Source organism: Nonomuraea sp. NPDC052116, assembly GCF_040680035.1.
GTDB classification, from domain to species: Bacteria; Actinomycetota; Actinomycetes; order Streptosporangiales; family Streptosporangiaceae; genus Nonomuraea; species Nonomuraea angiospora_A.
In genome coordinates this window covers 119223-174594 of sequence record NZ_JBFAWA010000029.1, presented here as the reverse complement: position 1 = coordinate 174594, position 55372 = coordinate 119223, and the positions used below count along the sequence as shown (strand labels likewise).

The following is a 55372-nucleotide window of genomic DNA, read 5'->3' as shown; positions in this document are numbered from 1 at the left end:
GGGAGCACTATAGCGATCTTGTGTCAGGTCAACTGAGAAAACTGTCGAATGCGTCAGGTTGACTGAGACTGCGCCAGCTCAATTGAGACGGGACACCACCCGCCGAGGGGAGCAGCGGACCCCTCCCGAAAGCGGCTACTTGACATAATGTTCATTATCAAGCAACCGGCATGAACCGTCCGAGCGCGGGCAGACGCCTCAACATGCCTGCCCTGGAGATCACAACCCCCGGTCTCGTCGCACTCACAGGCGTGATCACCGCCCTGGCCATCTGGCTGATCATCCTGGCCGCCCGGCTCACCAGGAACCCGCGCAACCGGCCAGGCGTCAGCATGGACATGGTTGATCAAGCTCGTGAGCTCAAGTCGCTCGGCCAGATCCAGGAAGCCGTGTTCTTCGTACGCGGTGAGACCGGCATGAGCCAGCGGGCCGCCGCCCGCTTCGTCAACCGCCTCTGACCCCCTCCCGGCCCTCAACCTCGACATTTGCTCCCATACCGAACAGAAGCTGAATTCTGTTTGGTATGGGATATAAAGCAGCAAACAGCGCTTAAAGGGGCGCAAGTGTCCCGGACGGGCCGTCCCCGCGCCGGCTCATGCCCGCCCGCGCCCCCCGCTCGCGGTCGAGGCCGTGCGGCGCGCGAGACTGCTATGGGTTCACGCGAGGCCCCCTTGCGCGGGCCGCTCCCCCGGGGGTTGGAGCTCCGGGATGGGGGTTTCGGTTCGGGTGTCACGCACGGTCGTGCTCCCAGCACACGTGGATGTTTCGGGCAAAGTAGGTCAATTAGGGCTGGTCAGGGCGGGTTTTTGTCCGGAACTGTCACCACCAGTCGACGATTCGTGTCAGCATCGAAGGCATGTATGGGCCAAATGGGGCTGTCTTAAATGCATGGGGCCGTAGGGAACGCCCCTCCCGCTGAGCGGTCCCCCGCCCCCGAACCCGTGTCGTTCCCCTTGCCTGGAAAGAAGTCCCCCGTTGCGTATCTTGCTGCTGTGCTCCTCGTTCAACGGCCTGACCCAGCGTTGCTGGCTGGAGCTGCGCCGGGCCGGTCATGACGTCGGTGTCGAGCTGGCCGTGTCGGAGCAGGCGATGGTGGAGGCGGCCGAGCTGGCCAAGCCGGATCTGGTGATCTGCCCGTTCTTGAAGGAGCGGGTGCCTGAGCGGCTGTGGCAGGCGCATCGTACGGTGATCATTCACCCGGGTCCTCCTGGGGACCGGGGGCCGTCGTCGCTGGACTGGGCGATTTTGGAGGCCGAGCCCGAGTGGGGGGTGACGGCGTTGCAGGCGGTGGAGGAGATGGACGCGGGTCCGATCTGGGGTTTCCGGACGTTTGCGATGCCGTCGGAGGCGCCGCGTAAGTCGGCGTTGTACAACGGGCCGGTGGCGGATGCGGCGGTGGAGTTGGTGGCGGAGGTGGCGGCGAAGGCGGCGGATCCGTCGTTCGTGCCGGCGCCGTTGGATTACCGGTCGCCGGAGGTGCGGGGCCGGTTGCGGCGGGCGATGCGGCACTCCGATCGGGAGTTCTCGTGGGAGGAGTCGACGGAGGAGATCGTTCGGCGGGTGCGGGCGGCTGATGGTGCGCCTGGTGGGCGGTCGGTGTTGTGTGAGGTGCCGGTGCGGGTGTTCGACGTGTATCGGGGTCCGGAGCTGGGTGGGCGGCCGGGTGAGGTGGTGGCGCGGCGTGAGGGCGCGGTGCTGGTGAACACGGGTGATGGTTCGGTGTGGGTGGGGCATGTGCGGTTGGAGCAGGAGGGGTCGATCAAGCTTCCGGCGGCGTTGGCGTTGGGTGATCGGGTGGCTTCGGCGCCGGAGCGTTCGGGGTACAGCGAGATCACGTATGACCGTAGTGATGGTGTGGGGGTGGTGAGTTTCGACTTCTACAACGGGGCGATGTCGTCGGATCAGTGCCGGAGGTTGGCGTCGGCGTTGCGGTATGCGGTGGCGCAGGACACGAAGGTGCTGGTGGTGCGGGGTGGGGAGACGTTCTCCAACGGTATTCATCTGAATGTGATCGAGGCGTCGCGTCAGCCGGAGCTGGAGGCGTGGATGAACATCAATGCGATCAACGGGGTGTGCCGGGAGATCGTGGGGTGTACGAGTCAGCTGGTGGTGACGTCGGTCGGGGGGAATGCGGGTGCCGGTGGGGTGATGATGGGTCTGGGGGCGGACCGGGTGATCATCCGGGATTCGGTGGTGTTGAATCCGCATTATCGGACGATGGGGTTGTTCGGGAGTGAGTTCTGGACGTATGTGCTGCCGCGGCGGGTGGGGGCGGAGACGGCGCGGCGGTTGACGCGGCAGGCGTTGCCGGTGGGTGCTGCCGAGGCGGTGGAGTTGGGGTTGGCGGATCGGATGTTGGGGGGTTCGCGGTTGGACTTCGAGCGGCGGGTGCTGGAGTACGCGGAGCGGTTGGCGGTGGATTCGGGTTATGATCGGCTGCTTGCGGGTCGGCGGCAGGTTCGGGAAGTGGATGAGCGGCGTAGGCCGTTGGATGCGTACCGGGCCGAGGAGCTGGCGGAGATGAGCCGGGACATGTTCGACGATCGGCATGAGTTCCGGGCGGCGCGGCGGGGGTTCGTGCATAAGGTGCGGGCGCAGGCGACTCCGGAGCATTTGGTGCGTCTTGGTGGGTTGTCCGGCGCGTCGGCGTCTGCTGGGGCTGGGGCATCTCATATGTGAGATATGGTCTCGTGTTGTGTCAGATGATTACCTTGTACGGATCGGCCGGTTGATCCGGGATGCGCGCCAGCATCGTGGTTGGACGCAGCTGCAGTTGGCGGATGCTCTGGCGACGTCGCAGAGCGCGGTCAACCGGATCGAGCGCGGCAACCAGAACATCAGTCTTGAGATGATCGCCCGGATCGGTGAGGCGCTCGACAGTGAGATCGTCTCGCTGGGTTATGCGGGGCCGATGCATCTGCGGGTGGTGGGCGGTCGCCGGCTGTCGGGCAGCATCGATGTCAAGACGTCGAAGAACGCGTGCGTGGCGTTGTTGTGCGCGTCGTTGCTGAATTCGGGGCGGACGATCCTGCGCAAGGTGGCGCGGATCGAGGAGGTCTACCGGATCCTGGAGGTGCTGGCCTCGATCGGGGTGCGGGCCCGGTGGATCAACGAGGGCAGCGATCTGGAGATCGTTCCTCCGGCCCGGCTGGAGCTGGAGGCGATGGACACGGAGGCGGCGCGCCGTACCAGGAGCGTGATCATGTTCCTGGGGCCGCTGATGCACCGTACGGAGCAGTTCCAGATCCCCTATGCGGGGGGCTGTGATCTGGGGACGCGTACGGTGCAGCCGCACATGTCGGCGCTGAAGCATTTCGGGCTGGACATCACGGCGACGGGCGGCTTCTATCACGCGCGGGTGGATCGGGGGGCGGCGCCGTCGCGGCCGATCGTGTTGACCGAGCGGGGTGACACGGTGACGGAGAACGCGCTGCTGGCGGCGGCGCGGCACGACGGGGTGACGGTGATCCGTAACGCCTCCTCCAACTACATGGTGCAGGATCTGTGCTTCTTCCTGGAGCAGCTCGGGGTGCGCGTGGAGGGGGTGGGGACGACGACGTTGACGGTGCACGGCCTGCCGGAGATCGAGCGGGATGTCGACTACTCCCCCTCTGAGGATCCGGTGGAGGCGATGAGCCTGCTGGCGGCGGCGGTGGTGACGTCGTCGGAGCTGACGATCTGCCGGGTGCCGGTGGAGTTCCTGGAGATCGAGCTGGCGGTGCTCGAGGAGATGGGCCTCGATTGTGATCGGGGGCGGGAGTATGCGGCGGCCAACGGTCGGACGCGGCTGGTGGATCTGACGGTGCGGCCGTCGAAGCTGGTCTCCCCCATCGACAAGATCCATCCGATGCCGTTCCCTGGGCTGAACATCGACAATGTGCCGTTCTTCGCGGCGATCGCGGCTTCGGCGCAGGGCTCGACGTTGATCCATGACTGGGTCTACGACAATCGGGCGATCTATCTGACGGAGCTGACGCGGCTGGGGGCGTCGGTGAAGCTGCTGGATCCGCATCGGGTGCTGGTGGAGGGTCCGACGCGGTGGCGCAGCGCGGAGATGATGTGCCCGCCGGCGTTGCGGCCGGCGGTGGTGGTGCTGCTGGCGATGATGGCGGCGGAGGGCACGTCGGTGTTGCGGAACGTGTACGTGATCAACCGCGGGTATGAGGATCTGGCGGAGCGGCTGAACGCTCTGGGGGCGCGGATCGAGACCTTCCGCGACATCTAGGGCGTCGGTCCTGGGCGTGCGCCTCTGCCTGTGTGGAGGCGCCCGCCGGGGGGCGGTGTTTCTGTCGGTGCCGGTCGCTACCGTCGTGCTTGGTTCGTCGTGCGCGAGGGAAGGGGTGGCCGGTGCGGCCTGCGGAGCTCGACCGGTTGACGGTGGCGGAGGCGGGTGACCGCTATGTGGAGCTGGTGCGGGCGCGGACGGTGACGGGGGCGTTGTCGTCGTCGACGGCCGAGGTGTATGCGCGGGATGTGGCGACGCTGGTGGAGTTGGCCGGCGTGGATGCGGTGCTGGACGATCTGACGGGCGCGGATGTGGATGCGCTGCTGCTGGCGTTCGCCCGCCGGCCGGATGGGCGGCTGCGTACTCCGAGTGGGGGGCAGTCGCCGTCGTCTCAGGCGCGGTTTCGGCGGTCGATCTCGGCGTTGTTCAAGCATGCGACGCTGGCGGGCTGGGTGCAGATCAATCCGATGACGGCTTCGACGGTGACGTCGAAGGAGCGTGGGGGGTTGCGGCCGCAGCGGCGGGCGTTGACGCGGGAGCAGGCGCAGGGGCTGATCGGGGCGGCGCGGACGTTGGGGGATGTTCCCCCGCCGGAGGGCAAGCGGCGTGATCAGCGTACGGAGTTGCGTGATGCGGTGATCGTGCTGTTGCTGGCGACGATGGGGCCGCGGGTGTCGGAGTTGGTGCGGGCGAATGTGGAGGATTTCTTCACCAACGACGGGGTGCGGTATTGGCGGATCTTCGGCAAGGGCGGGCGGACGCGGGATGTGCCGTTGCCGGATGATGTGGCGGCGGTGTTGCAGGAGTATCTGGCGCGGGGGCGGCCGGCGGCGGCGGAGAAGGCGTTGCTGTTGTCGTGGCGGGGGCGGCGGCTGGCGCGGGGGGATGTGCAGGCGGTGATCGATCGGGTGCAGCAGCGGGTGGATCCTGATCAGCGGCGTTCGGTGACGCCGCATGGGTTGCGGCATACGACGGCGACACATTTGCTGGCCGACGCGGTGGACATGGATGCGGTGCGGCGGGTGCTGGGGCACAGTGATCTGGCGACGTTGGGGCGGTATCGGGATGAGCTGCCGGGTGAGCTGGAGGTGGCGATGCGTGCTCATCCGTTGTTGCGCGGCCGCTGAGGTCGGGGGGCGCTCCCCCGGTCCGCGGGGTGGATAACTATCCCGGTATTTGTATCCCTGGGTATAGAGTGGGTGTCATGGTACGACCTCCGCTGACTCTCGAGGAGCGGCTGCGTGGCGAGCAGCTGGGCTTGGTGCTGCGCCGGGCCCGTGGCGAGCGCAGCATCGTCGAGGTGGCCGCTGCGGCGGGGATGTCGGCCGAGACCCTTCGCAAGATCGAGACCGGCCGGATCGCCACGCCTGCGTTCTTCACGATCGCCGCGCTGGCTGATGTGCTCGGCATTTCGCTCGATCACCTGGCCACGCGCTCCACTCCTGCCGCCACCTGACCTGCCGTCCGGCCGGGACGATGGTGGGGCTCTGCCCTGCCGTGCCCGCATGCCTGCGGCGGCGGTTTGACCCTGACGCAGGGTCAATCTCTCACCATGGTCGGCATGACCAAGGAAACCAGTGCGATCGAGGTGGCCGGGCTGCGCAAGGCGTACGGCGATCTCGAGGTGATCGCCGGAGTCGACCTGAGCGTTCCCGCGGGCACCGTCTATGCCCTGCTCGGCCCCAACGGGGCCGGTAAGACCACCACGGTGCGGATCCTGTCCACGTTGCTGCCCGCTGATGCCGGGCAGGCCCGGGTGGCCGGGTACGACGTGCGCCGCGAGGCCGAGCGGGTGCGCGCGTCGATCGGGGTGACGGGGCAGTTCTCGGCCGTGGAGGAGTTGCTGACCGGGCGGGAGAATCTGCGGCTGATGGCCGATCTGGGCCATCTGGACCGGCGGCGGGCCGAGAGCGTGGTGGGGCGGTTGCTGGAGCGGTTCGATCTGGTGGGTGCCGCCGACCGGCGCGCGGTGACGTACTCGGGCGGCATGAAGCGGCGGCTGGACCTGGCGATGACCCTGGTGGCGGGGCCGCGGCTGATCTTTCTGGACGAGCCGACCACCGGTCTGGACCCGCGTAGCCGCCGTGACCTGTGGGGCATCGTGCGGGAGCTGGTGGCCGGCGGGGTCACCGTCTTCCTCACCACCCAGTACCTGGAGGAGGCCGACCAGCTGGCCGATCGGATCGGGGTGCTGGACGGGGGCCGGCTGGTCGCCGAGGGCAGCGCGGCCGAGTTGAAGCGGCTGGTCCCCGGTGGTCACGTCGAGCTGCAGGTCGCCGACGGTGAGCGGGTGGCGGAGCTGGCGCGCCGGTTGCCCGGAGCGGTCCCGGACGCCGGGGCGCTCACCGTGACCGTGCCGCATGACGGCAGTCTCGCGGCGCTGCGGCGGCTGCTGGACGGGATCGGCGACGACGGCGCGGTCACCGGGCTGGCCGTGCGGACCCCGGATCTGGACGACGTGTTCCTGGCCCTCACCGGCCGTCCCGCCGCCGAGGAGGTGCCGGCATGAGCGGCGTCACCTACGCCGTCCGTGACTCGGCGACCATGCTGCGGCGCAACCTGAGGCGCATGGCCCGCTACCCGTCGATGACGCTGATGCTGGTCGGCCAGCCGCTGCTGTTCCTGCTGCTGTTCGTCTACGTGTTCGGCGGCACCATGGGCGCCGGCCTGCCGGGAGCGGCGGCGGGGGGTCGCGGCGACTATCTGACGTTCATCACGCCCGGGATCTTGATGATGACGGTGGCGAGCGTGTCCATCGGGACGGCGGTCCTGGTGGCCACCGACATGACGAACGGGATCATCGACCGGTTCCGGACGATGGCCATCGCCAAGGTCTCGGTGCTCACCGGTCATGTGCTGGGTGCGATGATCCAGACGGCGTTCGCGCTCGTGGTGGTCGTGGGGGTGGCGTTCCTGATCGGTCTGGACAGCGGCGCGTCGGTGCTGCAGTGGTCGGGCCTGGCCGCTCTGCTGGCGCTGGTGTCGTTGGCGATGACGTGGTTCGCCGTGGCGCTGGGGCTGGCCAGTCCGGACCCGGAGACCGCGAGCAACCTGCCGATGATCTTCGTGTTGCTGCCGTTCGTGGGCAGCGGGTTCGTACCGGTCGCGTCGATGCCGTCGGGGTTGCGGTGGTTCGCCGAGCATCAGCCGTTCACGCCGATCATGGACGCCTTCCGCGGCCTGCTGGCCGGGTCGCCGGCGGGGCCGGACGTGCTGTGGGCCGTGGGCTGGTGCGCGGTGATCGGGTCGGCCGGGTATGCGTGGTCGCGGCGCCTCTACCGGACCCGCGCCGCGCACTAGGAGACTGCGCACTAGGAGACCGGGCGCTGGGAGACTGGGATGATGCTGACCATCGGCGAGCTGGCGTCGTATGCCGGGGTGACGGTGCGCGCGGTGCGGCACTATCACGCCAAGGGGTTGCTGCCGGAGCCGGAGCGGGACCATTCCGGCTATCGCCGGTACGGCGCGAGCGCCGTGGTCGAGCTGATCAAGATCCGGACGCTCGCCGGGGCCGGGGTGCCGCTGGGGCGGGTGCGGGAGCTGCTGCGGGCCGATGAGGAGGAGTTCGCCGCGGCGGTCGCGGACATCGACCGGCGGCTGCGGGCGGAGATCCGGCAGCGGCAGCGGCTGCGGGAGCGGATCGCCCGGCTCGCCGCCGGGGACCAGCTGGTGCTGCCGCCGGAGGTGGTGGAGTTTCTCGACCGGCTGCGGGCGCTCGGGGTGGACGAGCGGATCGTGGAGGTCGAGCGTGACGGCTGGATCCCGCTGGCGGCGCACTCCCCCGAGCGGGTGGCGGAGTGGGTGGCGCGCAAGCGGGAGCAGCTCGCCGACCCGCAGCTCGTCGACTTCTACCTCACCCTGGGCCGGGCGCTGGACTGGAGCGCCGGGGACCCGAGGCTGGCCGAGCTGGCCGACGAGCTGGCCTCCTACATCACGCGGATGGCCGAGGAGCAGGGTGAGGACTACGTGGACGTGGCGGGTGTCGAGCCGCCGTTCGTCCAGTTGATGGACGATCTGGCGTTCGATTCGGCGCCGCCGGCCCGCCGGCTGATCGAGCTGCTGAAGGAGCGCGGCTGGACGGGCTGGACCCGGCTCGAGCGCGTGGACGCACCGCCCCGGGCGGGGCGGCGTTCCCGGTGACGGCGAGCCGGGCACCCGGCCGAAGGTGTCGTTCTTCAGCGCCGGGTGCCGCCGTCAGGGCTGGGTACGCCGGGCCGGGTGAGGCGTTCGGGATCGACGATCTTGTCGTAGAGGTCCGCGGAGATGCCGCATTGGAGCGCCGCTTCCTTGAGCGGCAGGCCCTTGTCGAGGGCGTGGTGGGCGATACGGGCGGCCCGGTCGTAGCCGACGACGGGGCTGAGCGCGGTCACCATCATGATCGAGTGTTCGATGTTGTGGTGCAGCGTCTCGGTGTTCAGCCGGGCCCCTTCGACCAGGTAGGTGCGGAAGTGGTCCATCATGTCGGCCAGGATGCGCGCGGAGTGCAGCACGTTCCTGATGATGACGGGGCGGAAGGCGTTCAGCTCGAAGTTGCCCTCGCCGCCGGCCATCGAGACGGCGGTGTCGTTGCCCGCCACCTGGATGGCGACCATCAGCATGGCTTCGGCCTGGGTCGGGTTGACCTTGCCCGGCATGATCGACGAGCCCGGCTCGTTGGCCGGCAGGATCAGCTCGCGCAGGCCGGTACGGGGTCCGGAGCCCAGCCAGCGCAGGTCGTTGGCGAACTTGAACAGCGGCACGGTCAGGGTGCGCAGCGCCGCCGAGGCGCGTACCAGGTCGTCGCAGGAGGCCTGGGCGGCGAATTTGTTGGGCGCGCTGACGAAGGGCCGCCCGGTGAGCTCGGCGATCCGCGCGGTCACCTGTTCGCCGAACTCCGGCGGGGCGTTCAGCCCGGTGCCGACCGCGGTGCCGCCGACGGCCAGCCGGTACAGGCCGGTACGGGTGCGTTGGAGGTGGTCGATGGCGTCGCCGAGCTGGGCGGCGTAGCCGGACCATTCCTGGCCGACGGTCAGCGGGGTGGCGTCTTCCAGATGGGTGCGCCCGATCTTGACCACGTGCGCCCATTCACGGCTTTTGGTCTCGGCGCTGTCGCGCAGTCTGGCGGCGGCGGGCAGCACGTGGTCGTCGACGGCCTCGGCGGCGGCGATGTGCATGGCGGTGATGAAGGTGTCGTTGGAGGACTGGCCCATGTTCACGTGATCGTTCGGGTGGATCGGGTCCTTGCTGCCCAGCCGCCCGCCGACGAGCTGGATCGCCCGGTTGGAGATCACCTCGTTGACGTTCATGTTGGACTGGGTGCCCGAGCCGGTCTGCCACACGTACAGCGGGAACTCGCCGTCCAGGTCGCCGCGGATGACCTCGTCGGCGACGCGGCTGATCAGGTCGGCCTGCCACTGGGGCAGGCGGCCCGCGCGGGCGTTGACGATCGCGGCGGCCTTCTTGATGTAGCCGTAGGCGTGGTAGACGGCTTTGGGCATGCGGTCGTCGCCGATGTCGAAGTGGATCAGCGACCGTTGGGTCTGGGCGCCCCAGTAGTGTCCGGCCGGGACCTCGATCTCTCCGAGCGAGTCGCTTTCCGTGCGGGTGCCGGTCTCGTGCAGCCCGATGGGCACGTCCCGGACGCGCGGCGTGCTCATCGGCCGTTCCCGCGGACGGCGCGGTAGGCCGGCTGCCACATCGCGTCGTGGACCTGTTGCACCGTGTCGCGCAGCGTGGTGCGGGCCAGGTGCTCCTCGGCCGCCCGGTTGGCGACGGCCACGGCCACCGTGGCCGAGACCTCGCGCAGATTGTCCACCTGGGGCAGCAGCGAGGCGCCCTTGGCCGAGACGTCGACCATGCCGGCGACGGCTTCGGCGGCCGCCTGCAGCATGCCGGAGCTGACCCGGCGGGCTCGCGAGACCACCACGCCCAGCCCCAGCCCTGGATACAGCAGGGCGTTGTTGGCCTGGGCGATGACGTAGGTGACGGTCTTGTGGGTGATCGGCTCGACCGGGATGCCGGTGGCGATCAGGGCGCGGCCGCCGGTCCAGCGGATCAGGTCGGCGGGCATCGCCTCGATGCGTTCGGTCGGGTTGGAGATCGGGAAGATGATCGGCCGCTCGACCTGCGCGGCCATCGAGCGCACGATCTCCTCGGTGAACGCGCCGTGGGCGGTGGAGGTGCCCAGCAGCATGGTCGGCTTGACCCGCCGGACGACCTCGGCCAGCGAGATGCCGTGCTCGTCCCGGGACCAGCCGGCGACCTCGTCGCGGGGGCGGGCGTAGGGCTGCTGGTAGTCGCGCAGGCCGGTCATGTCGTCGATGAGCAGGCCCTGCTTGTCGATGGGCCAGATCCGCCGGGTGGCGGTGTCGTGGTCCAGGCCGTCGCGGATCATCGCGTCGCGCAGCTGGTCGGCGTTGCCGATGCCGGCGGTTCCGGCGCCGAAGATCACGATCCGCTGGTCGCGCATCGGCGTCGCGGATACGCGGACGGCGCCGAGCATGGCGGCCAGCACGATGGCGCCGGTGCCCTGCATGTCGTCGTTGAAGGTGCAGATGCGCTCGGTGTACTTCTCCAGGATCCGCCGGGCGTTGGAGGGGCCGAAGTCCTCCCAGTGCAGCAGGGCGCCGGGGAACATCCGGGTGGCCGTGGTGACGTAGGCGTCGATGAAGTCGTCGTAGCGCTGTCCCCGCACGCGCGAGTGCCGGTTGCCGATGTAGGTGGGGTCGTTCAGGAGTGCCTCGTTGTCGGTGCCGACGTCGAGGGCGACCGGGATGACGCGGGCGGGGTCGATGCCCGCGGCGGCGGTGTAGACGGCCAGTTTGCCGGCCGCGATGCCGGCCCCGCCGCCCACTCCCCAGTCGCCGATGCCCAGGATCTCCTCGGCGTCGGAGGCCACGATGAGATCGACGTCGTCCGGGCCCAGCTGGAGGCTCTGGAACGCCCGCTCGATCCCGTCCACGTCGTCGATCGACAGGTACACCCCTCGCGGGCGGCGGTACTCGTGGCTGTAGGTGCGGATCGCCTCGGCCACCGTGGGGTCGTAGACGATGGGCAGCATCTCGCGCAGGTGGTCGCTCAGCAGCCGGTAGTAGAGCACTTCGTTGCGGTCGCGCAGCGCTTCCAGGTAGACGTTCTTGAGCAGGTTCGTCTGCTGCCGCCCGTACTGCACGTACGTGCGGCGTACCTGCTCCTCCAGCGTCTCGACCGCCGGTGGGAGCAGGCCCTGCAGTCCCAGCTCGGCCCGCTCCTGCGGGGAGAAGGCCGTGCCCTTGTTCAGCAGCGGCTCCCGCAGCACCGCGAGCCCGCGCAGGGACGTCACGAAGCTCCCGTCCGGCTGCTCGGCGAACATCGGGCTCGGCAGGTCCGGCTTCCTCTTGCCCGGTGACATGGTCGTCCCCCTCCTGAGCATCTGGGACGAAGGCTGCCATCCCCTTTCTGCCCTTCCCCTGCCACGGGGGTGGATGCCGCGCCGAAGTCAGGACCATCCCCTATGTCGGCAAATGACCCATTATGGACCGCACCATGCCTGGGCTCTCAGAGGATCTCGAGGGCGTCGCCGGGGAGCGTCGGCGTCCGCCACAGCTCGTGGGCCGGGGGTGACCAGTCGCAGGCGAAGGGGCCCCGCCGGGTCTCGACGAGTCCGACGACCTCCTCGCGGGCCGCGGTGACGTGCCGGTGCACCCGGTCGTCGATGAGCCCGAGCCGTCTGCCGTGCCGATATTCGTCTTCGTCCTTCCACCGGTGCCGGGACAGGTCGGGTTCGACGATCAGGTCGAGCAGCAGGTCGAAGGTGTCGATGCCCAGGCGGGTGCGCTGTTTGGGCAGGTCGAAGTCGATGTACCAGGTCAGTGGCCGGTGGTCGGCGTCGAAGAACTGGCGGACGGTGAAGTGTTTGTCGATGCCGTACCAGCTGCGCACGACGGTGCCCCGCCAGGTCCACCAGCCGAGCTCCCACCGGCCCGAGGCCAGCTCGTCGATCGTCTGCTCGCGGCGGCTGCCGCCGTTGAGGAAGGAGGTGATCCAGGTGGTCGAGGCGAGGCTCTTCAGCCCCGGCCAGCCCGCCACCACGAAGTACTCGTCGGTGTCCTGGAGGACCCGGTACGGCGCGGCCGTCCACACCTTGCCGTTCCAGACGTGGCGGCGTACCGCCGTGGCGCCCTCGTCGAAGCGGGTGTTCCCGTCGGCTGTCATGCGTTCGATCATGCCCGGATGAGCCCGCGTGTGCGTGGCGCGGGTGGGGGCTGGTGCAATGGCGGGCATGAGTGTGGTGCGTTCGCTGGTGTTGTTCGTGTTGGCCGCCCTGTTCGAGATCGGCGGGGCGTGGCTGGTGTGGCAGGGGGTGCGGGAGCAGCGTGGGCTGGTGTGGGCGGGCGCGGGGGTGATCGCGCTGGGCCTGTACGGGTTCGTGGCCACGTTGCAGCCGGATGCGCATTTCGGGCGGATTCTGGCCGCGTACGGCGGGGTGTTCGTGGCGGGGTCGCTGCTGTGGGGTGTGGTGGCCGACGGGTTCCGGCCGGATCGGTGGGACATCGTGGGGGCGCTGCTGTGCCTGGTGGGCGTCCTGGTGATCATGTACGCGCCCCGGGGCTGACGGGTCCGGGCGGGCGCGTCGCCGCGCCCGGACCCGTGAGGCCGGTCTCAGCCGAGGCGGGAGACCTGGTAGTGGCTGATGAGCCAATCGGCCTGCGAGCGCTTCAGCAGGACGAGGAGGTTGACGCTGACCGTGGGCCGGTCGGTGAACGAGAAGTCGACGCTCAGGTAGCCGAGCACGATGTCGTCGCACAGGCGCCGGCTTTCCAGGACGTGGTACGCGGCCGACAGGCCGGCAGGCTGGGATGCGTAGTAGTCGGCGACTCCCTGCCGTCCCACGCTGTAGGGGCGAAGCCCCTGGAAGATCGCGTCCTCGGTGAACACCGACGCGACCCGATCCGGCTGGTGGCCGTCGACGCCTGCCTTCCACCGGTCGAGCACGCCACGCAGGATCGTTTCGGTGTCTGTCATAGCGCTGTTCTCCCTCAGTGGCCGGCGCTCATGCCGCCGTCGACGTGGAGGATCTCGCCGGTGACGAACGGGGCGTTCTCCAGGTAGGTCACCGCGTCCACGATGTCGCCCGGCTCCCCCATCCGGCCGACCGGGTGCAGGCCGGCGAGGATCTCATGGGTGGCCTCGGGGTGCATGGGCGTCTTGATGGTGCCGGGCGAGACGGCGTTGACGCGGATGCCGCGAGTGGCGTACTCGATGGCGAGGGACTTGGTGGCGGACTGCAGTCCGCCCTTGGTCAGCGAGGCCAGGACGGAGGGGACCCGGGCGTCGGCGTTGTCGACCAGGCTCGTGGTGACGTTGACGATGTGGCCGCCGCCCTGGGTGAGCATCCGCTCGACGGCCAGCTGGGTGATGCGGAAGAAGCCGGCGAGGTTCACGCCGATCACGGCGGCGTAGTCGCCCTGGGTGTAGTCGGTGAAGGGCTTGGCGACGAAGATTCCGGCGTTGTTGACCAGGGTGTCGATGCGGCCGAACCGCTCCACGCCGGCGCTGATGACACGTTCGGCGGTGACGGGGTCGGCGATGTCGCCCTGGACGGTCAGGACGTCGGCGTCGTTGGAGGGGGTGATGGTGCGGGAGGTGGCGACGACGGCGTAGCCGAGCTTGCGGTAGGCGTCGAGGAGGTGGGCGCCGATGCCTTGCGAGCCGCCGGTGATGACTGCGACCTTCTGGGTGCTCATGATGACCTTCTCCGGGATGGGGTGGGATACCGCGACCAGCCGCCATAACTAGCCGACCGGTCAACTATTAGAACGTAAGGGTCCGGGCGAGGCGAAGTCAAAGGTCAGGAGGGCTTGCGCCGGGACGTGTTTCCTCGCACCTGAGAGGCCCGGACTCCCAGTGCACGCCGGTGGTCGCGATCGGCGTGGTGCGGGTGCACGGGCCGAATCGCGAAAAGGCCGGCCTGAGAGAACCGGCGCCTACGGGCCGTGCGATAGATACACCGTGAGACCGTTTCCCTTCCGGCGGCGCGCGGCCCCGGACGTCACCGCGGAAAGCGACGACGCCGACCTCATCACCGCCGTCGCCGCCCGGAGCACCGTCGCCCTGCGCATCCTTCACCAGCGCCACGCCCCCTGGCTGCGCGCCCGGCTGGCCCGCCGCTGCGCCGACGCGGACGCCGTCGACGACGCGCTGCAGGAGACCTTTCTGGCCGTGTGGCGCTCGGCGGGCGGCTTCCGCGGCGACAACCCGGCCGGCTGGTTGTGGACGATCGCCATCCGCCGCCTGATCTCCGCCCTGCGCGGCCGCGGCTCACGCTGGATCGGCTCCGGCATCGAACCAGGCGAAAGCTCGCCGATCGCCTCGGCCGAGGACGTGGTGCTGCTGAACGTGGAGCATGGCGATCTCGGCACCGCCCTGACCAGGCTCTCCCCCGAACTGCGCGCCGTCATCGAGGCGACCGTCCTTGACGGCCTCACCACCAAGGAGGCCGCCGGTCTCCTGGGCATCCCGGAAGGCACGGTCAAGACCCGCGCGATGCGGGCCAGGGCCCGGTTGCGCGAGGAGCTGTCATGAGTAGCTGGCACATCCCCGACGATCTGCGTGAGCGCTACCTCGAAGGCACGCTCGAACCGGCGCAGGCCATGTCCGTGGATGCGCATCTCGGCCGTTGCGCCGGCTGCCGGGCGGCGGTGCCGTATGAGAAGGACTGGCTGGAGGCGTCCTGGGCGCGGCTGGAGGCCGAGCTGATCACGCCGCGCCTGAGCCTGCCGGAGCGGTTCCTGCGCCACGGCGGGGTGCCTGACCACCTGGCCAGGCTGCTGTCGGCGACGCCGACGCTGAGCCGGGCCTGGCTGACCGCGGTGGTGGCGGTGCTGGCGTTCGCAGTGCTGGCCGCGCGCGAGCAGGCCGAACTGCTGCCCGCTTTCCTGATCGCCGCGCCGGTGCTGCCGCTGGCGGGCATCGCCCTCGCCTACGGGCCGCGCGTCGATCCCGCCCACGAATGGGTGGCCGCCACCCCGATGTCGGGGTCGCGGCTGCTGCTGACCCGGGCCACGGCGGTGCTGGCGGTGTCGGTCGTGCTGGCAGGGCTCGCCTCGCCGCTGCTGCCGGCGCCGCCCGGGCTGGCCGCCGCCTGGCTGCTGCCCGCGCTCGCCGCCGCCGCAGGCTGCCTGGCCCTGTCGAGTCGGCTGCCCGTGCCGATCGCCGCCCTCGCCGTGGGCGGGGTGTGGCTGGCCATCGTCGGCACGGGCCGCCTCGTCGGCGACTGGCTCGCCGCCTTCGGTCCCGTCCCGCAGATCGGGTACGGCGTGGCCGCCCTCCTGCTGACCTACCGCCTCTACCGAGTGAGCACCAGATGATCCAGATCAAGCAACTGACCAAGACCTACGCCACCAAAAGGGCGCTCGACGGCCTCGACCTGACGCTCGGCACCGGCGTGACCGGCCTGCTCGGCCCGAACGGCGCCGGCAAGACCACCCTGCTGCGCTGCCTGGCCACCACCCTCGCCCCCGACCGCGGCACAGTGGACGCCTTCGGCCTGAACCCGGCCGACCGCGTGCAGCGCACCGCGCTGCGGCGCAGGCTCGGCTACCTGCCGCAAAACCCCGGCTCCTACCCGCACTTCACCGCCTTTGACCTCGTGGACTACGTGGCGATCCTCAAAGAGCTGACCGACCGCGGGCACCGGCACGCCGAGGTGCGCCGGGTACTGGCCGAGGTGAACCTCACCGACCAGGCCAAGACCAAGGTGCGCAAGCTGTCGGGCGGCATGCGCCAGCGGCTCGCCCTGGCCCAGGCCCTGCTGGGCGAGCCGGACCTGCTCATTCTCGACGAGCCGACCGTGGGCCTGGACCCGGAACAGCGGATGATGTTCCGGGCGCTGGTCTCGCGGCTCGGCCAGAGCCGTACCGTCGTGCTGTCCACGCACCAGATCGAGGACGTCGCCGCGCTGTGCGAACGGGTGGTGGTCATGCGGGACGGCCGGGCGCTCTTCGACGGCACCCCCGGCCGGCTCGCGGCCGTGGCGGACGGCCGGGTGTGGCTGTCGGACGCGCCGCCCGCCACCACGCAGCTGTTCTGGCGGACGGCCGACGGCCGCTACCGCACACTCGGCACGCCCCCGCCGGCCGCGGAGGCGGCGGCGCCCGGCGTCGAGGACGGCTACCTCATGCTGCTCGGGGAGGCGGCGTGACGCGGCGGTTGTTCCTGTTCGAGGCGCGCAGGCTGGTGCGGCATCCGCTCGTGTGGGGTGCGACCGTCCTGGTGCCGGCTCTGCAGACGTCCCTCAGCGGGGACCAGCAGCCCGACCTCACGATGGACCCGGTCAACGCCACCGGGCTGGCCACCTGCCTGGCCGCGGCGGTCCTGGTCGTGGCGAGTCTGGCCGCCTCACGCGACGGGCGGCACGGCATGCCCGAGAGCCTCGCGGGCCTGCCCGGGCGGGCCGAGCACCGAACGCGGGCCCTGCTGCTGGCCACCCCGCTGGTCGCGGGGCTCGCGGCGGCCGTGGCCATGGGCGGCTACCTGGCGATCCGGCTGTTGAGCGGCCCCGCCGGGGGCCGGTTGGACGTGTGGGAGCCGCTGACGGCGGTGGCCGCCGCGGTCCTCGCCGCGACCCTGGGCGTGGCCGTCGGCCGCTGGTCACCGTGGCTGATCGCCGGACCACTGGTGGTCGCCGTGCTCGGTTTCCTCATCTACATGAACCCGACGAACGGGCAGGCCCGCTGGCTGCTGCCGGTGATGCAGGTCCACCAGCCGGACTGGCCCGACCGCCCGTCGGCGGCCCACCTGGTGTACGTGCTCGCCGTCGCGGCGTTCTTCGGCGGGATCGCGCTGCTCAGACATCGGGTACGGCCGCTACCCGCCGCGGCTGCGGTGGCGGCGCTGGCTGCCGCGGTGCCATCGGGGGCCACCGCTGCGTCCACCCGGCCACCGACCGAGTTCCCCACCAACGTGGAGCTGACCGTCGGCCATGTGGACTCCCGCGTGCGGGAGCGCTACTTCGGCCCGCATGCCTACCGCTGCACGGAGCGGCAGGGCCTGACCTATTGTGCCTTTCGGGGCTACGAACCGTGGATCCCGCTGTGGGAACAGGCGGTCCGGCCGGTCGTGGCGGCGCTGCCCGCCGCGCGGCGGGCCCGAGCGCCCCAGGTGCGGCAGATGAGCCCGAACTGGAGCTTCGCCGACGATTCCGGCGTGATCCGTGCGTCGATGAGCTGGGGGCATCTCGACCAGCGCAGGATGCTGGCCGAGGACGTGGCCTTCTGGGGGGCCGGGCTGTACGACTCGGCCGCCAGGCACTTCAGCCCCTCCCGGCGCGCCGCACTGTGTGACGTGCGCGGTCAGGCCCGCACGGTGGTGGCGCTGTGGCTCATCGGCCAGGTCTCCCCTCCCGAGGCCCGGCGGCAGCTCCATGTCGACCGTAATCTGGGACGCCTGTCCGGTCTGGACTGGGGCCAGGCCGAGATCGGTTACGCCAAGCTGCTGCTGGCCTCCCCCGGGGCCCGCGAGAAGGTCCAGGCCAACTGGGGCACGCTCGTCAAGTCCACCACCACGATCGACCAGGCCCTGCCGCTGCTCGGGCTGGAACGCACGTTCAACGCGCCGACGGGAGCCACGCCATGCCTGTAACGCCGCCTGTAACGCCGCCTGTAACACTGCCCGCACGCCCCCAGGCCTCCTCCGCCGGCACGGCCGTCCCTGCCCCGCCGCCGTACCGCTGGCGGGTGGCGCTCCTGCTGGTGCGCCCCCTCGCTCGGGCCATCGACTGGGGGCCTCTGGTGGTGGTCGCCGCCTTCACCACCGGGCTGGTGAGCCTGGTGGAGTACGGGCAGGCGCTGGCCGGGGGCGACGCGCTCGTGCTCATGCGCGTCTGTGGCACCCTGCTCGGTGCGGCGGCGGCCTTCGGGCTGGTCGACGCCATGTCCGCCGACCTCGGCGCCGCCGCGGTCCCCCGATGGGTCCGGCAGGCGCTGCGCTGCCTGCTGCCCGGCGGCGCCGCGATCGCGATCTGGCTGGCCGCCTTCTCCTCTCTCTTGACCCGCCTGCCGGAGGGCGCCCTGTTCCCGGTCGGCGACCTGCTCATCGAGGCAGGCGTCTGCCTCGGCATCGCGCTGGCGGCCGCGGCGACCGCCGTGCGGTTCGCACCCGGACGGCAGGCCGCCATGGCCGCCGTGGTGGTCCAGCTGGCGATGGTACTGGGGACCATCCTGCTCCCCGAGCAGGTCCGGCTCTGGCCCCCGACCTGCGGGTTCGGGTACTGGGATCAGGCACACCTGTTCTGGCTGGCGATGCTGCCCCTGCCGTACCTCTGGCTGACCATCGCGGGGCGCGACCTGCGACGCTGACCCAAGGCGCGATCGCCCGCCCCCACCTGTCATCACTCACCTGCTCGCCATGAACCCGGTCCAGCGGCCCGCCGGCGCCGAGCACGTCCCGCGCATCCTGCTCAGCTCTGGTGATTACCACGATGCGAGGTCACCGCCACCTCTTCGGCACAGGGCTCGACTTGACCGGTCTTCCGCGTGGGTGCGATGCTCGACCCGGTTCGGTCGTCGAGATGGCGGTGGAGCGCTGGGATGTGAGTCACCGGTCCAGGGCCGGTGGTTGACACCGCATCGTTGCGCCGCTCGACCGGTGCCGGGCCATGTCCGAATGGCTCTTCGCGAAAGGTCGACAGGCGATGAAGATCGCTTTTGTGGGTGATGTCCACGGTTGTGTGCTGCACGCGCTGGGCGCTGCGGTACTGCTCCAGAATCGTCGCGGGATCCGGCTCGACGCCGTGATCCAGGTCGGAGATCTGGGCGCGTACCCGTCGGTCGAGCGGTTCGACGCCTCCAGCCGCCGCTTCTGGCGGGACCATCCCGCCCAGGGGGACTTCTTCCGCCTGCTCGATCCGTCGCCGTCGCTCGCCGAAGGCGTGCGCCTGGCCCTCGGGCAGGTCCCGTCAGTGCTGTTCGTCAGCGGCAACCACGAGGATCACGACTGGCTGGCCTCCTTGCACGACGCGGCGGCCGCCGAGGTCGTGCAGGTGGACCCGCTCGGCGCCTACCGCCATGTCGCCTGCGGAAACGTGGTCGAGGTCGCCGGGCAGCGGGTGGCGTTCCTGGGGCTGATCGAGGCTCCCGGGAAGATGGATCTGGACGAGAGCGCTTACGCGCGGCTGACTGCCGTCGAACCGGGTGGCGTGGACGTCCTGGTCACCCACGACGGCCCGTACGGGATGTCACTCGACAGGCGCGGGAACGTGCAGGGCTCGGCGAAGCTGACCCGGCTCATCGAACACCTGCAGCCGCGCCTGCACATCAGCGGCCACTACCACCACCCCAACGGCCCACGCCACTACGGCCGCACCACCTCCTACGCGCTCGCCCAGCTCGTACAGCCCAAGAACACCAGGTGGGAGCCGGAGCCCGGCAATCCCGAACAGCGGGTGACGGCCGGGAGCATCGGCCTGCTCGACACCGAGACCGGCGGCTTCGAGTACATCCAGGACGAGTGGCTGGCCGACGTCAAAGGTGACGCAGTCGACCTCGCCGGACTCCTCGCCGCCACCCGCTGACGGCCTTCGGCCTGTTACGCCGCCGAAGCCTCGCTCGCATTCATTTCCGGTTGCTCAGGCGACATCAGCCGGCGGGCTCGCCGAACCAGCGGGAGAGATGGTCGTCCAGGTCCTGCTGATCGTCGCCGATCCAGGCGACGTGGCCGTCGGGGCGTAGCAGGACGCACGCAACATCCAGGGCCGCAGTGGGATCCGCGAGGTGATCGACCCGGTCCGACCAGCCGCCGACGGTCAGGCGTTCGGTGCGGTCCAGCAGCAGGCCGCGGCCGCGATGCAGCAGACCGTAGAGCCGGCCCTGTTTCACGTCGAGGTCGCGCAGGCGGCGGCCGAGCAGGTCGGGGCCTGCGCCGAAGTCGTAGCGGATGCCGATCGCGGTGATCTTCTCGATCAGATGGCGGTTCACCTCCTCGAAGTCCATCAACTCGGTGAGCAGCCTGCGCACGGCCCGCGGGCCCGGTTCGGCGGACAGCAGTTCCATCTGGGCGCGGGTGTTGTCCAGCACGTCCTCGGCGACCGGATGACGTTCGGCCTGATAGGTGTCCAGCAGTGTGTCCGGCGCCCAGCCGCGGATCTGTGCGGCCAGCTTCCAGCCGAGGTTGAATGCGTCCTGAACGCCCAGGTTGAGGCCCTGTCCGCCGGTGGGTGGATGGATGTGTGCCGCATCGCCGGCCAGCAGCACCCGCCCGACCCGATAACGTTCGGCCAGCCGGGTGGCATCCCCGAAGCGGGACAACCAGCGCGGGGAGTGCACGCCGAAATCGGTTCCGGCGATGGTGCGCAGCTGTTGTTTGAAATCCTCGAGGGTGGGCGGTTCCGCGCGGTCGCTGACTCCCGCGGCGGGGACCACGACGCTGTAGATTCCCTTGCCGAAGGGCCGGAGCCAGAACGGCTGATGGGTCGCGCCGATGTCGGTCACCTTGGCGGTGATCTCCTCCTGCGGCACGCCCACTTCCATCTCGCCCATCAGCGTCTCGGTCCGCGAGGGCTCGCCGGGGAAGCCGACGCCGAGCAGTTTGCGCACCGTGCTGCGCCCGCCGTCACAGCCGATGAGATAGCGCGAACGCAGCTGTTCCCCGTCGGCCAGTTCGACGGTCACACCCTCGTCGTCCTGCTCGAAACCGGCGACCGCGCAACCGCGCCGGACCTGCGCACCCAGGCCGATCGCATGTTCTTCGAGAAGATGTTCGATGACCGGTTGCGGGATGCCCAGCAGATAGGCGTGCGCGGAATCCAGGCCCTTGGGCGCGGGTTTGTTGATGGCGGCGAAGAAACCGGCGGCCGGGCGCTGTCTTCCGTGTTGGAGAATGCGATCCAGCAGTCCGCGCATGGCCATCAGCTCGAGACTGCGAATATGCAGACCGACGATGCGGACGAACGACTTGGGCTCGGTTTCCTTCTCCACAACGAGGACCCGTACGTCGTGCAGCCGTAGTTCGGCGGCCAGCATCGCGCCGGTCGGCCCGCATCCGGCAATGATCACGTCGTACAGGAGGGGCGCGCGATCGGCGCCGGAGGCTGGGGATCGGAGTCCGGGGACGTCGCGCTCGACCCGGTCGTTCGACGGCGGCTCGGCGGAGAACTCAGAGTGCACAGGTGTTGCCTTTCGGGAGTGCCTTGGTGGCGAGGCGCTCCCGGCGACACCTACGTCAATCGCCCGGCCGTGACGGGAAGGGGGAGCACCCACATCGATACAGCGTTCATGGGTCTCACCTCCTCGGGCGGTGTCACGGACAGCTGCAAGCTACAAGCCCGAGCATCATCCCGTCCAATCCTTTTCCCGCCACCGATCCTCCTGTCCAGGATTGGCGGCGGGCGGTTGATGCCCCGTAAGGTGCCGATCATGGCTTGTCGTATTTCCGAACTGATCATCAATTGCCGGGACCCGCAACGGCTGGCGGCCTTCTGGTGCGAGGTGCTGGACTTCATCGTGCTCGACGACACCGACGACGGCGCGGTGGAGATCGGACCACGGGAAGGGTTCGGCGGATTGCAGCCGACTCTGGTCTTCAGCCCCGCCACCGAGCTCAATGCGGGCAGGCCGCGGCTGCACTTCGACGTCAACGCCACCGACCGCGATCAGGACGCCGAACTCGAACGCCTCCTGAAGCTCGGGGCGCGCCCGGCCGACATCGGCCAGACCGGCCAGGAGTCCTGGCATGTCCTGCTCGACCCCGAAGGCAACGAGTTCTGCCTCCTGCGAACCCGCCTGAGCTGAGCCTCCGGCTGGGTTTGTGCCCGGCTGTGGACACCGGGAACGACGTACATGGTGCCGGTGGAGCGGGACTGAGGCGGTCGCCACACCGTCCGATCGTCGCCTCAGTCCCACCCACCACTTCTCCCGGCCCTATTCAGCGGGCATGACGACGAAGGAGAAGTCTGCGGTCGTTGTGCGGTTGAGGGGGAGGTCGCCCTTGATCCGGCGCCCGACCTCGCCCCTGCTGAGCCCGAGTCCCTGGGCGATCAGCCGCTCCGGGCGGACGGGCACGGGATCGAGGAAACTGACGTCCACCCGGTACGGCCATGCCGTCTCGACGGCCGATGACTCCAGCTGCCACGCGCCACGCCAATCGAGGGTGAACCGGTTGCGCCGCGCGACCGCGGGGTCCAGGAGCGCGTGAGCGACGAGCGCCCGATCGTTGTCCTCGAAGGCGCAGAGCCTGGCCGGATCCAGCGATCGGACCGGCACCCGCTCATGGACGGTGATCTTCGAGGTCCGGTCGCAGCCGACGCAACGGACGAGCAGCCACACGTCAAGCAGCTTGCCGTTGGCGTTGATCCGGAACCTGCCCTCGCCGACGGTGGCCGCCTCCGCCCGGCAGTCCAGGCAGCGCATGGTGAGCAGCGGCAGCCGAGTCCTCCGGACGGTCCAGGGCAGCACGAAATGATCTCTATGGGATGGTGAAGACATGATCTCTCTAAGACCTGACACAGAACGCTGAGTGGCCGGTGCGGCTCAGCGGTGCGGAGCAGCCCGGCGAGACCGACCACGAGGTCGGTGAGAAAGCGCAGAAGAAGATGTCAGGCAGCGAGAGCAGGCGGCGTCACGCGACAGTCCCCACGACGAATCCGATAGTGCCGGCCGCACGCTACTGGATCAACGGCGAGCGCCACAATCGATTTTTGTCTCCTGCCGATCATCGGCGACAAGGACGGCAGTGCGACGGCGCCGGCCGGGGCGGGCGGCAGCCACCATCATGGCGAGGGAGAGGACGTCCCCGGGGCGCCGGTGGTCGTGGGCCCTGCCGGCCGTGTCGGCACGGCGGGTGGGGGTCAGGTGCCGGCCACGGCCTCCTGTGGAGTACGGGCGCCGAGCAGGGCAAGGCAGTTCGCCCACAAGGGGCCGAGCCGGTGGGTGCTGTTGTAGAGCTTGGCGAACAGCACCTGGCCCTCCAGCTGGGCGACCACCGCCCGCGCGGCCTCCCGAGGGTCGGCCACCTCGACCTCCTGCCGTTCGAGAGCCTCGGCGATGACCGATGCGACCATCTCGACCTGCGCGTCGAAGATCTCCTGCAGCCGGGTGCGGATGGCCTCGGTCTGGTTGCTCATCTCCAGGGTGAGGTTGCCGAACAGGCACCCCGAGATGGTGCCGCAGCTCTGCTGGGCGGTGCGCAGGCCGGCCTCCGTCTCCTCGAACAACCGGCGCAGCCGCGGCAGCGGCCGGGCGTCGGCGCTGAGAGCGGTCGCCCAGGCGCGCTGCTGAGCGGCCCAGTGCTCATCGATGACGGCCAGCGCGAGGGACTCCTTGGAGTCGAAGAAGTAGTAGAAGCTGCCCTTGGGCACACCGGCCGCCCGGCAGATCTCGGCCACCCCCAGGGCCGAGTAACCATGCGTCTCGATGAGCGAGCGTGCGGCGCTCAGGATCCGCTCGCGAGCATCACTGGTTCGGCCCATGAGGCCAGTTTACGACCGGTCGACTACTATCCGCGGGGCCGTCCTGCGTGGCCCTTCCGGTGCAGGTCACATCCTTGATCATCCGGTCGTGGCGCGGACCTCCCCGTATGGACATACGGGTGAATAGGTACCCATATGGGGATTTATCCCGTCTTCCCCGATGGTGGGTCGGAGCGAAGCTAAACGTGTCTCTGAACACATGCGCCAACACGGGGAGGAGACGATACACGTGCCAGCCATGTTGCAGCCGCACATCGAGCACGGCACCGCCGGACCGCAGCCCACGCTGCGCCTGCTGTCCTGGAACGGGCTCCTGGCCCTGGGGGACGGCCTGGCCGTTCGCGCCGGATGGGCGGGGCAGGACCGCTCGGCCTCGTGGCTGCTGTCGGCACGGCCTTCGGCGGTGCCGAGCGCGCGGCGCATGACCGCGGTCCGGTTGACCGCCTGGGGGTTGTGCGAACACGCCAAGAACGCCGACCTGCTGGTCGCCGCGCTGGTCGCCGACGCCCTGCGGCACGCCACCGCCAAGGTCAGGCTCTCACTGTGGGTCGAGGACGACCTGCTGCGCTGCGAGATCGAGGACGACCGCAGCACGCTCGCCTTCACCGCAACGTGCCGCAAGAGCGCCGATCACGGGCACAACCCGGTGCTGGCCCGGCTGGCCTGCTGCTGGGGAGTCGCCGGCAAGGTCGTCTGGTTCGAACTCGTCACCGGCGACCGCGCCTGCCAACCCGCCTGAGCCCACCCGGCACGTACACCCGTACCTGCCGCCCGAACGGCACCGAGGGAAAGGAACGACGCATCGTGCGCCACACAAGGATCCGCGTCTCCAAGCGGCCGACGCGCCGCCCCGCTCCGGGTGTGGACCTGCGGACCCCGTCAGGCCGGGCACTGCCCTACTGACACCGCCGACGGCCGGAACCGGCCCTCACCCTGGAGCCGGTTCCCGCCTCCTCAGCACCGACCCCTTTTAGTCGTGCCCGTTGGCCCGGGCCCGCTCCCCCACCCACACCGCGATCTGCGCCCGCGAGTTGAACCCCAGCTTGGTCAAGATGTGCTCGATGTGCCCCTCCGCCGTACGCTGCGCGATCACCAGGGACGCCGCGATCTCCTTGTTCGTCATCCCCTGCGCGACCAGCTCGGCGATCTCCTTCTCCCGCCGCGTCAACGGCGTCTCCTCCGCCGCCTTGGCAGGCCGCTCGGGCTTGTCCTCCTCCAGGGCGTAGGCCAGCGCCTCCTCCAGCGGCAGACGGGCCCCGCGCCGCACCGCCGTCTCGAACGCCGACTCCCCCAGCACCTCACGCATCGCCCGGTCACAGTCGTCGTGGTAACGGGCCAGATGCCCGTACCCCGACAACGGCGCCCCGGCACAGCTCCACATGGTCTCCAGCACGCCCAGCAAGCGGGCGGCCCGCTGGTGACGGCCCTGACCGGCGGCGATCCAGGCCAGCGCCTCGATGTTGACGCCCGCGCCGAGCGGATCGCCGACCGCGCGGTTGAAGGTCAGGCTCTGCTTCTCCAGCTCGGTCGCCCGCTCCAGGTCCCCCTGACGCCACACCTGCACACCCAGCGCCATCGTCGTGTACGCCTTGTGCCAGCCCTCCCCATAGGCCTCACACTCGGCCAGGCACTCCTCGCCCGCCGCGATGGCGGCCGAGGAGTCACCCAGGAACGAGTGGGCGAGCGTCAGCCGGATGAGCGACAGCGCGATCCCGACCGGGTCGCCGGTACGGCGGTGGCGGGCAAGGGCGTCCCTGTATAGCTCGATCGCGGCTTCCGTTCGCCCCTCGCACATGGCCACCATTCCGCGGAACAGGGCCACGTAGGCCAGCACCGGCTCGTCCTGCAGCTCCTCGCCGAGCCGGCGGCTCTCCTCGAGCAGCGCGGTGGCGGCCGGGATGTCGGCCTGGATGATCGCCAGCCAGCTGCCGGCCCACAGGGCGCCGGCCCGCACCCGGCTGGGCTCGGTGTCGGCGGCCAGCGCCTGCTCCAGCCAGCCGCGCCCCTCAGCCAGGTAATAACTGGTGATCCAGTGATACAGCAGGTCGCCGGACATGCTCAGCCCCGCGCGGGCCTCCTGCGGCGTGTTCAGCCAGCTGTCCAGGGCGGCCCGCAGGTTGGCATGCTCGCGCCGCAGCCGGGCGAACCACGCCACCTGGCCGGGCCCGAACAGCTCCGCCCTGGCCCGCGCCGCCAGATCGCGGTAATAAGTGCGGTGCCGTCGCTGCAGGGCGGGCTCGCAACCGGAGCCCGTGAGCCGTTCGCGACCGTACTGCCGCAGCGTCTCCAGCATCCGGTAGCGTACGCCGCCCGGATGGTCCTCTCGTATCAGCACGGACTTGTCCACCAGGCCGATCACCAGGTCGAGGACGTCCCGCGGGTCGATCCCGTCCTCGCCGCACACCGCCTCGGCCGCCTCCAGATCCAGGCCCCCCGCGAACACCGAGGCCCGCTCCCACAGCAGGCGTTCTTCTTGCGAACACAGCGCGTAACTCCAATCGATCAGCGCCCGCAGCGTCTGATGCCGGGGCAGCACCGCCCTCGACCCTCCGGTCAGCAGGCGGAAACGGTCGTCGAGCCGGTCGAGCAGCTGCTCGGCCGACAGGGCCCGCAGCCGCACCGCCGCCAGCTCGATCGCCAGCGGCAGCCCGTCCAGCAGGCGCACGATCCGGGTGACGACCTCCCGGCTGTCCTCCGTGACCGTGAAGGACGGCAGGACGGCGCGGGCGCGTTCGGCGAACAGCCGGACCGCGTCCTGCCGGATCAGCTTCTCCAGCGGCACCTGAAGATCCGGCAGCGGCAGCGGCGACACGGGCACCGCCTGCTCGCCGGCGATGCCCATCGCCTGCCGGCTGGTGGCCAGCACCCGCAGATCCGGCGCCGCCCGCAACAGCGCCTCGCTCAGCGCCGCACACTCGGCGATCATGTGCTCGCAGTTGTCGAGGATCAGCAGCGCCTGCTTGTCGCGCAGATGGCAGGTCAGCACCCGCATCGGGGTGTCGCCGGTGTGGTCGCGGATCTCCAGCGCCTCGGCCACGGCCTCGGCGAGCATGACCGGGCCGTCCAGCTCGGCCAGCTCCACCAGCCACACCCCGTCCCGGAAGGCCCGCCGCACGTCCTGGCCGACCCGCACCGCCAGCCGCGTCTTGCCGACGCCGCCCACGCCGGTCAGCGTGACGGCCCTGGAGGCGGACAGCAGCTGTTTGACCTCGGCCACCTCGTGCCGACGCCCCACGAAACTCGTCACCTCGGCCGGCAGCCCGCCGTTGGGCCGTCCTCCGTAGGTGCTGGCAGTCACCGCTGTCATTGGCGCCTTCCGCGACGCGGCCGGCGCTGCCGTCGGCCCGCATCCCACGTCGTCGCCCCCAGGTTATGTCGCGGCCGTTATCCCAGACGAGCACGGTCAAGAACCCACAACAAGTTTTGGCCATCGCATGGTGTAACGGCGTCTCGACCTTGACGGCCGGCCGCTCCTAGCGTGGAGGGAGGGAGGGGAACAGACCATGTTCATCCAGGTCATCGAGGGCCGGGCGATCGAGGTCGACGATCTGCACCAGGCGCTGGAGCGGTGGGTGCGCGAGCTCTCGCCCGGCGCGCAGGGCTGGCTGGGCACCACGGCCGGCGTCACCGACGACGGCCTGTTCGTCAACGTCGCCCGCTTCGCCGGCCGGCCGGCCGCCCACCGCAACGCCGAGCGGCCCGAGCAGGGGCAGTGGTGGGTGGAGACCGCGAAACTGTTCGCCGGCGAGGTGACCGTCCTCGAATGCGACGAGGTGATCGAAATCCTGGGCGGCGGGTCCGATGAGGCGCGGTTCGTCCAGGTGCTGCAGGGGCGCGTACGCGACCACGCCCGGGTACGCGAGGTGCTGCAGCAGGGACAGGAGGAGCTGGCGGCCTTCCGTACGGACCTCATCGGCGCCACCGCCGCGCTGTGCGGGCAGGACAGCTGCGTCGAGACCGCCTACTTCACCAGCGAGGTGGCGGCCCGGCAAGGAGAGGTCAAGCTCCAGCCGCCGGCCATCCGGGAGCTGCTGCGGGCCTGGCAGGAACTGTTCGTCTCCGACGTGGACTTCTTCGACCTGCGCGAGCCGTGGCTGTACTCGCCGCGCTAACCGCTCACACATGGGCCGGCATCCGCACGGGCACCTCGAACCAGACCAGCTTGCCCCGGCCCGTGGGAACGCAGCCCCAGCCGCAGGAGAGCACCTCCACCAGCAGCAGCCCCCGCGAGCCCTCGTCGTCGCGGCAGGCGGCACGCGGGCTCGGCGGCACCGGGCTGGAGTCCTCCACCTCGCAGCGCAGCAGCCCGTCGGCCGCCGACAGGCTCATGCGCACCAGGCCCCGCGCGTGCCGGACCGCGTTGGTGACCAGCTCGCTGATCAGCAGCTCGGCGTGGTCGCACGCCTGCTGCAGCCCCCACTCCGCGAGCTGGGCGCGGGCGGCGTGCCGGGCCCGGCGCACCGAGTGCGCCTGGGCGGTGAACGTCCACGTCGCCGGCGCGGCGCTCACGCGGCCCGCTCCAGGACGGCCGCCGGGACGATGCTGCGCCCGTCGGGCAGCAGCTCACCGCTGTCGTCGAAGAACACCACCCCGTTGCACAGCAGTCCCCATCCCTGCTCGGGGTGGTAGGCGACCAGGCGCGCGGCCTGGTGAGCGGCGGAGTTCGCCGGAGGACAGGGAGGCTGGTGCGTACACATGGTGCGGATTCCCCCGTTCCTCGCATCCAGCTGGTTATCCGTACGCTCCTAACGTGCCTCACAACACCACGCCAAGAAGAGGTGAAAAATACCCTTATAGGTACCTACGTCTGGTTTGTGCGTAGTGTTGTCAGCGCCTCCCGGCCCTCATCCCACCGCCACCGCACATCGCGGCCACTCAGATGCACCCCGCCGATCCAGCGATCCACACCGTTCAGCCGCACATGATCCTCCTCACCCGCCAGCACCCGCGCACCCACGGCGGTCAGACCCACCACCGTCGCCCCTCCGACCGGCCCACCGGCGGGCCGCAGATCCAGCAGCGGATACGCCGCCCCCGCCAGGCGCTCCATCATCGCGAAACACCACGTGTCCCCCAGATACCGGCGCGCCTCCCGGGCCGTGGCCCGCACGAAGACATCCCCAGCCGGACCCTCCTGCGCCGCCGCGGCCAGAACCCGACGCTCAGTGAGCGAGAGCCCGTCACGGGTGGAGGGATACTCCCGGCACAGACGCTCGAACGCCTCACCGAGGAAACGCAACTCACCGGAACGAACCGCCGCGATACCCGGCAAACCCTCCGGCGTCGGAGCGCGAAAAGCCGCCCACGCCCGGCTCGCCAACTCCAGCGCCGCCGGAGACAACCTCGCGCACGCCCGCGTCGACGGCAACTCCCGCAACTGCTCCGCACGCAACTCACCCAAGCCACCGAACCGCGCGATGCCAGGATGCTCCCCGATACAGATCAACGTCACAGCCTCAGCCGGCACCCCCAACTCGGCCAACCAGGCGAGAATCTCCACGATCTGCAACTGATCGTACAGATCAGCCTCGAACCACAGCACATACTCGCCGCCCCGGTTGGCCTCCACCGCCGCATCACGCTCCACGAACATCCGCAGCCCCTCACCGCGGTCATCGGCGCCCGCCCCCACCAGGAACGCGGCCCTGACCCGGCGCAACTCCTCCCGCCCCACCGCCGGAACCGGCCCCTCGTGCAGCACATCCCGCCAGAACACGATGCGCCGGGCCAGCCCCGTGCCCGCCAGATCGGTGCAGTCACCGTTACTGATGTGCAGCGCCCCCAGCCAGTCCCGCTCGACCGCGGACTGCTCACCCAGGAGTCGGCGGCGCGCCACCGCGTACGACTCACCGGTCTTGGCCATACGGGCACGCACCCGCCGCTTGAAATCCGCCTGCTTGGTCATGAACATCTCCCGAACGCCGCCGCGGCGCCCCCGGCAACCGGCGCGGCAGGCGCACGACCAACCGGCAGATCCTCCGTCCGAGAGGTGAACCCCCCTTTGCCTCCATCAGGTGACCCGGCCGGGGCGGGTGGCCGAAGGTTGGGCGGGGACGGCCGCCACCGGCCATGCTAACCCCGCCCCACCGGCCCCCGCGAGACCCCTCAGCCCGGACGCACCGGCTGACGCAGCACCGTACGCGGCTCCGGATCATCGAACGCCGTCAGATACACCTCATGATGCGGCCCATGGGGCACCAGCCCCCGCTCCACCATGAACGCCTCCATCACCGCCAGCGACCGATACTCCTCACTGAACGCGCCCACATGCAACACCTCCACACACTCACCCTCCGTGAACGTCGCCACCCGCACCCGATCCACCGCCGCCCCCGACGAACGCGCACCCTCCCGCGCCCGCTCCACCAGCCCCGCCTCCGGCACCCCCGCCAACGGCAGCAGCAGATGCCAGCGCCACAACTCCCGCGGCACCTCCAGCCCCGGACGCTCGTCCTCCACGAACCACAACCCCTCCAACGACCCCGCCGGACCGCCCATCCCCGCCGCCACCGCATACAGCGCGCCGATGGCCGACACATGCTCACTCCCGCCCGGCTCACCCATGCCCGTCACATTCAGGCAGGTCACCGGACCGTACGTAGCCAGCTCAGGATTCATGACTCCTCCAAACAGATCATCAGATGCGTAACGAGATGCTCAGGCGAGGTCACGGCCGGATCCGACACGTACACCTCGCGAATCGGCCCCCGAACCGCACACCGGCGCTCACCACACCAGGCCAGCACCGCATGCGCCGTCAGAGACATCTGGTCATAAGGCCCCACATGCGTCGCACAGGCGAACCTGCCCCCCGGCAACACCCGCACCGGCGCACCACCGCCACCCTCCCCGTCCCCGAGCACCCGGGCGGCCTCCACGTCGAACACCTCACCGAAATCCACCGGGAACAACCCGATCAGCCGAACCGGCCCGGCAGGCCCCAGCAGACGCGACAACGCCGCCGACGCCGCCCGCCCCACATCCTCCGGCCCCGCCGCCCGCTCCGTCGCCACCGCCACCCGCCGCGCCGGCTCCTCCACCACCCGCACCGGCACCGACGGCAACCCCTGCGCCATCACCCGCTCCAGCGACGCGAGCGTACGACGCCGCCGCGCCAACTCCGCCTCCAACTCCTCCCTGACCCCTTCAAGCGCCTGCGCCCCGCCCGCCAGCACCTCACCCACCACCGCCAGCGGCACATCCAGCGACCGCAGCAACGCGATCGACAACGCCACCCGAGCCTGCGACGCCCGGTAAAACCGGTAACCCGTCACCGCGTCCACCCGCACCGGCCGCAACAACCCCAGCTCGTCATAGTGACGCAACTGCTTCACACTCAACCGCCCCAACCGGGCGAACTGCCCGATCGGCAGCAACTCCTCGTCCACGCGCACCAGCATGGACCCTCCCACCGAGGGAGAGTCCAGCCGGCTCCACACCCAATACATGCCCTTGCAGGCATATATCCAAGCGGGTATATTAACGAGCCATGCGCTTCGACGTGCTCGCGGAACCCACCCGCCGCCACATCCTCGACCTGCTCCTCGAACGCCCCCGCCTCGTCAGCGAACTCACCACCCACCTCGGCCTCACCCAACCCGGCACCTCCAAACACCTCCGAGTCCTGCGCGAAGCCGGCCTCGTCACCGTCCGCAAAGACGCCCAACGCCGCTGGTACGAACTCCGCCCCGCCCCCCTCGCCGAAATCGACGCCTGGCTCACCCCCTACCGCAAACTCTGGAACCACAGCCTCGACCGACTCGAACACCACCTCGACACCATGGAAGAGGAAGACGACCGATGAACGAAAACCTCACCATCCACCCCGACGGCCGCACCACCCTGCGCATGCAACGCCGCCTCCCCCACCCACCCGAAAAGGTCTGGCGCGCCATCACCCAGCCCGAACACCTCGCCCACTGGTTCCCCGCCACCATCACCATCGACGGCGACCGCATCAACTACGGCTTCGGACCCGACGGCCACATCACCGAGAACAACCCACCCCACACCTACGCCCACACCTGGGGCGAGGACGAACTCCGCTGGGAAATCCACCCCGACGGCCCCCGCGCCAGCATCCTCACCTTCACCCACACCTTCACCGACCACCACGGCGCCGCCAGCTTCGCCTCCGGCTGGCACACCTGCCTCATGGCCCTGCTCCACACCCTCGACGAACGCCCCGTCCAGCAACCAGCCGACAAACAACCCGCCGAATTCGCCCGCCTCCACGAGGACTACATCGCCATCCTCGGCCTCGTCCCCGCCACCGCCGAAAACGGCGACGTACGCGTCGAACGCCAGCTCACCCGCCCCGCCGAAGACGTCTGGCACCTGCTCAACGGCGACGACGCCACCCCCGGCGACCCCCCGCCCGCACCCTTCACCGCACCCGGCCTCCGACCCGGGCCGGTCACCCGCGCCGAGAGCGCCAAACTCCTCGAATACGACACCCCGACCGGCCCCGTCCGCTGGGAGCTCACCCAGGGCACCGGCCAGGGCGCCCGGCTCATCGTCACCCACACCGGAGACACCACCACCCTCGACGCCTGGCGCATCCATGTCGAGGAACTCGCCGCTGCCCTGGTGGATCTGTGATTTTCAAAGGGTGAAGAGGGCGGTGCAACCACCCACGCCCTTTACAATGTAGATCACTAACCTTGGAGGCCGAGAACCGCCGCCGTCATCGCCCGCGCCCGCCCCGGCGCCGTCAGCAGGTCCGTCGAATCCGACAGCTGATCCACGCACCCCACCAGGGGCAACCCCCTGATCACCGGGTCCGACACCGACTCCAGCAGCGCCTGCGCGAACCGGTCCCCGCCGATCACCTCGAACGGCCGGTCGAAGAACCCCCGTACCCGCTCATCCAGCCGCTCGGCCAGCCCCACCCGGTTCTGCAGCGCCGCCACCCGCGCGTACGCCCCCGACAGCCCCTCCTGCCGCTCCCGCCAGGAGCGCGCCGCCACCGCCGACCCCAGGCACTCCCCCAGCTCCGTCGAGCCCGGCATGCGCGCCAGCGCGCTGCCGAGCCATTTCGCGTACGGCGGGTAGCGCCGCCGCAACAGCAGCGCCAGCCGCATCACCTCCCGCGCCAGCCGCGCCCCCACCACGGCCGAGCCCAGCTCATCGCCCACCTCGCCACATCGGCCCGGGAACGGCTCCTCCTGGGCGATCCGCCGCCACTGACACGCCAGCACATACCGCCACACATCCTCCGGATACCAGCGCAACGCCGCCCGGGCCGTCTCCAGCCCACCCCCGGGAACGGCGGCCTCCAGTCCGTCGTGGAACACCTCGCCCCGCGTCACCTCGGCCAGGCTCTGCCACGGCGCCGACAACCAGTCCAGCAGCGACACCCCCTCACGCGGATCGAAACCCAGCCGCTCCACCAGCCACGACCCCAGCTCCGTCACCGCCACCCCGGGCTGCACACTGCCGTGGTAGCCGAACACGGTCGGAAAACCGCCGAACCGCTCCGGCAGGCCCGCCACCACCTTCGCCCGCACCTCGGGCGCCATCCCGGGCGCCATCCCGGGCGCCACGAACACCAGCACCCGCGGCCCCCAGTCATGATCGGCCGAGCGGGCCGTGTCGAACTCCAGCACCTCCGACCCCGGCCCGATCAACGCCGCACTGTGCGCGACCCCGGACACCAAAGGCGCCACCACCTCGCCGTAGAAGGCGCGGGACAACTCGATACCTGGTACAAAATCGGACATCACGCCGTCAACTCTGCCCCAGCGCCGCCCGAACCTCACCCGATTTTCCCGGCACCAGCCCGGGAGTCAGCCGGCGACGTGAGAGGCCATCACCCGCCGGCGCCGGTAGCCGATCCGCTCATAGAGCGTCACGGCCGCCACGTTGTCGTCGTCGACCATCAGCGCCGCCCGCCCGTAGGCGGCCAGCAGCTCCGCCGACGCCCACCGGCACACCCGATCGGCCAGCCCACGCCCCCGCAGGCCCGCCTTCGTCGCCACCCCGGCCAGCAGCCCCACGCTGGGCGCCGGCCAGGCATCGGCCGCCACCGCCGCCAGCTCGCCACCGACGCGCACCCCGGCCCACCGCCGCACCCCGGCGATGCCGGGCACCGCGTACGAGTCGGGCGCGTCGGCCGCCAGCAGCGCCGCGACCTCGGCCTCGGCCGAGGGCTCCAGCCAGCCCACCCCGCCGGGAGCGGGGCCGTCCAACGCAGGCAGGCTCATCCAGGAGAACGTCCCGGACTCGCGCAGGCCGTCGAGCTTGGCCGTCACCTCGCGTACCAGCTCCAGCTCCCCGAACGGCCGGTAGGAGGGACCCAGCTCGGCCAGCGCGTACCCGACCAGCTCCACCGCGTCCGAGGCCGCACCCCACACGCCCAGCCGGTCGCGGCGCGAGGCCCCCGGGCCGGCGGCCACCACCGCCCCGCCCAGCGCCCACGCCCGCGCGCCGCCGCGCAGCCCCTGCGCCACCCACACCAGCAGGTCGTCGTCACCGCACGCGGCGCGCACCTCGGCGTCGTCGCGTAACTCCCGTATCGCCACAGCTCGTTACAGGATGGCGCCAGGCCGGTAGGCCGCCGCCTCCGGGTGCGCCGTCACGACCTCGCCCACCTGCCGGGCGACGGCCTCCACCTGATCGGCGGCCGCGCCGGTGAACGACACCTGATCGGCCAGCAGCGCCTCCAGCCGGGCCCGGTCCAGCGGGAAGCGGGTGTCGGCCGCCAGCAGGTCGAGCAGCTCGTTGCCGGCGCCGCGCGAACGCATCGCCAGCGCCGCCCCCACCGCGTGCTCCTTGATCAGCTCGTGCGCGCTCTCCCGGCCCACCCCGGCCCGCACCGCCGCCATGAGCATCTTCGTCGTGCCCAGGAACGGCAGATAGCGGTCCAGCTCGGCGGCGATGACCGCCGGGAAGGCGCCGAACTCGTCCAGCACCGTCAGCATCGTCTCCACCAGCCCGTCGAAGGCGAAGAACGCATCCGGCAGCGCCACCCGGCGCACCACCGAGCACGACACGTCGCCCTCGTTCCACTGGTCGCCCGCCAGCTCGCCCGCCATCGAGGCGTACCCCCGCAGCACCACGGCCAGGCCGTTGACGCGCTCGCAGGAGCGGGTGTTCATCTTGTGGGGCATCGCCGACGAGCCGACCTGCCCCTCCTTGAACCCCTCGGTGACCAGCTCGTGCCCGGCCATCAGCCGGATCGTCTTGGCCAGCGACGACGGCGCCGCCGCCAGCTGCACCAGCGCCGTCACCACCTCGAAGTCCAGCGAACGCGGATAAACCTGGCCCACGCTGGTGAAGCGGTGCGCGAACCCCAGGTGCGCGGCCACCTTCTCCTCCAGCTCGGCCAGCTTGCCCAGGTCGCCGCCCAGAAGATCGAGCATGTCCTGCGCGGTGCCCACCGGCCCCTTGATCCCGCGCAGCGGGTAGCGGCCGATCAGCTCCTCCAGCCGCCGGTAGGCCACCAGCAGCTCATCGGCCGCCGACGCGAAACGCTTGCCCAGCGTGGTCGCCTGCGCCGCCACGTTGTGCGAACGCCCGGCGACCACCGTGGCCTTGTGCTCCTCGGCCAGCGACGCCAGGCGCCCCAGCAACGCCACCACCCGGTCACGCACCAGCAGCAGGCTGTCGCGGATCTGCAGCTGCTCGACGTTCTCGGTCAGGTCACGCGAGGTCATCCCCTTGTGCACCTGCTCGTGCCCGGCCAGCGCGTTGAACTCCTCGATGCGCGCCTTCACGTCGTGCCGCGTCACCCGCTCACGCGCCGCGATCGACTCCACGTCGACCTGCTCGACCACCTTCTCGTAGTCGTCGACCGCGCCCTGCGGGACCGTCACCCCCAGCTCGTCCTGCGCCCGCAACACCGCCAGCCACAACCGCCGCTCAGCAATTATCTTGTACTCGGGGGACCACAGGCGGGCCAGGTCCGGCGAGGCATAACGCGAGGCCAGGACATTCGGGATACGCGGCTTGGACGTCACGTCGGACAAGTCTATTCACCCGCCCGCGCCCGCACGGCACCAGGCCACGCGAGCGCAGCGATCATGCCCTGACTAGAAAGCGCGGACGTAGGCCGCCAGGTGCTCACCGGTGAGGGTGGAGCGGGCCGCGACGAGGTCGGCGGGCGTCCCCTCGAACACGATCCGGCCACCATCGTGACCGGCGCCCGGGCCGAGATCGATGATCCAGTCGGCGTGCGCCATGACCGCCTGGTGATGCTCGATGACGATGACCGACTTGCCGGAGTCGACCAGCCGGTCCAGCAGGCCGAGCAGCTGCTCGACGTCCGCCAGGTGCAGGCCGGTCGTCGGCTCGTCCAGGACGTACACGCCGCCCTTGTCGGCCATGCGGGTGGCCAGCTTGAGCCGCTGCCGCTCGCCGCCGGACAGCGTGGTGAGCGGCTGACCGAGGCTCACATAGCCGAGCCCGACATCGGCGAGCCGCCCGAGGATGGCGTGCGCGGCCGGCGTACGCGCCTCACCGGCGCCGAAGAACTCCTCGGCCTCGGCCACCGGCATCGCCAGCACCTCGCTGATGTCGCGGCCGCCGAGGCGGTGCTCCAGCACCGAGGCCTGGAACCGCTTGCCGTCGCACTCCTCGCACACCGTGGAGACGCCCGCCATCATCGCCAGGTCGGTGAAGATGACACCGGCACCGTTGCAGGCGGGGCAGGCGCCCTCGGAGTTGGCGCTGAACAGCGCCGGCTTCACCCCGTTGGCCTTCGCGAACGCCTTGCGGATCGGGTCGAGCAGGCCGGTGTAGGTCGCCGGGTTGCTGCGCCGCGAGCCGCGGATCGCACCCTGGTCGATCGACACCACGCCCGCGCCGGCCGGGATCGACCCGTGCACCAGCGAGCTCTTGCCCGAGCCGGCGACACCGGTGACGACGGCCAGCACCCCGAGGGGGATGTCGACGTCGACCTCGCGCAGGTTGTTCGCGCTCGCGCCGCGGATCTCCAGTGTGCCGGTGGGCTTGCGCACGCTCTCCTTGAGGGCGGCCCGGTCGTCGAGGTGGCGGCCGGTGACGGTGCCGCTGGCCCGCAGCCCCTCGACGGTGCCCTCGAAGCAGACGGTGCCGCCCGCCGTACCGGCGCCGGGGCCCAGGTCGACCACGTGGTCGGCGATCGCGATCGCCTCCGGCTTGTGCTCCACGACGAGCACCGTGTTGCCCTTGTCGCGCAGCCGGCGCAGCAGGTCGTTCATCCGCTGGATGTCGTGGGGGTGCAGGCCGATGGTGGGCTCGTCGAAGACGTAGGTGGTGTCGGTGAGCGAGGAGCCGAGGTGGCGGATCATCTTGACCCGCTGCGCCTCGCCGCCCGACAGCGTGCCCGCCGGCCGCTCCAGCGACAGGTAGCCCAGCCCGATCTCCACGAACGACTCCAGCGTGCGCAGCAGCGTCGCCAGCAGCGGCGCCACCGACGGCTCCTCGAGGCCGCGAATCCAATCGGCCAGGTCGCTGATCTGCATCCGGCACGCGTCGGCGATGTTGACGCCGTCGATCCGCGAGGAGCGGGCCGCCTCGCTGAGCCGGGTGCCGTCGCACTCGGGGCAGGTGGTGAAGGTCACCGCCCGGTCCACGAACTCCCGGATGTGCGGCTGCATCGCCTCCCGGTCCTTGGACAGGAACGACTTCTGGATCTTGGGGATCAGCCCCTCGAAGGTGAGGTTCACGCCCTCGACCTTCACCTTGGTCGGCTCCCGGTAGAGGAAGTCCTGCATCTCCTTCTTGGTGAAGTCGCGGATCGGCTTGTCCGGGTCGAGCAGGCCGGACTCGGCGTAGACCCGCACGGTGAAGAAGCTGTCGGACTTCCAGCCCGGGATGGTGAACGCGCCCTCGGCCAGCGACTTGGAGTCGTCGTAGAGCTGGGTGAGATCGATGTCGGAGACCGCGCCCCGGCCTTCGCAGCGCGTGCACATGCCGCCGGTGCGGGTGAAGGTCTGCACCTCCGTCCTCTTGGCGCCGCGCTCGACGGTGATCGCGCCGCTCGCCCGTACCGAGGGGACGTTGAAGGAGAAGGCGTTGGGCGAGCCGATGTGCGGCCGCCCGAGCCGGCTGAACAGGATGCGCAGCATCGCGTTGGCGTCGGTGGCGGTGCCGACCGTGGAGCGGGGGTCGGCGCCCATGCGCTGCTGGTCGACGATGATCGCGGTGGTCAGCCCGTCCAGCACGTCGACCTCGGGCCGCGCCAGCGTCGGCATGAAGCCCTGCACGAACGTGCTGTACGTCTCGTTGATCATCCGCTGCGACTCCGCGGCGATCGTGTTGAACACCAGCGAGCTCTTGCCCGAGCCGGAGACCCCGGTGAACACCGTCAGCCGGCGCTTCGGGATCTCGATGCTGACGTCCTTGAGGTTGTTCTCGCGCGCGCCGTGCACGCGGATCAGATCGTGGCTGTCGGCAACGTGCGGCGCAGGCGACTGCGGGTCCGTCCTCGTGGCCTTGCTCATCGTCTCTCCATCTGTTGGGCAGGACCGCCTGGCTTGATCCGACCAGTTTCGAGCATTATGTCTGGTTTTTTGGTGTCAGTACGGCGAGCGGGGATCCCCGCTCACTGGTCCTGAAGCAGCCCCAGGACGTTGCCGTCGGGGTCGGTGACGGTGGCCACCAGACGGCCGCCGCCGACGTCACGCACGGGGTCCTTCACAGTGGCACCGGCAGCGGTCACCTCGGCCAGCCTCGCCTCGATGTCCGGCACGTGCCAGTAGGCCACCGGCGAGGTCATCGCCTGCGGCCCACCGGCCGGCACCAGCCCGATGTGCTGGCCCGCGGCCTCGAAACCGACGTAGTAGGGCCCGTCGGCCACCGGCTCGACGCCCAGCAGCGCCGCGTACACCGCCTTGGCCGTCGCCAGGTCCGCCACCGGATGCAGCACCGTCTTGATCCCCTGGGTGGAAGAGTCGCTCATGGTTCACTCCTGTTCGAAAAGGTGAGGTCTGTGCTGGTCACGCTAGCCGCACCGTACCGATGCGCGCTTCTCCATTCCTGACCGGTCGCGCCCGGATCCTGTGAGAAACTGACCAGGTGAGACGGCAGGACCTCGACGATCTCGTCCGGCTGCGGCGGGCCCGCGACCGGATGGACCGCGACTACGCCGACCCCCTCGACGTCCCGGCGCTGGCGCGTGACGCCCTGATGTCGTCGGGCCACTTCTCCCGCAGCTTCCGCGCCGCTTTCGGCGAGACGCCCTACAGCTACCTGATGACCCGCCGCATCGAGCGCGCCAAAGCACTGCTGCGGCGCGGCGACCTCTCCGTCACCGAGGTCTGCTTCGCGGTCGGCTGTACGTCGCTCGGGTCGTTCAGCACCCGCTTCACCCAGCTGGTCGGCGAGAGCCCCAGCGCCTACCGGGCCCGCGACCACGACCACGCCGCCGACATCCCCGCCTGCATGGCCAAGATCTACACGCGACCGGTCAGGAACGGAGAAGCGGTCCCGTCCGCCCGCCCATAGGCTGAAGCGCATGGACATCAAGCTCTCCACCTGCTTCATCGCCGTCGACGACCACGACAAGGCGCTCGCCTTCTACCGCGACGTCCTCGGCATGGAGGTACGCAACGACGTCGGATACGAGGGAATGCGCTGGGTGACCATCGGGTCACCTTCCCAGCCGGACGTGGACATCGTCCTCGAACCACCACTCGCCGACCCCAACGCCTCACCGGCCGACAAACAGGCCATGGCCGAGCTGATGGCCAAAGGCCTGCTGCGCGGCATCATCTTCACGACGGACGACTGCGACGCCACCTTCGAGCGCATCAGCGCCGCCGGTGGCGAGGTGCTGCAGGAGCCGATGGACCAGTTCTACGGCGTCCGCGACTGCGCCTTCCGCGACCCTGCCGGCAACATGCTGCGCTTCAACCAGACCCTCGCCAAGTAAGCCTCGACGTCGGGGTTCTGGGGTTGTTCTGGCGTGGTCGGTCGCCCACAGCCCCACGCCCTTTACAATGTAGATTCGTAAGCTGGATAGCATGATAGGTGCATGACAAGCGACGACACCCCCCTGGACGGGGCCGCCGCATGGCGGGCCCTGACGCCGCTGATGGACCTGATGACCCCGATGGCACTCCGGGTGGCCGTGACCCTGCGGCTGCCCGACCTGGTGGACGAGCACGGCTCCGACCTCGACGACCTGGCCGCCCGCGCCGGCGCCGACCCCGACGCGCTGGGCCGGGTGCTGCGCCACCTCGTCGGCCGCGGCGTGTTCGCCGAACCCCGGCCCGGCACGTTCGCGGTGAACGCGACCGCCGCCCTGCTGCGCCGCGACCACCCGTCCGCGGCGTGGCGGTGGCTGGACCTGGACGGGTTCGGCGGCCGGATGGACCTGGCCTTCACCGGCCTGCAGGACACGGTGCGGACCGGCCTGCCCGCCTGGCCGGCGGTGTTCGGGGCGCCGTTCTGGGACCACCTCGACGCCGACCCCGAGCTGAGCGCGTCCTTCGACGCGACGATGGCGGCCAACGCCGCGGGCCGCGAGCTGGCGGAGGGCTACGACTGGCCGGCGCTGGGCCGGGTGGCCGACGTCGGCGGCGGCACCGGCAAGCTGCTGGCCGAACTGCTGCTGCGCCACGACGGCCTGCGCGGGCTGCTGATCGACCTGCCGGACACCGTCTCACGCGGGCAGCGCTACCTGGCCGAGCACGGGCTGGCGGACCGGTGCGAGACGGTCGGGCGCAGCTTCTTCGACGAACTGCCCACCGGAGCCGACGCGTACGTGCTCAACCGGGTGCTGCACGACTGGGCCGACGCCGAGGCGACCGCCATCCTGCGCCGCTGCGCCGGCGCCGCGGGCCCGGACGGGCGGGTGCTGATCCTCGAGTCGCCCAGCACCTCGGAGGTCGATCCGGCCATGTTCGCGGAGATGAACCTGCGGATGCTGGTCCTGACCGGCGGCCGGGAACGAACCGTCGACGACTACCGGACGCTGGCCGAGGCCGCCGAACTGCGGGTCGCCGCCGTGCACGACATCCCACCGTGGCACACCGTCATCGAGTGCGTCCCCGCCACCTGACCATCCTCGCGCGCGGCCCGGAATTGTCGGTGGCCTGTGCCAGAGTGGGCGCCATGCTCGCGATCACGGTGCAGGCAGTCGACGGGGTCGGTGAGCGCGTCGAGGTAGGCGTTGATGTCGTCGGTCCACGGGAAGTTCAGCCAGTCCAGTGGTGATCCAGAGCGTGGCGGCGCGCCCGTACGACCCGCTCGAGCATCCCTCCGCTCAGACCAGGCACCCGTCCTGGCCGTGGTCGTGGAGCCCGACCGCGCCTTCCACGATGCGCCGGTAGTCGGGGCACTGGGTGAAGTCGTCGGCCGTGCACCGCATGAGGTGCTCGATCAGCGCCTTGGACGCCGCGAGCTCCCGCTGACGTTCCTCCAGCTCGGCGTGATGGCGCTGGAGGAGCGCCTGGCGTTCGGCCAGGCCGTAGGCGCCGAGCATCTCCCGGATCTGCTCCAGGCTCATCCCGCCCGCCTTCGCGCGGATGATCGTCAGAACGCGGACGACGTGGTCGCGGGTGTAGCGGCGGCGGCCGCTCACCCGGGCGGCCGGAGTCAGCAGGCCCATCGCCTCCCAGTGGCGCAGGACATGCGGCGCGAGATCGAACCGCTCGGCCAGCTCTCCGATCTGCATGAACTCGCTTGACCTCATGTTGACATTAACTTGCAGAGTTGTCTCCACGTCAAGCGATCACCGCTTTTGGAGGCAGAGATGTTCGACGCCGTCATCGTCGGCGCGGGCCCGGCGGCCCTGACCCTGAGGCGGGTCCACCGTACGGTGCTCCTGCTCGACAACGGGCAGGGCCGCAACGCCCCGGCCGGCCACGTCCACGACTTCCTGACCCGGGACGGCACGCCGCCCGCCCGGCTGCGCGAACCCGGCCGCGCCGAGCCGGCCGACGAGCTGCCCGGCCCGCGCGGGGTGCGGGCGCCGTGGGGGCGCTCCCCCTTCCGCTGCCCGTGCTGCCACGGCCACGAGTGCACCGGCAAGCACGTCACGGTGATCGGCGCGGACCAGGCCCGGGTACGGCTGTGTGCCGACTTCGACCTGCCCAACCCTTTCGCCCGGGAAAGGGGCTGAGCGCCATGACCGCCGGCCTCACACGTACCGCCTCCGGCGCCCCGCCCAGGGCGGGCAACCTGCCCCTGGCCACGGCCGGTCTCCTGATCGGCATGCTGCTGTCGGTCCTGGACCAGACGGTGGTGGCCATCGCCCTGCCCGACATCGCCGCCGACCTCGGCGGCCTGGACGCCATCGGCTGGATCGTCACCTCCTACGTCCTGGCCTCCACCGCGACCGGCGCGCTCTACGGCCGCGTCAGCGACCGGTTCGGCCGCCGCCCGGTCTTCATCGCCGCGGTCGCCGTCTTCGTCGCGGGCTCCGCGCTGTGCGGCCTGGCCCAGACGATCCCCCAGCTGATCGCCGCCAGAACCGCGCAGGGCGTCGGCGCCGGCGCGCTGTTCGTGCTGCCCACGATCGCCCTGTCGGAGCTGTACCCGCAGCACCTGCGCAGCCGCGTCCAGGGCTTCACCGGCGGCGTCTTCGCCCTGGCCAGCGTCGGCGGCCCGCTGGCCGGCGGCGCGATCACCGACGCCTGGGGCTGGCGCTGGATCTTCTACATCAACCTGCCGCTCGGCCTGCTCAGCGTGGCGCTCACCGCCTACGCGCTGCGGCTGCCCAGGCCCGGCGGGGACGGCAGGGTCGACCTGCCGGGGGCCGCGCTGATCGCGGGCGCGATCGTGGCCCTGCTGCTGGTGGCCGAATGGGGCGGCCGGACCCACGCGTGGACCTCCGGGGTGATCCTCGCCCTGGTCGCGGCCTTCGCCGTGCTGCTGGGCCTGTTCGTCTGGTGGGAACGGCGCGCGGCCAACCCGCTCCTGCCGCCGCGGCTGCTGGCCGGCCCGGTCCTGCGGGTCGCGCTACCGGCCACCGCGCTGCTGGGCGCGCTGCTCGGCGGTTCGATCGTCTACCTGCCGACCTATCTACAGGCCGCGTACGGGATGGGCGCCACCCAGGCCGGCCTGGCGCTCAATCCGTACGTCCTGACGTTCATGGCCGTCTCCTTCCTGGCCGGAGCCCGCATCGGCGGCGGGTTCAAGCCGTACCTGATCGCCGGGTCGGTGATCGCGGTGCTGGGATTCACGTTGCTGAGCCGCCTCGAGCCCGGCAGTCCGTACGTCCTGCTCGCCGTGGGGATCGGCGTGCTGGGAGCCGGCTTCGGGCTGCTCATGCAGAACCTGGTCGTCCTCGCGCAGAACGCGGCCTCCCCCGCGGAGCTGGCCGCCACCACCTCGGCCACGGTGTCCGTCCGCGGGCTGGGCCTCTCGCTCGGCGTGGCGATCTTCGGCAACCTCCTGACCCGGCAGCTCCAGGGCCGTGCCCCGAGCCCGGAGGCGACCGCGGCGGCCATCCCCGACGTCCTGTTCTGGGGAGCGCCGGCCGCGGCCGTACTGGTGGCGCTGATGGTCCTGCTGCCCTCGCCCCGCGGTCAGGCGCTCAGCGAGTCGAGCAGCCGCAGGCGCTCGGCCGAGTCCGTCCCGGGCGCCGCGCCGAGGAAGATGATCCGCTGGCCGGGGTCGTCGGGCACGCGCATGGTCTCCTCGTTGAGCTCCAGCGGGCCGACGAGGGGATGGTTGACCCGCCGCACCGAGTAGGTGCACTCGGCGACCCGCTGGCTGCCCCAGACGCGGGTGAAGTCGGGGCTCTTGATGCTCAGCTCGCCGATCAGCTCGGCCAGCAGGGGATCGTCCGGCATGTCGCCGGTGGCCATGCGCAGGTAGGCGGCGACCTCGTCGGCGTGCGTCTCCCAGTCGGGATACAGGTCGCGCATGGCCGGGTCGAGGAACATCGTCTTGGCCAGGTTCACCCGCTGACCGGGGTTCAGGCCGTACAGCGCGTAGCCGAGCCGGTTGGCGCCGAGCAGGTCGAAGTACCTGCCGAGGATGATCGCCGCCTGGTCGGCGACCCCCTCCACCAGCGCCACCACCGACGGGCGCAGCCGCTCGGGGCCGTAGGGACGGCGCGCCACCTGCACCTGTTCGGGCCGGGCGAGCCGCACCAGGTGCATGCGCTCATCGGCGGTCAGCTGGAAGGCGTTGCCCAGCGCCTCCAGCACCGAGTCCGACATCTGATGGCTCTCGCCCTGCTCCAGGCGCGTGTAGTAGTTGACGCTGATCCCGGCCAGCTGCGCCACCTCGTCACGGCGCAGGCCCGGCACCCGGCGCGAGGTGCCGTAGGTCGGCACGCCGCCGGCCTCGGGCGTCAACGCGGCACGGCGGGCGCGAAGGAACTCCCCCAGCTGCTCTCCCATGCCCCCATTGTCGCCGCATCCGGCGGCCGCTCCCATCCCCTGGCATGGGTACCCAGGACAGGGGCAGGCGCCCGCGCGAGAACGCCGCCAAGGTGGAGGCATGACCGACAAGAAGATCATCGCCGTGGTCGGGGCCACCGGAGCGCAGGGCGGCGGACTGGTCCGCGCCATCCTCGCCGACCCCGACGGACCGTTCACCGTCCGCGCCCTCACCCGCGACACCGCCTCCCCGCAGGCCCGCGCCCTGGCCGAGCAGGGCGCCGAGGTCGTGTACGCCGACCTCGACGACGAGGACAGCGCGCACCACGCCTTCGCCGGGGCCTGGGGCGCGTACGTCGTGACCAACTTCTGGGCCCGGCGCACCCCCGAGCAGGAGGCCGCGCGCGATGCCGCCCGCATGGAGATCGACCAGGCGCACGCGGCCGCCCGCGCCGCCAAGGCCGCCGCGCTCAGGCACGTCGTGTGGTCCACGCTCGAGGACACCCGGCCGCACTTCGCCCACCTGGGCCGCCGGGTGCCGACGCTGCTCGGGGAGTACGCGGTGCCGCACTTCGACGCCAAGGCCGAGGCCAACGCGGCCTTCACCGGTCTCGGCGTGCCGACCACGTTCCTGCAGACCACCTTCTACTACGAGGCCTTCCTCCAGGGACAGGGCCCGCACCGCGACGCGAGCGGCCGCCTCGTGCTGACCCTGCCCATGGCGGGCAACCCGATGTCCATGATCGCCGCCGAGGACATCGGCCGCACCGCGCTCGGCATCTTCCGGCGGGGCCCGGAGTTCGTCGGCCGCACCGTGAGCATCGCCGGCGAGCACGCCGACGGCAAGGAACTCGCGGAGAAGTTCACCACGCTGCTCGGGGAGCCGGTGACCTACGCGCCGCTGACCTACGACCAGATGCGGGCCGCCGGCTTCCCCGGCGCCGTCGAGATCGGCAACATGTTCGAGTTCTACTCCGAGGCGTCCGCGTACTTCACCGGCGTACGTGACCTCGGCCTGGCACGCGAGCTCAACCCCCGCCTGCGCTCCCTCGACGACTGGCTGAACGAGCACCGCGACGAGATCACGGCCGCCATCTGACGGCCGCGGCCTACGATCACACTCCGTCTCCGGGGACCGGACGCCCCCGGAAGATCCGCCAGATCAACCACGCCTGCAGCAGACCGGCGCCGGCCAGGACCACGGTGAGCAGCACCGGGTTCGCGATCTGAGGCGGCACCAGGTGCCATCCCCACCAGATCAGCCAGCCGAGGGGGAAGGTGACGCCGACGAGCGCGACGCCGCTCAGCAGGATCGGATCCCGCACCGTCAGCAGGATCACCAGCGAGACCACGCCGAGAACCACCACGAGAGCGGCGTAGACGACGGCGAGCACAGCCGCGACCTTGCCGTTCCTGTAACGGCGCATCCGACCACGTCCTTCACGGGAGACGACGGCGTCCACCCACGATCCTTTCACGGACGCCCGGCCGCGACCCTCCTCGACGCCTCCAGCGCAGGGGCGGTGTCGCGCCCGCACCTTCTCCCACGGCGTGTCGAGGGCGAACCCGACCGCGTGGCCGAGCGCCGTCGCCTGCCCGGCTCGCCCTCGGCAGCCGGATGCCCCGCCGCCCTGGCCGACCACGCCTGACCTTCGGTGGTGGTGTCGTCGTCCGTACTCCACCCGCCGTAGCCGCACCTCCTGATACCCCCCGGGGAGTATAGGGCGGTGACGTCACCGGGACGACGACACCACCACGCCCGGACCGCGATGCTCGACACCTCATCCGGAAGAAAGGCATCGCCCCATGTCATCGACCCTGGTACGGCACATCACCCCCGTCCTCCCGCACCGCGCCCGCGGCGTGGTGGCCGAAGTGTACGCGCAGGTCAACGCCGAGTTCAGCAGCATCGGCCCGGCCGTGATGATGATGTCGCCCTCCCCCGAGCTCATGGCCGCGGGCTGGTCGCTCATGCGCGAGAGCCAGCTGGCCGGCGACGTCCCGGCACTGGAGAAGGCCGTCGTGGCGCTCGGCGCGGCGCAGGCCAACGACCTCGACTACGACATTCAGGCGTTTCTGTCGGTGCTGCGCCTGCTGGGCGAGCCGCACCTGGCCGAGGCCATCGAACGCGGCGACCCGCCCGCCGACGCCAGGCTCGCCGCCCTGCTGGACTGGGCCGCCTCCACCGGAGTGGCCGCCCGGGAGCCGCAACGGCCCCCGTTCCCCGCCGGACCCGAAGCCGCCGAATTCCTCGGCACGCTCCTGTTCACGCACTTCGTCGACCGGGTAGCGGCCGCCATGCTGCCCGCCGGGCTGACCCCCGGCACCCTGTCCCCCGACGACGAACCGCCCTTCGACGGCGCCCCCGTCCTGCGCCCGCTCGACCAGGACCTGCGCCCCGGCGCCACGCTCCCCCTGCTGGACGGCCTGCCCACCGCGCCACCCCCGCCGTGGGCCGCCGACCACCCGATCGGCGCCGCGTACGCCGCCCTCACCGCCACCGCCACCCAGGGCGCCGGCCTGCTCACCCCTGAGGCCGCGGACGTGACGGCCGAGGTGATCGCCGAGCACCGGGGCCGCCGCCTGCCGGTCGGCGACTGGCTCGACCTGCCGCTGGCGGGCCTGACACCGGACGAGCGGGCGGGGGCGCGGGTCGCGATCCTCGCGGGCCTGGCGCCGCACGCCATCACCGACGAGCACGTCGCCGCCTGGCGGGCCACCGACCGCCGCTTCAGCGACCACTGCACCGTCTTCCTGCTCGCCTACGGCGCCATGACCGCCGTCACCCGCATCGAAGCCGACATCACCACCTGACCCGCACCGGACGGGCTGACCACCGCGATCATCGTCGACCGGCAGCGCAACCCCCACCTGCGCTACCGGCCTCGGGGAACATCGGTACAGCGGTCAACACCAAGCCGGTGATCTTGTTCAGTCCGGAACTCCGAGGCCGGTGACGCGGTTCTCGTACTCGCGCCGGGCTTTGCGCTGGGCACCGACGGTGGGGACACCCTGGCCGCCGTCGAGCGGTTGGCGATGGACCCTGGCACGGCCGTGATGCGCAGGCTGTAGCCCTGGCCGCGCCGTACGGTCACCCCTTGGTCGAGCGCGGCCCGCTCGGCGGACTCCAGGCCGGACGCGCGGAGGAAGTCCGCGACCTTGCCCGGCATGTCGAGGGTGACCGGCAGCTCCGGAGCGGGGGTGTCCTCCTGCGAGATGGCGTCGTGGTCGGGCATGAGGTCGGCGACCGCCGTGCGGATCGCGCCGCGGCTGACGCCGTGGTCGCGGGCAGCGATCGAGCGGCCCTCCAGGTACGCGGTGCGGACGTCGTCGGTCTTCTCGGCCGCCACGGCGGGGCGGCGCCCACGAGGATGTGCCCGGTGCCGCGTACGAGGCGGAACATCTCGGAGATGTGCACGGTCGAGGAGCGGGCGCGGACGGGCGGTCGGCGAGCGCGCCCAGCCAGGCGGGGATGGGCACGTGCCGGGCGAGCAGCTCCAGCTCGTGGCGGAACCGGCGGCTCGGGGTGGCGCGCAACGCGTCGAGCCCGGCCTGCAGACCGTCGCGGGCCGCCGCCGGCGTGAGGAAGTCACGGCGGCCATGGCCGGGCCTCGGCTCTGCCGGTCGTTGCGGACCACGTACGGGATTTGAGACCACGAGGAGCCCATGGCAGGCTCATGCCGCATGATCGATGAATTCGCGAAAGACAACCTGCACGGGAGACTGCGGCGGGACCGCAAGGCGCTGCTCTGGAAACTCGACGGCTTGTCCGAATACGACGCCCGCCGACCTTTGACAGCGACCGGGACCAACCTCCTCGGCCTGGTCAAACACGTGGCCAGCGTCGAGGCCAGGTACTTCGGCGAGGTCTTCGACCGCCCTTCCCCCGAACCGCTGCCCCGGTGGCAGGACTCCGACGGCAGCGATCTGTGGGCGACCGAGGACGAGACCCGCGATCAGATCATCGGGTTCTACCGGCGCACGTGGGAACACTCGGACGCGACGATCAACGAGCTTCCCCTCGACGCCCCCGGCCACGTGCCGTGGTGGCCGGAGCCTTATCCCAACACGAACCTGTTCGCCGTCATGGTCCATGTCCTCGGCGAGTCCAACCGGCACGCCGGGCACGCCGATATCCTGCGCGAGGGCCTCGACGGCCGGACCGGGATGCGCCCCGAACACGAGCAGCAGATCGACGAGAAAGCCCGTGCAGCCTACTGCGCGAAGATCGAGCAGGCCGCCAGGACGGCCGCACCAATCACGGCTTAGTTATACATACCAGGCAGCCTGACATCAGCCCCCCTACCGACGCTTGCGATTTCCGAGCACCCCGGCCACCTGATATGCCCGCGTCACCCGATGCGGGCGTTCAGTCCACGCCTTCGTCGTCCTCGTCCAGCTCGGGCGCGTCCGGGTCGCGCAGCGGGCGCAGGGCGCCGGCGGCCGGGGTCGAGGCGGTGAAGCTGCAGCGGCCGAACGGGTTCAGGGTGCGGTGCTTGAGCGGGGAGAGCCGGGTGATGTCCTCCCCACGGACGGTCTCCTCACCGGCGGCGCGGCGCGAACGGCGGGAACCCCGCCACGTCCACATCCGCGTCCGGCCACCGCCGCCGCAGCGCCTCGCCCACCCGCCACCCCCACCCGGCCAGCCCCAGCAGCACACCGAACGACTCAGCCACCCGGGCCGCCGCCTCCACCGTCGCCACCAGCTGCACCCGGCTGTCATCACCCGCCGCCCGCCCATCCACCTGCGACAACCGCTGCAACCGCAGCAACACGTACGAGAAGCACGCCGCCGCCAGCCCGAACCCGAACCGCCGATCGTCCTCCGCCTCCGCCACCCCCACGGCCAGAGCCCGCCGATACGCCTCCCCCATCCCCCCGTCCACCGACAGCCACGCGGGACCCGGAACGTATAGGCAGACCGCGTCATGCAGCGCATGCGTGAACCCGGCGAACTCGAAATCGATCACCCGCGCGTCCGGCGCCCCCGCCGCCCGCACCAGAACGTTGTTCGCCTCCGGATCCCCGTTGCTCAACGCCAAAAAGGGGCCCGGGTCCCCCAGCTCCTCCAGCACCACCGCCAGCTCCCGCTCAGCACCACCGGCGACCTCCACTCCCAAGGCCGCGACCTGCAGCCGCCCTTCCTCCCGGAACCCGGCGAACCTCCCCACGCAGTCCGCCACCCGATCGACCGCCCCCAGAGCCGCCCTGCGCGCGTAGTAGACCTCCGCCCGGCCGGCGGTCACGGCGTTGAGCTCACCGCGCACCCGGGCGAACGCCGCCAGCCGCTCCCCGTGCGCCGCCGCCCCGTCCGCCCGCAGCAGGCCGTCCAGCGGCACCCGCGGCGCCAGATCCTCCAGCACCACCAGCTCCGCCGCCGGATCCGCGGCCACCACCCGCGGCGCCAGCCGCACGCCGAGATCCTCGGACAGGAACCCCAAGGCGGCCACCTCGCTCGGCAACCGCCACGACTCCGAACGGTCGGGACCGGGCCCATGAGGCCGCATCCACTTCACGATCACCGAGCCGTGCGAGCCGCTCAGCTCCGCCCGCGCGACCGCCCAGGGCTCCAGCCGCCGCCACCCGACGACGGTGGCAGGCGACAGCAGCCTCTCGACCTTGCCGACAAGGTTGTTCTCTGTGGGATCGAGGATGATCATCAGCCCGGCGCCTTTACAAAGTAGATTTCTTAGGGAGGGCGACCAGGTGCTGCAGCCGCCGCGCCTCCTGGACCAGCCTGCTCGACCCCTTGCGGGCCGCCACCGCCGCCACATCCGGCAGCTCGGCCCGTACGCCGGCGATCCTGGCCGCCCGAGCCCCCGCCGCCAGCAGGTCGGCCGCGCCCGCGCGGGGCCGTTCGCCCTCCTGGGGCAGCAGCCCGGGCAGGAGCCGCACGACCACCTCCCACACCGCCTCGTGCGCGCCGGCCTGCGTGGCGTCGTCGAGCACCGACACCACCCGGTTGAGCTTGAGGAACCCCTCGACGATCAGCTTGGTGAGCGTCTCCGCCAGCGCCTGCGCCGGCACCCGGCCGCGGGCGGCCAGCGTCAGGAGGGCGTCGGTGGCCGCGGCGCGGTCGGCGGCGTTCTCGTGACCCATGCCGCAGGCGAGCGCGTGCGCCACGGCGCTGCCGAGCGGCCCGTCGGCGTGGGCCAGGCCGACCAGCGACTGCGTCTGCGACTCGCTGGAGTCGATGCAGATCGACATCATCCAGACCATGTGCGCGGCCACGATCTCCGGGTGCGAGGGCATGGCGAGCGGCCACCACTCGAGCGTGAACGCGTAGCCGGTCTGCGGCCGGTAGAGCGGGCGGAGCTCCTCGGGAAGATCGTCCGGCACGTCCAGCACAGGGCGCAGGGCGGGCAAACCCGACAGGTAGTAGCCGTTGCGCTCGGTGCGCAGGTGGACCGTCACCCGCGGATCGGGGGCCCCGCCGTCGCGCATCCAGGCGGCGCACGCGCGGCCCGCCTCGGAGGTCAACCGCTGTGCCCGCCGCACGCACCCGTCGGGGAGGTCGCGGGGCAGCCGCAGCAGGGCCTGGACCAGGTCGCCGGGCAGTGCCCGCGCCCCGGCGGCCTCCAGCAGCTCGAGCCGGTCGAGCAGCACCCCGGGATCGACGTGGCCGCTGCCCGCCGTGGGCGTGGCCAGCAGGACCGGGTAGCCGTCACCCTCCTCGAACGAGCGCGCGAGCTCGGCCGCGCGGCCGAAGTAGAGCTGCTTGAACCCGCCCAGGGTCGGCGGCTGCCGGATGGCGTCCTTGGGCAGCGCGTCCGCAGCCTCCGGCGCGGCGAACGCCAGGAACGCCCGGCGCACGGCATGGACCGGGTCCTCGCGGTTGTGACCGAAGAAGATCGAATCGAACGGCTCCAGCCAGGGACGTAACGCCTCGCGCAGCGCGTCGGGCGCCCGCCGCGACCACTCGACCAGGCCGGCCAGCAGGCGTTCGTACGTGTGCGGGTCCACCTCGGGGGCGCTCACCGCGCGTACGAGCTGGTCCGGCGAGGCGTACGGCGGCGGCAACGCCGGCCCTTGCCCCACCGCCGGCAGCGGCGTGACGATCACCTCCTCGGCGGCGATGTCACCCCCGTACGCCGCCGAGACCCGCTCCAGCAGCTCCTCGGGCAGCCCGGCCGCCGCCTGCCGCACCGCCTCCCGGCCGGCCTCCCCCGCCCGCGGGGCCAGCTTGACGGCCAGCCGCACGGCCCGCTCCTGCAACGCCAGCGTGTCCTGGGCGAAGATCAGGGACATGGCGGCCAGCACGACGTCCGCGCGGCGGGCGTCACGCAGCACGGCGTCGCCCGCCCACGACAGGGCCGCGCGCAGCAGCTTCTTCTCCGGCCGGAACGCCAGCGCCTCCATCGCCTCGGCGAACAGCTCCTCCTCCAGCCGCCCCGCCTCCTCCAGCCGCCGCAGCTGCGCCAGCGCCAGGTCGGCCACCGCGACCGGCCCGGCGGGCAGCAGCCGGGTGTAGTCTCTGGCCCGCTCGGCGGACTCGTCGATGTCGAGGTCGAGCCGATCGTGCAGGACGACCAGGGCGCTCAGCGCCGACGGCCCGTCACGCAGCAGCCGCCCCACGATGCCGTCGATGACCGGTTTGCGCTCCAGCAGGCCGTCCTCGACGAGCCGGGCGACGGTCCCCACCTGCGCGGGAAGGGCCTCGCCCAGGCCGTCGACCTCGAAGAGCCGCGGCGCGAACGCGGTGAACAGCGGATCGGTGGCCGCCGTCCCCGGGTGGAGCGCGCGTAACCAGCCCACCATGAACGCGTCGCCGTCCGGCGGCTCGATCCCGGTCTCGCGCACGAGCGCCGCGGCCACCTCCCAGTGGCGCATGTCGTTGAGGCGCAGGCGGGCGGCGATGCGGCGGGCCACGTCCGCCCGCCACTCGGCCGGCCGCTGCCGCAGCAGCAGGATGACGCGCTCGTCGTCGGGCTCGATCCACTGGAACTCGCGTCTGAACAGCCACGCCGTGACGGCCGCCGCGCCGCCCAGGCACGCCACGCCCGCCAGCCGCAACGGCCTGAGCTGGTGCCGCCAGGACCACCAGTCCTCCACCCGCAGCCCGGACAGGTGGCGCGGCAGCTGCGCCGCCACCGCCTTGCGATCGTCGGCGTCCAGCTCGAGGAGCAGGCGGAAGACGCGGGCCACGTCACCGCCCTTGGCCGGCTTGACCAGGCGCTCCCACGCGCTCATCCGGCCACCTCCGATGCGGACCGGGAAGAACCGGCGCATGACCACACCTCCGCTGCGTCAACCATGACGGTGACCCTAGCGATCACCCACGACAATCTCGGGCCTCACGCATCGACCAGCCCTTTGACGGGGTCAGAGCCGGGTTCGGGCCGGCTCGCCCACGGCCGCGCGCTCCCGCTGCGGCGCGGGAGCGACGGGGGCCCTCATGAACGCCGCGGCGACGGCCGTGGCGGCCAGCAGCACGAGGCCGAGCCCGAATGCCGGCACCGCCGCGGCGTTCCCGTCAGAGCCGCCGCCCAGGCCGTGCAGGAAGACGCTGCCGAGCAGCGCGATCCCCAGCGTGCCGCCGAACTGCTGGACGGCGTTGAGCAGACCGGCCGCCGACCCGACCTGATGGGGGTGCAGGCGCGCCAGGGCGGCGGTGAAGAACGGGACGGTGACCATGCCGTTCCCGGCCCCGCACACCGCCAGCGCCGCGAGCAGCGGCCACGGGTACGCGCCCGCGTAGGCGGCCAGAGCCCCGAGCACCCCGGCGAACAGGACGGCGAGCCCGGCAAACATGACCCGTGACAGGCGGCGCGGCGTCATCCGCGCGCCCACGACCGCAGAGGAGATCGCCAGCCCGACCGACCACGGGAGCAGGGTCAGCCCGGCGGTCAGGACGTCGCGGCCCAGGCCGAGCTGCACCTGCAACACGATGACCAGCATCAGCCCGTTGGTCACCGCGAACAGCAGCGTCGAGGTCGCCAGCGCGGCCGGGAAGACCCGGTCGCCGAACAGGCTCGGCTCGACCAGGGGAGCACGCCCCAGCCGGGCCCGGCGGCGCTGGTGGAGCCCGAATGCCACCAGGACGAGGACCCCGGCGACGAGCATGGCCGCGCCCCACCCCGGCGAGATGGCGTCGCCGCCCTCGATGAGCGGGTAGACCACCAGCCCGGCACCCAGCACCGCCAGCCCGGTCCCGGGCACGTCCACCCGGGGCGGCCGCGCGGCCCGGTCCTCGCGGAGCCAGGGGCCGACGGCGAGCACTGCGACGGCGAGGGGCACGTTGACCAGGAACGCCGCCCGCCACGACGAGCCGAACAGATCGGCGTGGGTAAGCACGGCCCCGAGCATCGGCCCGAAGATCACCGACAGGCCCATGACGGGCCCGATGGTGCTCATGGCCCTGGCCAGCTCGGCTCCGGCGAACATCGAGCGGATCAACCCGATCGTCTGCGGGATGATCAAGGCGGCGGCCGTGCCCTGGAGCGCCCGCGCGCCGATCAGCACGCCCGCGCCGGGCGCCAGCGCGCAGCACAACGACGCCAGCGTGAACCCGGTGATCCCGATCAGGAACACCCGCTTGCGGCCGAGCATGTCCCCCAGCCGGCCACCCAAGATCAGGAACGCCGCGAACGGCAGCGTGTAGGCCGAGCTGAACCACTGGATGGCGGACTCGGAGCCGCCGAGCCCGGCGCGGATCACCGGCGCCGCCACCTGCACGATCGTCGAGTCCAGCACGTTCATCGCCTCAGCGGTCAGCAGCGCGCCCAGCACGACCCACCGCCACCGGTAGGCCATCGTCGGATCCTCCCGAACCGGCATGTCCAGCCCCCTCAGTCGTACGGATGACTTCCGCGACCAAGGCTGCGGCCACCGGCATCGACGATTCCACAATGCCCGCGATGTTCGGGGGATTTTTCCACGAAGCCGGATCTCGTGCATTATTTGCTCATGCTCGACGATCTGGACCGCGGTTTGATCCATGCCCTGCACATCGACGGGCGGGCGCCGTTCAGTGGCATCGCCCGGGTGCTGGGCGTGTCCACCCAGACCGTGGCCCGCCGCTACCAGCGGCTGCGCGCGAACGCCTCCCTGCGCGTCGTCGGGCTGCCCGACCCGTCCCGGGTGGGGCGCAGCCAGTGGGTGGTCCGCCTCACCACCAGCCCGGTCGCGACCCGTACCCTCGCCCAGGCCCTGGCCCGACGGCCCGACACGTCATGGATCAAGCTGCTGTCCGGCGGCACCGAGATCTTCGCCATGGTCCACGTCCCGCACGGCGTGGACGACCCGCCTTCGATGCTGCTGCACGACCTGCCCAGGAAGGCGGGGATCACGTCGGTCTCCGCCCAGTACCTGCTCCACCCCTACCGGGGCGGGCCCACCGCGTGGCAGGGCATCGCCCAGACGCTCGACGAGAAGCAGCAACGGCAGCTCAGGCCGGCCGCGGCTGACGTGCCCGCCGCGCCGTCGGGCCGGCCGTCACTGGACCGCGCCGACCAGGCCCTGCTCGACGCCCTGCGCCACGACGGCCGCGCCGGCTACGCCGACCTCGCCAGGAGCACCGGCTGGTCCGAGGCCACGGTGGCGCGGCGCCTGGCCGACCTGCGCGCCCACGGCACGATCTTCTTCGACCTCGAGATCGACCCCGTCCCCCTCGGCGTCGCGACCCAGGCGCTGCTCTGGATGGCGATCGCGCCGGCGCACCTCGACCGGGTGGCCACCGCCCTGGCGGGCCACGACGAGCTCGCCGCCGTCGCCCACACCACCGGCCCCACCAACCTGCTGGCCCACGCGCTGTGCTCCGGCACCGATCATTTGCACCGCTACATCACCCACCGGCTGGGGGCGTTGCCCGAGATCCGCACCATCGAGACCGCCCCCGTCCTGCAGACCGTCAAGCACGCCGGACCGCTCCGGCCCGGCGCCTGACCCTCACGAGCCGGCCGCGCCGAGCAGCCTGGCCGCCGCCGCCCTGGCGCGCAGCATCGCCGTACGGTCGTCGTCGACCACCACGCGCGCGTTGGCGCCGTCGATGAGCAGCAGCAACGCGTCGCCCACCTCTTCGGGCCGCGCCAGGCCCGCCTGCCCGGCCAGCGTGGCGAGCGTCCCGCGCAGCCACGACTTGTAGGCCGAGATCACCGCCCGCGCCGGATGCCCGGGATCGGGCAGCTCGACCGCCGCGTTGGTGAACGGGCACCCGCGAAAGCCCTCGCGGCCGTGCCCCTCGGCCAGCCAGTCGAAGACCGCCAGCACCGCCTGCCCGCCCCGGACGTCGCTGCCGGCCAGGTACGCGCTCAGGGCGGCCTGCCGGGCGGCGCTGCGGCGGGCGAGGACCGCCGCCACCAGGTTCTCCTTGGACCCGAACTGGGCGTACAGGGTCGGCTTGGACACCCCGGCCCGCTCCACCAGCGTGTCGACGCCGGTGGCGCGGATGCCCTCGGCGTAGAAGACCTCGGTCGCCACCTCCAGCAACCGCTGCCCGCCCGGACTGAGCCGCCGATCCTCCATCCGCAC

Annotated in this window: 56 protein-coding genes and 1 pseudogene; 29 read left to right on the top strand and 28 right to left on the bottom strand. The window is 71.1% G+C overall.

Annotated features, from left to right (window positions below):
* Positions 1-170 precede the first annotated feature (170 nt).
* The 8 genes from AB0L65_RS43160 (at position 171) to AB0L65_RS43125 (ending at position 8365) form a co-directional block, all read left to right on the top strand.
* Positions 171-458 carry a hypothetical protein gene (locus AB0L65_RS43160; RefSeq protein ID WP_364258447.1) on the top strand — a complete coding sequence of 96 codons (288 nt, stop codon included), beginning with the start codon at positions 171-173 and terminating at the stop codon, positions 456-458.
* Between the two features lie 517 nt (positions 459-975).
* Positions 976-2679 (top strand): enoyl-CoA hydratase-related protein, encoded by a 1704-nt coding sequence (locus AB0L65_RS43155; RefSeq protein ID WP_364258445.1) that lies wholly within the window; start codon positions 976-978, stop codon positions 2677-2679.
* Positions 2627-4225, top strand: coding sequence for a UDP-N-acetylglucosamine 1-carboxyvinyltransferase (locus AB0L65_RS43150; RefSeq protein ID WP_364258442.1), 1599 nt, complete (start codon positions 2627-2629; stop codon positions 4223-4225). Before AB0L65_RS43155 ends, AB0L65_RS43150 begins: the two co-directional genes overlap by 53 nt.
* Before the next feature lie 122 nt (positions 4226-4347).
* Complete coding sequence (locus AB0L65_RS43145; protein ID WP_364258439.1) at positions 4348-5352, top strand: tyrosine-type recombinase/integrase; 1005 nt, start codon at positions 4348-4350, stop codon at positions 5350-5352.
* A gap of 77 nt (positions 5353-5429) precedes the next feature.
* Positions 5430-5681: a helix-turn-helix transcriptional regulator gene (locus AB0L65_RS43140; RefSeq protein ID WP_364258436.1), complete on the top strand. Its 252-nt coding sequence runs from the start codon at positions 5430-5432 to the stop codon at positions 5679-5681.
* Between the two features lie 105 nt (positions 5682-5786).
* Positions 5787-6734 (top strand): ATP-binding cassette domain-containing protein, encoded by a 948-nt coding sequence (locus AB0L65_RS43135; RefSeq protein WP_364258434.1) that lies wholly within the window; start codon positions 5787-5789, stop codon positions 6732-6734.
* Positions 6731-7525 carry an ABC transporter permease gene (locus AB0L65_RS43130; RefSeq protein ID WP_364258431.1) on the top strand — a complete coding sequence of 265 codons (795 nt, stop codon included), beginning with the start codon at positions 6731-6733 and terminating at the stop codon, positions 7523-7525. Before AB0L65_RS43135 ends, AB0L65_RS43130 begins: the two co-directional genes overlap by 4 nt.
* Positions 7526-7564: 39 nt before the next feature.
* Positions 7565-8365 carry a MerR family transcriptional regulator gene (locus tag AB0L65_RS43125; protein ID WP_364258428.1) on the top strand — a complete coding sequence of 267 codons (801 nt, stop codon included), beginning with the start codon at positions 7565-7567 and terminating at the stop codon, positions 8363-8365.
* A gap of 35 nt (positions 8366-8400) precedes the next feature.
* Here the strand turns inward: AB0L65_RS43125 and AB0L65_RS43120 are convergent, their stop codons facing one another.
* The 3 genes from AB0L65_RS43120 to AB0L65_RS43110 form a co-directional block, all read right to left on the bottom strand.
* On the bottom strand, positions 8401-9861 hold the full coding sequence (locus tag AB0L65_RS43120) for a class II fumarate hydratase (RefSeq protein WP_364258426.1): 1461 nt from the start codon (positions 9859-9861) through the stop codon (positions 8401-8403).
* Entirely contained in the window at positions 9858-11594 is a 1737-nt protein-coding gene (locus AB0L65_RS43115) for an NAD-dependent malic enzyme (protein WP_364258423.1), read from the bottom strand. Before AB0L65_RS43115 ends, AB0L65_RS43120 begins: the two co-directional genes overlap by 4 nt.
* A gap of 146 nt (positions 11595-11740) precedes the next feature.
* Complete coding sequence (locus AB0L65_RS43110; RefSeq protein WP_364258420.1) at positions 11741-12397, bottom strand: DUF402 domain-containing protein; 657 nt, start codon at positions 12395-12397, stop codon at positions 11741-11743.
* 67 nt (positions 12398-12464) lie between these two features.
* Here AB0L65_RS43110 and AB0L65_RS43105 point away from each other — a divergent pair, with 67 nt between their 5' ends.
* Complete coding sequence (locus AB0L65_RS43105; protein WP_364258418.1) at positions 12465-12797, top strand: YnfA family protein; 333 nt, start codon at positions 12465-12467, stop codon at positions 12795-12797.
* Between the two features lie 47 nt (positions 12798-12844).
* Here AB0L65_RS43105 and AB0L65_RS43100 read toward each other — a convergent pair whose 3' ends face one another.
* Both AB0L65_RS43100 and AB0L65_RS43095 read right to left on the bottom strand, forming a co-directional pair.
* Entirely contained in the window at positions 12845-13207 is a 363-nt protein-coding gene (locus AB0L65_RS43100) for a nuclear transport factor 2 family protein (protein WP_364258415.1), read from the bottom strand.
* 14 nt (positions 13208-13221) lie between these two features.
* Positions 13222-13929 carry an SDR family oxidoreductase gene (locus tag AB0L65_RS43095; protein WP_364258412.1) on the bottom strand — a complete coding sequence of 236 codons (708 nt, stop codon included), beginning with the start codon at positions 13927-13929 and terminating at the stop codon, positions 13222-13224.
* Between the two features lie 265 nt (positions 13930-14194).
* On the opposite strand from AB0L65_RS43095, the gene AB0L65_RS43090 reads away from it, so the two are divergent.
* The 6 genes from AB0L65_RS43090 (at position 14195) to AB0L65_RS43065 (ending at position 19754) form a co-directional block, all read left to right on the top strand.
* Positions 14195-14767: an RNA polymerase sigma factor gene (locus AB0L65_RS43090; protein ID WP_364258409.1), complete on the top strand. Its 573-nt coding sequence runs from the start codon at positions 14195-14197 to the stop codon at positions 14765-14767.
* On the top strand, positions 14764-15552 hold the full coding sequence (locus AB0L65_RS43085; RefSeq protein ID WP_364258406.1) for a zf-HC2 domain-containing protein: 789 nt from the start codon (positions 14764-14766) through the stop codon (positions 15550-15552). The genes AB0L65_RS43090 and AB0L65_RS43085 overlap by 4 nt, the downstream gene beginning before the upstream one ends.
* A complete protein-coding gene (locus AB0L65_RS43080; protein WP_364258403.1) occupies positions 15549-16385 on the top strand; it encodes an ABC transporter ATP-binding protein in 837 nt (278 codons plus the stop codon). The genes AB0L65_RS43085 and AB0L65_RS43080 overlap by 4 nt, the downstream gene beginning before the upstream one ends.
* On the top strand, positions 16382-17824 hold the full coding sequence (locus AB0L65_RS43075; RefSeq protein ID WP_364258400.1) for a hypothetical protein: 1443 nt from the start codon (positions 16382-16384) through the stop codon (positions 17822-17824). Before AB0L65_RS43080 ends, AB0L65_RS43075 begins: the two co-directional genes overlap by 4 nt.
* Positions 17815-18540 (top strand): hypothetical protein, encoded by a 726-nt coding sequence (locus AB0L65_RS43070; RefSeq protein WP_364258397.1) that lies wholly within the window; start codon positions 17815-17817, stop codon positions 18538-18540. The genes AB0L65_RS43075 and AB0L65_RS43070 overlap by 10 nt, the downstream gene beginning before the upstream one ends.
* A gap of 335 nt (positions 18541-18875) precedes the next feature.
* Positions 18876-19754: a metallophosphoesterase gene (locus tag AB0L65_RS43065; protein WP_364258394.1), complete on the top strand. Its 879-nt coding sequence runs from the start codon at positions 18876-18878 to the stop codon at positions 19752-19754.
* 64 nt (positions 19755-19818) lie between these two features.
* Here AB0L65_RS43065 and rox read toward each other — a convergent pair whose 3' ends face one another.
* A complete protein-coding gene (gene rox / locus AB0L65_RS43060) occupies positions 19819-21243 on the bottom strand; it encodes a rifampin monooxygenase (protein ID WP_364258456.1) in 1425 nt (474 codons plus the stop codon).
* Between the two features lie 351 nt (positions 21244-21594).
* Here rox and AB0L65_RS43055 point away from each other — a divergent pair, with 351 nt between their 5' ends.
* The gene (locus AB0L65_RS43055) at positions 21595-21969 is read left to right on the top strand and encodes a VOC family protein (protein ID WP_364258391.1); all 375 of its coding nucleotides are present in this window, start codon (positions 21595-21597) and stop codon (positions 21967-21969) included.
* A 129-nt stretch (positions 21970-22098) separates the two neighbouring features.
* On the opposite strand, the gene AB0L65_RS43050 is transcribed toward AB0L65_RS43055, so the two are convergent.
* Together AB0L65_RS43050 and AB0L65_RS43045 are read right to left on the bottom strand one after the other, a co-directional pair.
* Complete coding sequence (locus tag AB0L65_RS43050; protein WP_364258388.1) at positions 22099-22632, bottom strand: DUF1062 domain-containing protein; 534 nt, start codon at positions 22630-22632, stop codon at positions 22099-22101.
* 392 nt (positions 22633-23024) lie between these two features.
* Positions 23025-23645 (bottom strand): TetR/AcrR family transcriptional regulator, encoded by a 621-nt coding sequence (locus AB0L65_RS43045; protein WP_364258386.1) that lies wholly within the window; start codon positions 23643-23645, stop codon positions 23025-23027.
* A gap of 229 nt (positions 23646-23874) precedes the next feature.
* On the opposite strand from AB0L65_RS43045, the gene AB0L65_RS43040 reads away from it, so the two are divergent.
* The gene (locus AB0L65_RS43040) at positions 23875-24384 is read left to right on the top strand and encodes a hypothetical protein (RefSeq protein ID WP_364258383.1); all 510 of its coding nucleotides are present in this window, start codon (positions 23875-23877) and stop codon (positions 24382-24384) included.
* 231 nt (positions 24385-24615) lie between these two features.
* Here the strand turns inward: AB0L65_RS43040 and AB0L65_RS43035 are convergent, their stop codons facing one another.
* Entirely contained in the window at positions 24616-26943 is a 2328-nt protein-coding gene (locus AB0L65_RS43035; RefSeq protein ID WP_364258381.1) for a LuxR C-terminal-related transcriptional regulator, read from the bottom strand.
* 205 nt (positions 26944-27148) lie between these two features.
* Here AB0L65_RS43035 and AB0L65_RS43030 point away from each other — a divergent pair, with 205 nt between their 5' ends.
* The gene (locus AB0L65_RS43030) at positions 27149-27757 is read left to right on the top strand and encodes a hypothetical protein (protein WP_364258378.1); all 609 of its coding nucleotides are present in this window, start codon (positions 27149-27151) and stop codon (positions 27755-27757) included.
* Between the two features lie 4 nt (positions 27758-27761).
* Here the strand turns inward: AB0L65_RS43030 and AB0L65_RS43025 are convergent, their stop codons facing one another.
* The 5 genes from AB0L65_RS43025 to AB0L65_RS43005 all read right to left on the bottom strand — a co-directional run bounded on the left by AB0L65_RS43025 (position 27762) and on the right by AB0L65_RS43005 (position 31045).
* Positions 27762-28154 (bottom strand): ATP-binding protein, encoded by a 393-nt coding sequence (locus AB0L65_RS43025; RefSeq protein WP_364258375.1) that lies wholly within the window; start codon positions 28152-28154, stop codon positions 27762-27764.
* Positions 28151-28342, bottom strand: a complete 192-nt coding sequence (locus tag AB0L65_RS43020) for a DUF5999 family protein (RefSeq protein ID WP_364258372.1) — start codon at positions 28340-28342, stop codon at positions 28151-28153. Before AB0L65_RS43020 ends, AB0L65_RS43025 begins: the two co-directional genes overlap by 4 nt.
* 104 nt (positions 28343-28446) lie before the next feature.
* Entirely contained in the window at positions 28447-29550 is a 1104-nt protein-coding gene (locus AB0L65_RS43015; RefSeq protein ID WP_364258369.1) for a hypothetical protein, read from the bottom strand.
* Between the two features lie 200 nt (positions 29551-29750).
* Positions 29751-30263 carry a hypothetical protein gene (locus AB0L65_RS43010; RefSeq protein WP_364258366.1) on the bottom strand — a complete coding sequence of 171 codons (513 nt, stop codon included), beginning with the start codon at positions 30261-30263 and terminating at the stop codon, positions 29751-29753.
* Positions 30260-31045, bottom strand: coding sequence for a MerR family transcriptional regulator (locus AB0L65_RS43005; RefSeq protein ID WP_364258363.1), 786 nt, complete (start codon positions 31043-31045; stop codon positions 30260-30262). Before AB0L65_RS43005 ends, AB0L65_RS43010 begins: the two co-directional genes overlap by 4 nt.
* 89 nt (positions 31046-31134) lie before the next feature.
* On the opposite strand from AB0L65_RS43005, the gene AB0L65_RS43000 reads away from it, so the two are divergent.
* Together AB0L65_RS43000 and AB0L65_RS42995 are read left to right on the top strand one after the other, a co-directional pair.
* The gene (locus AB0L65_RS43000; RefSeq protein ID WP_364258360.1) at positions 31135-31449 is read left to right on the top strand and encodes a metalloregulator ArsR/SmtB family transcription factor; all 315 of its coding nucleotides are present in this window, start codon (positions 31135-31137) and stop codon (positions 31447-31449) included.
* Positions 31446-32246, top strand: a complete 801-nt coding sequence (locus AB0L65_RS42995; RefSeq protein ID WP_364258357.1) for an SRPBCC domain-containing protein — start codon at positions 31446-31448, stop codon at positions 32244-32246. Before AB0L65_RS43000 ends, AB0L65_RS42995 begins: the two co-directional genes overlap by 4 nt.
* Before the next feature lie 56 nt (positions 32247-32302).
* On the opposite strand, the gene AB0L65_RS42990 is transcribed toward AB0L65_RS42995, so the two are convergent.
* From AB0L65_RS42990 to AB0L65_RS42970, 5 genes are all read right to left on the bottom strand, one after another.
* On the bottom strand, positions 32303-33367 hold the full coding sequence (locus tag AB0L65_RS42990; RefSeq protein ID WP_364258354.1) for a DUF4037 domain-containing protein: 1065 nt from the start codon (positions 33365-33367) through the stop codon (positions 32303-32305).
* Between the two features lie 66 nt (positions 33368-33433).
* Positions 33434-34168 carry a GNAT family N-acetyltransferase gene (locus tag AB0L65_RS42985; protein WP_364258351.1) on the bottom strand — a complete coding sequence of 245 codons (735 nt, stop codon included), beginning with the start codon at positions 34166-34168 and terminating at the stop codon, positions 33434-33436.
* 6 nt (positions 34169-34174) lie between these two features.
* Entirely contained in the window at positions 34175-35605 is a 1431-nt protein-coding gene (gene purB, locus AB0L65_RS42980) for an adenylosuccinate lyase (protein ID WP_364258348.1), read from the bottom strand.
* Positions 35606-35677: 72 nt separating this feature from the next.
* The gene (locus AB0L65_RS42975) at positions 35678-38071 is read right to left on the bottom strand and encodes an excinuclease ABC subunit UvrA (RefSeq protein ID WP_364258345.1); all 2394 of its coding nucleotides are present in this window, start codon (positions 38069-38071) and stop codon (positions 35678-35680) included.
* Between the two features lie 101 nt (positions 38072-38172).
* A complete protein-coding gene (locus AB0L65_RS42970) occupies positions 38173-38529 on the bottom strand; it encodes a VOC family protein (RefSeq protein WP_364258342.1) in 357 nt (118 codons plus the stop codon).
* Positions 38530-38699: 170 nt separating this feature from the next.
* Here AB0L65_RS42970 and AB0L65_RS42965 point away from each other — a divergent pair, with 170 nt between their 5' ends.
* The 3 genes from AB0L65_RS42965 to AB0L65_RS42955 all read left to right on the top strand — a co-directional run bounded on the left by AB0L65_RS42965 (position 38700) and on the right by AB0L65_RS42955 (position 40632).
* The gene (locus AB0L65_RS42965) at positions 38700-39074 is read left to right on the top strand and encodes a helix-turn-helix transcriptional regulator (RefSeq protein WP_364258453.1); all 375 of its coding nucleotides are present in this window, start codon (positions 38700-38702) and stop codon (positions 39072-39074) included.
* Positions 39075-39084: 10 nt separating this feature from the next.
* Complete coding sequence (locus tag AB0L65_RS42960) at positions 39085-39501, top strand: VOC family protein (protein ID WP_364258340.1); 417 nt, start codon at positions 39085-39087, stop codon at positions 39499-39501.
* A gap of 102 nt (positions 39502-39603) precedes the next feature.
* On the top strand, positions 39604-40632 hold the full coding sequence (locus tag AB0L65_RS42955) for a methyltransferase (protein ID WP_364258337.1): 1029 nt from the start codon (positions 39604-39606) through the stop codon (positions 40630-40632).
* A 204-nt stretch (positions 40633-40836) separates the two neighbouring features.
* Here AB0L65_RS42955 and AB0L65_RS42950 read toward each other — a convergent pair whose 3' ends face one another.
* Entirely contained in the window at positions 40837-41265 is a 429-nt protein-coding gene (locus AB0L65_RS42950; protein WP_364258334.1) for a MerR family transcriptional regulator, read from the bottom strand.
* Positions 41266-41325: 60 nt separating this feature from the next.
* On the opposite strand from AB0L65_RS42950, the gene AB0L65_RS42945 reads away from it, so the two are divergent.
* Positions 41326-41694, top strand: coding sequence for a hypothetical protein (locus tag AB0L65_RS42945; RefSeq protein ID WP_364258332.1), 369 nt, complete (start codon positions 41326-41328; stop codon positions 41692-41694).
* A gap of 5 nt (positions 41695-41699) precedes the next feature.
* Positions 41700-42500 (top strand): annotated as a pseudogene (locus tag AB0L65_RS42940) (MFS transporter); the annotation flags it as partial.
* A 602-nt stretch (positions 42501-43102) separates the two neighbouring features.
* On the opposite strand, the gene AB0L65_RS42935 reads toward AB0L65_RS42940, so the two are convergent.
* Positions 43103-43924: a helix-turn-helix transcriptional regulator gene (locus AB0L65_RS42935; RefSeq protein WP_364258329.1), complete on the bottom strand. Its 822-nt coding sequence runs from the start codon at positions 43922-43924 to the stop codon at positions 43103-43105.
* A gap of 100 nt (positions 43925-44024) precedes the next feature.
* Here AB0L65_RS42935 and AB0L65_RS42930 point away from each other — a divergent pair, with 100 nt between their 5' ends.
* Positions 44025-45002 carry an NmrA/HSCARG family protein gene (locus AB0L65_RS42930; protein ID WP_364258326.1) on the top strand — a complete coding sequence of 326 codons (978 nt, stop codon included), beginning with the start codon at positions 44025-44027 and terminating at the stop codon, positions 45000-45002.
* A gap of 16 nt (positions 45003-45018) precedes the next feature.
* Here the strand turns inward: AB0L65_RS42930 and AB0L65_RS42925 are convergent, their stop codons facing one another.
* Complete coding sequence (locus AB0L65_RS42925; RefSeq protein ID WP_364258323.1) at positions 45019-45330, bottom strand: hypothetical protein; 312 nt, start codon at positions 45328-45330, stop codon at positions 45019-45021.
* A gap of 379 nt (positions 45331-45709) precedes the next feature.
* Here AB0L65_RS42925 and AB0L65_RS42920 point away from each other — a divergent pair, with 379 nt between their 5' ends.
* Entirely contained in the window at positions 45710-46717 is a 1008-nt protein-coding gene (locus AB0L65_RS42920; protein WP_364258320.1) for a DNA-binding protein, read from the top strand.
* A 62-nt stretch (positions 46718-46779) separates the two neighbouring features.
* On the opposite strand, the gene AB0L65_RS42915 is transcribed toward AB0L65_RS42920, so the two are convergent.
* Positions 46780-47253 (bottom strand): hypothetical protein, encoded by a 474-nt coding sequence (locus AB0L65_RS42915; protein WP_364258317.1) that lies wholly within the window; start codon positions 47251-47253, stop codon positions 46780-46782.
* Positions 47254-47587: 334 nt separating this feature from the next.
* Here AB0L65_RS42915 and AB0L65_RS42910 point away from each other — a divergent pair, with 334 nt between their 5' ends.
* Positions 47588-48172, top strand: a complete 585-nt coding sequence (locus AB0L65_RS42910; protein WP_364258314.1) for a DinB family protein — start codon at positions 47588-47590, stop codon at positions 48170-48172.
* A 100-nt stretch (positions 48173-48272) separates the two neighbouring features.
* Here AB0L65_RS42910 and AB0L65_RS42905 read toward each other — a convergent pair whose 3' ends face one another.
* The 4 genes from AB0L65_RS42905 to AB0L65_RS42890 all read right to left on the bottom strand — a co-directional run bounded on the left by AB0L65_RS42905 (position 48273) and on the right by AB0L65_RS42890 (position 53680).
* Positions 48273-48491: a hypothetical protein gene (locus AB0L65_RS42905; RefSeq protein ID WP_364258312.1), complete on the bottom strand. Its 219-nt coding sequence runs from the start codon at positions 48489-48491 to the stop codon at positions 48273-48275.
* The gene (locus AB0L65_RS42900) at positions 48445-49563 is read right to left on the bottom strand and encodes a phosphotransferase (protein WP_364258309.1); all 1119 of its coding nucleotides are present in this window, start codon (positions 49561-49563) and stop codon (positions 48445-48447) included. Before AB0L65_RS42900 ends, AB0L65_RS42905 begins: the two co-directional genes overlap by 47 nt.
* 13 nt (positions 49564-49576) lie before the next feature.
* Positions 49577-52132 carry a DUF6493 family protein gene (locus AB0L65_RS42895; protein ID WP_364258306.1) on the bottom strand — a complete coding sequence of 852 codons (2556 nt, stop codon included), beginning with the start codon at positions 52130-52132 and terminating at the stop codon, positions 49577-49579.
* A 93-nt stretch (positions 52133-52225) separates the two neighbouring features.
* Positions 52226-53680: an MFS transporter gene (locus AB0L65_RS42890; protein WP_364258304.1), complete on the bottom strand. Its 1455-nt coding sequence runs from the start codon at positions 53678-53680 to the stop codon at positions 52226-52228.
* Positions 53681-53809: 129 nt separating this feature from the next.
* Here AB0L65_RS42890 and AB0L65_RS42885 point away from each other — a divergent pair, with 129 nt between their 5' ends.
* Positions 53810-54787 (top strand): Lrp/AsnC family transcriptional regulator, encoded by a 978-nt coding sequence (locus tag AB0L65_RS42885; protein WP_364258301.1) that lies wholly within the window; start codon positions 53810-53812, stop codon positions 54785-54787.
* A gap of 3 nt (positions 54788-54790) precedes the next feature.
* Here AB0L65_RS42885 and AB0L65_RS42880 read toward each other — a convergent pair whose 3' ends face one another.
* A complete protein-coding gene (locus AB0L65_RS42880) occupies positions 54791-55366 on the bottom strand; it encodes a TetR/AcrR family transcriptional regulator (protein WP_364258298.1) in 576 nt (191 codons plus the stop codon).
* Positions 55367-55372: the final 6 nt, after the last annotated feature.

Excerpts from the sequence above, each read along its gene's own strand:
- AB0L65_RS43160 (WP_364258447.1), top strand. The coding sequence starts at position 171 with ATGAACCGTCCGAGCGCGGGCAGACGCCTCAACATGCCTGCCCTGGAG.
- AB0L65_RS43140 (WP_364258436.1), top strand. The coding sequence starts at position 5,430 with ATGGTACGACCTCCGCTGACTCTCGAGGAGCGGCTGCGTGGCGAGCAG.
- AB0L65_RS43135 (WP_364258434.1), top strand. The coding sequence starts at position 5,787 with ATGACCAAGGAAACCAGTGCGATCGAGGTGGCCGGGCTGCGCAAGGCG.
- AB0L65_RS43130 (WP_364258431.1), top strand. The coding sequence starts at position 6,731 with ATGAGCGGCGTCACCTACGCCGTCCGTGACTCGGCGACCATGCTGCGG.
- AB0L65_RS43125 (WP_364258428.1), top strand. The coding sequence starts at position 7,565 with ATGATGCTGACCATCGGCGAGCTGGCGTCGTATGCCGGGGTGACGGTG.
- AB0L65_RS43120 (WP_364258426.1), bottom strand. The coding sequence starts at position 9,861 with ATGAGCACGCCGCGCGTCCGGGACGTGCCCATCGGGCTGCACGAGACC.
- AB0L65_RS43115 (WP_364258423.1), bottom strand. The coding sequence starts at position 11,594 with ATGTCACCGGGCAAGAGGAAGCCGGACCTGCCGAGCCCGATGTTCGCC.
- AB0L65_RS43110 (WP_364258420.1), bottom strand. The coding sequence starts at position 12,397 with ATGACAGCCGACGGGAACACCCGCTTCGACGAGGGCGCCACGGCGGTA.
- AB0L65_RS43105 (WP_364258418.1), top strand. The coding sequence starts at position 12,465 with ATGAGTGTGGTGCGTTCGCTGGTGTTGTTCGTGTTGGCCGCCCTGTTC.
- AB0L65_RS43100 (WP_364258415.1), bottom strand. The coding sequence starts at position 13,207 with ATGACAGACACCGAAACGATCCTGCGTGGCGTGCTCGACCGGTGGAAG.
- AB0L65_RS43095 (WP_364258412.1), bottom strand. The coding sequence starts at position 13,929 with ATGAGCACCCAGAAGGTCGCAGTCATCACCGGCGGCTCGCAAGGCATC.
- AB0L65_RS43085 (WP_364258406.1), top strand. The coding sequence starts at position 14,764 with ATGAGTAGCTGGCACATCCCCGACGATCTGCGTGAGCGCTACCTCGAA.
- AB0L65_RS43080 (WP_364258403.1), top strand. The coding sequence starts at position 15,549 with ATGATCCAGATCAAGCAACTGACCAAGACCTACGCCACCAAAAGGGCG.
- AB0L65_RS43070 (WP_364258397.1), top strand. The coding sequence starts at position 17,815 with ATGCCTGTAACGCCGCCTGTAACGCCGCCTGTAACACTGCCCGCACGC.
- AB0L65_RS43065 (WP_364258394.1), top strand. The coding sequence starts at position 18,876 with ATGAAGATCGCTTTTGTGGGTGATGTCCACGGTTGTGTGCTGCACGCG.
- AB0L65_RS43055 (WP_364258391.1), top strand. The coding sequence starts at position 21,595 with ATGGCTTGTCGTATTTCCGAACTGATCATCAATTGCCGGGACCCGCAA.
- AB0L65_RS43045 (WP_364258386.1), bottom strand. The coding sequence starts at position 23,645 with ATGGGCCGAACCAGTGATGCTCGCGAGCGGATCCTGAGCGCCGCACGC.
- AB0L65_RS43030 (WP_364258378.1), top strand. The coding sequence starts at position 27,149 with ATGTTCATCCAGGTCATCGAGGGCCGGGCGATCGAGGTCGACGATCTG.
- AB0L65_RS43020 (WP_364258372.1), bottom strand. The coding sequence starts at position 28,342 with ATGTGTACGCACCAGCCTCCCTGTCCTCCGGCGAACTCCGCCGCTCAC.
- AB0L65_RS43015 (WP_364258369.1), bottom strand. The coding sequence starts at position 29,550 with ATGACCAAGCAGGCGGATTTCAAGCGGCGGGTGCGTGCCCGTATGGCC.
- AB0L65_RS43010 (WP_364258366.1), bottom strand. The coding sequence starts at position 30,263 with ATGAATCCTGAGCTGGCTACGTACGGTCCGGTGACCTGCCTGAATGTG.
- AB0L65_RS43005 (WP_364258363.1), bottom strand. The coding sequence starts at position 31,045 with ATGCTGGTGCGCGTGGACGAGGAGTTGCTGCCGATCGGGCAGTTCGCC.
- AB0L65_RS43000 (WP_364258360.1), top strand. The coding sequence starts at position 31,135 with ATGCGCTTCGACGTGCTCGCGGAACCCACCCGCCGCCACATCCTCGAC.
- AB0L65_RS42995 (WP_364258357.1), top strand. The coding sequence starts at position 31,446 with ATGAACGAAAACCTCACCATCCACCCCGACGGCCGCACCACCCTGCGC.
- AB0L65_RS42990 (WP_364258354.1), bottom strand. The coding sequence starts at position 33,367 with ATGTCCGATTTTGTACCAGGTATCGAGTTGTCCCGCGCCTTCTACGGC.
- AB0L65_RS42975 (WP_364258345.1), bottom strand. The coding sequence starts at position 38,071 with ATGAGCAAGGCCACGAGGACGGACCCGCAGTCGCCTGCGCCGCACGTT.
- AB0L65_RS42970 (WP_364258342.1), bottom strand. The coding sequence starts at position 38,529 with ATGAGCGACTCTTCCACCCAGGGGATCAAGACGGTGCTGCATCCGGTG.
- AB0L65_RS42965 (WP_364258453.1), top strand. The coding sequence starts at position 38,700 with ATGGACCGCGACTACGCCGACCCCCTCGACGTCCCGGCGCTGGCGCGT.
- AB0L65_RS42960 (WP_364258340.1), top strand. The coding sequence starts at position 39,085 with ATGGACATCAAGCTCTCCACCTGCTTCATCGCCGTCGACGACCACGAC.
- AB0L65_RS42955 (WP_364258337.1), top strand. The coding sequence starts at position 39,604 with ATGACAAGCGACGACACCCCCCTGGACGGGGCCGCCGCATGGCGGGCC.
- AB0L65_RS42950 (WP_364258334.1), bottom strand. The coding sequence starts at position 41,265 with ATGAGGTCAAGCGAGTTCATGCAGATCGGAGAGCTGGCCGAGCGGTTC.
- AB0L65_RS42945 (WP_364258332.1), top strand. The coding sequence starts at position 41,326 with ATGTTCGACGCCGTCATCGTCGGCGCGGGCCCGGCGGCCCTGACCCTG.
- AB0L65_RS42935 (WP_364258329.1), bottom strand. The coding sequence starts at position 43,924 with ATGGGAGAGCAGCTGGGGGAGTTCCTTCGCGCCCGCCGTGCCGCGTTG.
- AB0L65_RS42930 (WP_364258326.1), top strand. The coding sequence starts at position 44,025 with ATGACCGACAAGAAGATCATCGCCGTGGTCGGGGCCACCGGAGCGCAG.
- AB0L65_RS42925 (WP_364258323.1), bottom strand. The coding sequence starts at position 45,330 with ATGCGCCGTTACAGGAACGGCAAGGTCGCGGCTGTGCTCGCCGTCGTC.
- AB0L65_RS42920 (WP_364258320.1), top strand. The coding sequence starts at position 45,710 with ATGTCATCGACCCTGGTACGGCACATCACCCCCGTCCTCCCGCACCGC.
- AB0L65_RS42910 (WP_364258314.1), top strand. The coding sequence starts at position 47,588 with ATGATCGATGAATTCGCGAAAGACAACCTGCACGGGAGACTGCGGCGG.
- AB0L65_RS42905 (WP_364258312.1), bottom strand. The coding sequence starts at position 48,491 with ATGTGGACGTGGCGGGGTTCCCGCCGTTCGCGCCGCGCCGCCGGTGAG.
- AB0L65_RS42900 (WP_364258309.1), bottom strand. The coding sequence starts at position 49,563 with ATGATCATCCTCGATCCCACAGAGAACAACCTTGTCGGCAAGGTCGAG.
- AB0L65_RS42895 (WP_364258306.1), bottom strand. The coding sequence starts at position 52,132 with ATGCGCCGGTTCTTCCCGGTCCGCATCGGAGGTGGCCGGATGAGCGCG.
- AB0L65_RS42890 (WP_364258304.1), bottom strand. The coding sequence starts at position 53,680 with ATGCCGGTTCGGGAGGATCCGACGATGGCCTACCGGTGGCGGTGGGTC.
- AB0L65_RS42885 (WP_364258301.1), top strand. The coding sequence starts at position 53,810 with ATGCTCGACGATCTGGACCGCGGTTTGATCCATGCCCTGCACATCGAC.
- AB0L65_RS42880 (WP_364258298.1), bottom strand. The coding sequence starts at position 55,366 with ATGGAGGATCGGCGGCTCAGTCCGGGCGGGCAGCGGTTGCTGGAGGTG.